Genomic DNA, 57,671 nt, shown 5'->3' with positions numbered 1-57,671 from the left:
TCGGTACGGCATGGACCTGTGGCGGGTGGACGGCGCCGGAGCCGAGCAGGTACGGGTCGCCTTCCGGCAGCCGCTCGTCGAACCGCGCTCCCTCGGACGCGAACTGCGTCGATTGCTCGACCAGTCGGCCAACGCCTCGGAATGACGCCCATAATCGGCGCCGGACGTTCCTGCCCCACGCCCGGAGGCTCAGATGCCGCGATCACATCACCGTCTGAGCCTTGCAGTCACGGCACTCGTCACGCTTGCGACGCTGACTACCGCAGCCTGTTCCGGCGGATCGGACGGTCCCGACGCTTCCGGTCCAGCCGCCGGATCCGCGCGGCCGGCGAGCCCGGCGTCGCCGAGAAACGAGAACCCGGCGGTCACCCGAACCACTCGGCTCACTGCCGGCAAGGATGGCCCCGTCGAGATCGGGCTCGTCGACCTGCATGTCAGCGGCAGACTCGCCGTCCTGCGGCTGATCTTCACACCGCACCTGCGCACAGACCGGCCCGGCGGCGTCTCCCTGTTGGACATGGCGGGTGGTCGAGGCGCCAGCGTGAGCCTGGTCGATACCGAGCACCTGCGCCGCTACCTGGTCGTCCGCGACAGCCACAATGAGCCGCTCGGTCCGAACCCGGTCCTGGCTCGCACCGCCAACGACAGTCCACTGGCTGCGACCTTCACGTTCGCCGCGCCGCCGGCCGAGGTCAAGAAGATCGACGTCTATCTGGACGATCAGATCGTCTTCGACGGTGTGGACGTCGCCTCGTGAGTGGACGTCGCCTCGTGAGTGGGACGGCCCGAGCGATGTTGGCGTTGGTCGCCGTGCTGGCGCTCGTCGCTGCGGCCCCCGTGCCGGACGACGAGCTGCGTACCGCGGTGCACGAGCTGCGGACCGATGAGGCGGTCCGCCCGATCGACCTCGCCAGGAGCGTCGTCGAGCTTCGCACCGAGGAACATCGTGGCACCGAGACCACGCTCACCCTGAGCGCGGACGTGCTGTTCGCCTTCGACTCAGCCGAGCTCACCGCGATCGCGCGCCGCCAGATCGCCGACGTGGCGGGCCGGCTCGCCGACTCCGTCACGCCGGTCCGGGTAGACGGGTACACCGACAGCTTCGGCACCCTGGCCTACAACGTGATCCTGTCCCAACGGCGCGCCAGCGCCGTCGCCGATCTTCTGCGTCCCGCGGCGCCAGCGGGGGTGCTCGTCTCCGCCAGGGGACATGGATCCGCCGATCCGATCGCCCGCAACACCCTGCCCGACGGCTCGGACGACCCGGCCGGACGAGCGATCAACCGCCGAGTGACCATCACCTTCGGCGACCAGTGAGTCCAATTTGACATCGGCATCGAAAATCGTTTCCAATTAGGTCATGTCCCGACCCGCCGCGATCGTCTTCGACCAGGCGAGCATCGCCTATGGGCGGGTGCCTGCGTTGGAGCAGGTCCACGGCACGGTGCGCCGAGGGGAGATCGTCGCGCTCGTCGGGCCCAACGGCGCCGGCAAGTCAACCCTGATCAAGGCGCTGCTTGGCCTGGTGCCGGTCGCGTCGGGTTCGATCACCGTCCTCGGCCAGGCGCCCGCGCAGGCGCGCCGGCTGGTCGCCTACGTGCCGCAGGCGGACACGCTCGACCCGGACTTCCCGATCTCGGTGGCACAGGTCGTCCTGATGGGCCGCTACCGGCGGATCGGCTGGCTGCGGCCACCCGGGCGGGCTGATCGAGATGCGGCCGCCGAAGCACTGGCGGCAGTGGGCCTCGCGCACCGGGCGGCAGACCGGTTCGGCACGCTGTCCGGGGGGCAGCGGCAGCGGGTGCTGCTCGCGCGGGCGATCGCGGCGCAACCGGAGGCTCTACTGCTCGACGAGCCCTTCAACGGGGTCGACGCGGTCTCCCAGGAGGCTCTGCTGGACACGATCAAGACTCTCGCCGCCGGCGGCGCCGCGGTCGTCGTGTCCACCCATGACCTGGGCCTGGCGCAGTTGACGTGCGACGGTATCTGCCTGCTCAACCGGCATCAGTTCGGTTTCGGCCCGCCTGCCGACGTGCTCACCCCCGACCTGCTGCGGGCCGCCTACGGCGGGGCGGCGTTGGAGCTGGGCGATCGCGGGCTGATCGTCGCTCGCTCATGATTGACATCCTGGTCACGCCGTTCGACCGGCCGTACATGACACGGGCTCTCGTCGAGGCACTGCTCCTCGGTGCGCTCTGCGGCGCGGTCGGCGTGTATGTGCTGCTACGACGGCTGGCGTTCCTGACGGACGCCGTCACCCACACCGTCTTTCCCGGGGTCGTCGTCGGGTTTCTGGTCTCGGGCCGGTCCGGCATCGTGCCGGGCGCGCTCGTCTGCGCGGTGGCCGCCGCAGCCCTGTTCACGGCGATCGCGGCGACCCGGCGGGTGAACGAGGACGCGACCCTGGCCGTGCTGCTGACGGCCTTCTTCGCGGTGGGGGTGATCCTCATCTCGCGGCAGCATTCCTACACCGCCGATCTCACCGCCTTCCTGTTCGGGCACGTGCTGACCATCGACACGACGGACATCGTGGTCACCGCGGCGGTGACCGTCCTGGCCGGCCTGGTTCTGCTCGGGCTGGGCAAGGAGCTGCTGCTGCGGGCCTTCGATCCGGAGTGGGCCCGGGCGACGGGCTACCGGATCACCGCGCTCGATCTGGTCAGCAACATGCTGATCGCGCTGGTCGTGGTCGCCTCGGTCCAGGCTGTCGGGACCGTGCTCGTGATCGCGATGCTCGTCGTGCCGGCTGCGGCGGCGCGGCTGCTGTCCGAGCGGCTCGGCGTCATCGTCGCCGTGGCGGTGCTCGTCGGCATGGTCGGCGCCTGGCTGGGTCTCGCCACCAGCTACGAGGCGTCGGTCGGTCACGACCTGCGGCTCGCCGCCGGGGCCACGATCGTGCTCGTCCTCGTCGCCTTCTACGCCCTGGTGACGCTCGGCCAGGCCACCCGCCGGCTGGTGCGGCGGTGATTCTGCTCACCTCGCTCGGCGACGGCTACGTGCGGCGCGCGCTGCTGGAGGTCGTGATCGTCGGGGTGCTCTGCGGTGCGGTCGGCGTCCATGTCGTGCTGCGTCGGCTGAGCTTCCTGACCACGGCGTTGACCCACGCGACCTTCCCCGGAGTGGTGATCGCGACGCTGCTCGGCCTGGGCCTCGTCCTCGGCGCGGGGGTGTTCGGCGTGCTTCTCGTGGCTGTCGTGGCGGCGCTGACCGGCCCGCGCGGCGCTGAGCACGGGCGGGAGACGACCAGCGTCACCGCCGTGGTGCTCTCCGGCGGCTTCGCCCTGGGGATGGCGCTGATGTCGACACAGGAGGGCTTCAGCCGGGACCTCACCGCCTTCCTGGTCGGTTCGGTGCTCACCGTCCAGCCGAGCGATCTCGTCGTCAGCGCGGTGACGGCGGCGGTCGTGCTGGGGATGCTGGCGGCGCTGCGCAAGGAGCTGCACCTCGCCGCCTTCGATCCGGACGCCCTCGCCGCCGCGGGCTATCCGGCCCGCCGGCTCGATCTCGTCCTGCTGCTGGCACTCGAGGCGACGGTGGTGACCTCCCTGCCCGCTGTCGGCACGATCATGGCTGTCGCCCTGATCGTGGGTCCGGCGGCAACCGCCCGGCTCTGGTGCTCCCGGACATCCACGATGACCGCCGTGGCCATCGGCGTCGGCGTCGCCTCAGGGGTGATCGGACTCGCTGTCAGCGAGCAGTGGAATGTCGCGGCCGGCGGTGCAATCGTCCTCTCCGTCGCCGCATTCTTCATGACCTCGCTGGTGTTGCGGTCACTCCCGTGGGGTGAACTGGCCGTCGCGGTCGTGGGCCGCCGGAAATCCGCTGGACGCCCCACCTACTCTGGGTAGATGGAGTTCACCCAGTCCGACAAGCTCGCCGACGTCTGCTACGACGTCCGCGGGCCTGTCCTCGACGAAGCGACCCGGCTGGAAGCCGCGGGCGCGCGCATCCTCAAGCTGAACATCGGCAACCCGGCGCCGTTCGGCTTCTCCGCACCGCCGGAGGTACTTGAGGCCGTCGTGGCAAACCTGGCGGACGCACAGGGGTACAGCGACTCCAAGGGTCTGCGCGCCGCGCGCGAGGCGGTCGTGGGCTACCACAACCGCAAGGGCATCACCGGAATCACGTCCGACAGCGTGTACCTGGGCAACGGCGTCTCCGAGATGATCATGATGTCGTTGCAGGCGCTGCTCAACAACGGCGACGAGGTGCTGCTGCCGGCGCCGGACTACCCGCTGTGGACGGCCGTGGTGAGCCTCTGCGGCGGGCGGCCGGTGCACTACCTCTGCGACGAGACCGCCGGCTGGGCGCCGGACGTGGCGGACATCGCTCGCAAGGTCACCCCGCGGACCAGGGCGATCGTCATCATCAACCCGAACAACCCCACCGGCGCCGTCTACGACCGGCGGGTGCTGGAGGACATCGTCGAGGTCGCGCGGCGCCACCATCTGATGCTGCTGTCCGACGAGATCTACGATCGGATCCTCTACGACGACGCTGAGCACATCGCGACCGCGTCGCTGGCTCCGGACCTGGTCTGCATGACCTTCAACGGGCTGTCGAAGGCGTACCGGCTGGCTGGGTTCCGCTCCGGCTGGATGGTGCTGTCGGGCCCGCGTGGACACGCCTCGTCCTACATCGAGGGGCTGAACATCCTCGCGAACATGCGGCTGTGCGCGAATGTGCCCGGGCAGTTCGCCACGCTCGCCGCACTCGCCGAGAACGGCGGTGCGGGNGATCTCGTCCTGCCCGGCGGCCGGCTGCGGGAGCAGCGGGACACGGTCGTGAAGCTGCTCAACGACATCCCGGGCGTGTCCTGCGTGCCGCCGCGAGGCGCGCTGTACGCGTTCCCGAGGCTCGACCCCGAGGTCTATCCGATCGAGGACGACGAGCGGTTCGTCTTTGACCTGCTGGCGGCCGAGAAGATTCTTCTTGTGCAGGGAACCGGCTTCAACTGGCCACATCCCGACCATGTCCGGATCGTGACGCTGCCCTCGGTGGACGATCTCACCGACGCCGTCGGGCGGATCGACCGGTTCCTGGCCCGGTACAAGCAGAACTAGTCCTATCGACACCATCGACGAGGTTGTCCACAGGCAGGCGGCGGCTTGTGGACAACCTGTGGACAACTCGCGCCGCGACCTGCGGGTCGCGCTTCTGCTCGCCGTCGCCGTCATCGCGGTGGAGATCACGCTGCACGCCCGGATCGGGCGTCCGCTCTGGTACGACGAGCTCTGGCGCCCGCACTTCGCCGGCGAGCCGTGGCCGACGTTCTGGCCGGAGCTCAAGTCGGCAAACGCGCCGTCGTCGCTGGGATCGATCGCGCTGACCCGGCTGACCGGCAACGTTCTCGGCTGGCATGCCTGGACGCTGCGCACCGTCACGGCCGGCATCTGGCTGCCGGTGCTGGCGGTGGCGACATTCCTGTCCGCGCGGCGCTTCACCGGCGTCCTCCCGGCCGCGGGCGGCGCGGTCGCGGTGGCGCTGAGCGGCACCGTCGTCGACTCCGGCACCCAGCTCAAGCCGTATGTCCTCGAGGCCGTCGTCTCCCTCGCGGTGTTCGCCCTGTGGACGGCGCCCGGCGCGCCGCTGCGGAACCGAACTGCCGCCGGCGCCCTGGCCGCGGTCTCGCTGCCCGCCGTGTTCCTGCTGGTACCGCTGGCCGTGGGCGACCTCGTCCGCGACCGCCGAACCGGCTGGCGCGCCGCGCCGGCGCTGCTGCTGGCCGGCGGGCACACGCTGCTGTTCGTCTCCCACCAGTCCAGCCAGCGCGCGAGCCACTTCTGGGACGATCAGTTCCTCGCCGGGCGAGGCGTTCTCGGCGGGCTGCGCTTCACCGCCGACCAGGCACTCGCGGTGCTGGGCGGCGCGCCACCCGGCATCGACCGCTACGACCCCAACCTGGTGCATTCCCTGCTCGAGGGCCACCGACTCGCCACGGCCCTCGTGGGAACCGCGACGGCCGTCGCCATGCTCGCGGGCGCCCGGGCGCTGCGCCGCCGGACGGACGGCGCGACCCTGCTGTGGAGCCTGGTCGGCGCCGAGCTCCTTCAGCTCGCGGCGAGCGGCGGACGTTACTGGCCCTTCGGGGCCTGCCGGCCGAACCTGTTCCTCGTCCCGTTGCTGACCATCGTCGCGGCGGTCGGCGCGGGCGAGCTGGCGGCCGCGGCCTGTCGGCGCCGCGGTCACGTCATCAGGGCGGCCAGCGTGCTCTGCCTCGCGGGCGTCGCGGCGACGCCGGTCTGCGCGGCCGCCGGGATCGGCACCATGTGGCGGGAGCGCCACGATGTGCGCCCGATCGAGGGCATGGTGGACGCCACTCTGGCAGTGCGCGACCAGTACCGCCCGGGTGACGCCGTCATCGTCGGCGGCCGCCTCGCTCGGGCGGGCTGGCTGTACGGGATGGAGCTCAGCGCCGACGGCCCGCGGCGACCAGGTGCACGGGTGCCGCGCTCGGCGACGACGTTCCTGACCGCCATCGGTCGCGGTGGGGCGGAGCGGGCCGTGCGGACCCGCCAGCATCCCCCGCGGCGCGTCCTGCTGTTCGTCCTCGCCTACGACCGCCGGGGCACGGCCGCAGAGCTCGCCACCCTGCGCCGCGGCGGATGGTGCAACCGCGGCGTCCGCTCGTTCCCGCTGACCGGGACGTTGCACGAGCTGGACCGCTGCGCGGTCACGGGGCGGCGGGGGCCGCCGTCGCCATCGGCTGGCCGATGATCGCCGCCAACGCCGCCCACTCCCGGTCACCGTCGGCCAGCGAGGTGCGGATGCGCTGCTGCAGAACGCCGACCTCGATGCGGGTGCCGTCGAACAACTGGGCGCAGGAGGCCGTCGCCGCGGTATAGCCACGGCCTCCTGCGTCGTAACGGGCCCGTGCCCCGGCGGTGGGTGGCACCGGCGCGGTGATCGCCGCCGAGATGTCGGTTCCAAGGGTGGCGCACGCGGGTTTCAGGGCGGCGCCGTTCTGCGCGGCGAGCTGGGAACGGACGGTGGCCACGTCGGTGGCCACCCGGATCCGTAGTCCCTCGCTCCCGTGGTACCAGGACGCCAGCTCCGCGGCGTCGTTCTCGGCGGACACCGGGACGGCCGAGACGGGGGCCGTCGAGACGGGGGCGGGGGTACTCGCGTGCGTGCCACCGGCGGGCAGGCCGGATGCGGGCTGCTCGCCCCCGGTCACGATGGCCACGGCGCCACCGATGATCAGCGCGATCATGCCGAGAATGGCGAGCCGGCTCCCGATCGGATTCTGCAACGGGTCCGGCTCACGCAGCCAACCCGGCCGGCCGCCCTGCCGCGCCATGCCGATCCTCCTCCGCCCATCCGGCCCTGACACCCGACGCAGGGCAAAGGTTATGCCGCGGGGAGGGGCCGGCCGGCGCCGGGGGAGCTCAGCAGTTGACGAGCTCGGGCTTCTGATTGAGGATCTGCGCCTCGCGGGACACGAACTGCCGGTACTGCTCCCCACCGATCGCGTCGAGGCCGAACATCCCGACCCGGTGGCAGTTCTGAAACACGAGGGCCACGCCGAAACGCCGCTCCAACGCTGAGCGGATGGAGGTGCTGGCCATCGCGCGCAGTAGCTGGCCCCCCTCCGCGTCGGTGGGCGGCGTGCCGTCGAAGGCGGTGAAGTCCGACCCGGCGGCTTGGGCCGGCCCGAGCTCGGCCGCGAGCCGCTCGACCAGCTCATAGGCGAACGGCAGCGAGGTGCGGACGCAGTCCAGGAACGCCTCGTCGGTCAGTTCGCCGACACGGGCGGCCTCAACGAGCTGCGGAGTGACTGTGAGTGACATCGGAACCTCCGGGAGTGGTGGCGAGCCTGTTCCCGCCGCGATCCACCTTTTCAGAAATGAATTCCATTGTCAATAACGTTGCCATCGGAGTGCCATCCGGGTCGGCCGAACGGCCCTGACAGCGCGCGAAGGTGAGAAAATGAGATCGTGAAGCACCCCGAGCCGCGACCCGAGCCGCGAGGACGTCGCGGCCCGGCCGGGGTCGACGGCACCTCGGATCTCTGGGGCGTCTCGGACCTCCGGGGCGTCTCGGACCACAGCACGGACGCGGCGAAGGGAGTGACGGTGAGCATCGCGAGGAACGAGCCCAGATCGCCCGATGCGGACCCGTCCCCTCGGCCGGTCCCCGGCGCGGCGGCGCGCGGCGCACCCGGCCGCGGCACGACGGTGCGCGCCACCCGGCAGGGCGACGCGGTGTGCGCCGCCCTCGCCGAGACCGACGCCTTCACCAGCGCTCAGGACCTGCACGCCCTGCTGCGCTCACGGGGCGCCGGGGTCGGGCTGACCACCGTGTACCGCCATCTCCAGGTGCTGGTGGACCGGGGTGAGGTCGACATGATCCGCCGCGACGACGGCGAGACGGTCTACCGACGCTGCGCCACCGCGGCGCACCACCACCACCTCGTCTGCCGGGTCTGCGGGCGGACCGTGGAGATCGCCGGCCCGGAGATCGAGGCGTGGACCGCCGCCATCGCCGACGCCGAGGGCTTCGTCGACGTCGAGCACACCGTGGAGATCTACGGCACGTGCGCCGACTGCGCGGCAGCGTCCGCCGCCTCCTGAACCATCACGGACCAAACCAGCACGGATCAAACCATCACGGGGCGGTGGCCGCGAGGCCGGTGCAGCCACGCAGGGCGTTCCAGGCGGCGAGCGCCTGGCTGCCGGCGGCGCCGCTCAGCGGCCGCGGTGCGCCCCCCACGATCCGGGCGGGCACCCAGGTGGCGTCGGTGACCGCCCTGCCGGCCACGGTCAGGCGCAGCACCCCGGACTCGGTGTTGCGTCCGGTCCCGGAGGAATAGAAGACGAAGTTCCCCAGGCCGTAGTCGACGTAGACGCCGTCGCTGGTCCAACCCGCCCCGAGCAGGACGTGGGCGTGGCTGCCGACGACGACGTCCGCCCCGGCTGCGGCGAGCCGGGGGACCAGGGATCGCTGCGTGTCGCTCGGGCACTGCTGCTGCTCGACCCCCCAGTGCAGGAACACGACAACGGTGTCGGCCCGCGCCCGCGCGCCCCGCACAGCGGCGACCAGCTTGTCGACCTCCTTCGCCGAGGCGAGGCCAGGCTTGTGCGGCCCGGCGGTCCAGGCGGCGATGAGCTGGTCGTCGAGGACCTGGGTCGCCCCGATGACGGCGATGCGCTGCCCCTTCACCGTCGTCGTGTACGGGGCGAAGGCGCTGGTGTCGTCCTCGCCGATGCCGATGACCGGGAAGTGGGCGTCGCGGGCGTGGCGCAGCGAGTCCTGCAGCCCGGTCAGGCCGTAGTCCATGCCGTGATTGTTCGCCATGGTCACGACATCGATGCCGGCGGCGCGCACCGCGTCGAACGCGGTGGGCGGGGCACGGAAGGTGAACTCCTTCGGCGCCGGGGTGCCGCCGTCGGTCACCGCGGTCTCCAGGTTCGCGACGGCGAGGTCCGCGGCGGCCAGGGTCGCCGAGATCGGCCCGATCGCCGTGGCGGGATCGGCCGCGAGGCGCTGGCCGGGCGTGCCGGCAAAGTGGATGTCACCGCCGAACGCGATCGTGACGGGCTGCCCCGTCGGCCGTCTCGGACCGTTCCCGACCGGGCTGGAACCGTCGGCCGAACCGGTGCCCCCGGCGGCCGCACCCGGGGTGGCCGGGGAACCGGTCCCGCCCCGGCTGGCCGCTGTGGCGGTCGCACCGGTCGGCGCGGGAGTCGGATCCGCGTCGTCGCCGTAGGGCATCGAACAGGCGACGAGCCCGACCAGCAGGACTCCGGCCGTGCCGAGGGCCAACCCCGCGACTGCCGACCGACGCCCGGTCAACCGCCGCGCGAACCCCCCGCCCCCGCCCATGCCGCGTTCCTCCGTCCGACGTCCCCGTCCGGCAAGCCTCGCCGACCCGGCCGCGCCGGGCCAGTGGACGTCACCGGACCGACAGCCGGGACAGGGTAACCAGCCGAGACCGCGCTGACGGCCACCCGGCCGACAGCGGCCACCCGGCCGACAGCGGCCACCCGGCTGACAGCGGCCACCCGGCTGACAGCAGTTACAGGGCCGACAGCGCCGACAGCGCCGGTGCCAGTTCGCGCCACTGCCGGCGGGGCAGCCCGCGGCGGTCGAAGTCCAGGACCTGTACGGCGACCTGGTCGGCCCCGGCGTCGAGATGCTCCTTGATCCGGCCGAGCAGGACGTCGGGGTCGCCCCAGGGGACGATCGTGTCGACCAGGCGGTCGGAGCCCGCGCCGGCGAGGTCGTCGTCGTCGAACCCGAACCGGCGCAGGTTGGACGTGTAGTTCGGCAGCCGCAGGTAGGACCCGGTGTGCCGGCGCGCCAGCTCCCGAGCCTGCTCGGGGTCGTCGTGCAGGACGAACGCCTGTTCGGGGACGAGCAGCTTGTCCGGGCCGAGGATCTCGCGGGCCGCCGCGGTGTGCTCGGGCGGGACGAAGTAGGTGTGCGCGCCGTCGGCGCGATCGCGGGCAAGACCCAGCATCTTCGGCCCGAGCGCGGCGAGGACCCGCGGCGGCGGCTCGGCCGGCGCCACCGCCCGGTACTGCTCGGCGGCCATCCGGTCCATCTCGTCGAGGTAGGCCGCCATCTGCGCGAGCGGGCGGGTGTAGGCGGCGCCCCGGATGTGCATCAGCTCGGCATGGGAGACGCCCAGCCCGAGCAGGAAACGGCCGGGGAACGCTTCCGCGAGGGCGAGCTGCGCGGCGGTCATCGTCAGCGGGTTGCGGGCGAGGATCTGCGCGATCCCGGTCGCGATCGTGATCCGTGAGGTGGCCGCGAGGGCGAGGCTCGCGGTGACAAGGACCTCCCGGCCCTTGACCTCACCCGTCCACAGGGTGGGGTAGCCGAGCTCGTCAAGCTCGGCGATGGCCTCCCGGACGACGCCGGCCGGGGAGAAGTCGAACTGCCCGCTCCAGATGCCGACCTTCCCGATGTCGCGGCGGGCCGGCGGGCGGGGCACGTCCTGCGCACTCGTCACCGCGACACCGTACCGACCCGCGGCCCCGGCACCGAGCGGGGAGGCGTGACCACCCGCGCGGCGGACTCGCAGATCGGGTTGCCGGCCTCCGTCTGAGGTCTATCGTTGCCGAGTGTGACGGAGCTCATGCAGCTACTCACTCCGACCGGTCATCGGATCACCGTCGCGTCCCGGGCCAGGACGCCCGAACCGGACGCGCCGCCCGCCGCGCCGCCCGACCGGCCGGCAGACACACCGCCGACCCCTGGCCGTCCGACGCCCGGCCGACCGACCCCCGGCCATCCGAAGGCTGGTCCGGACGCCGGACCGCCGAGTGGAGAACTCACCGCCGTCGACATCGACCTGCCCGCGTACGTCGCCGACCTCACCGACGACGAGCTGTTCGGTCTGTACCGGGACATGGTGCTGGTCCGACGCATGGACGAGGAGGCGACCAGCCTGCAGCGGCAGGGCGAGCTCGGGCTGTGGGCGAGCCTGCGCGGCCAGGAGGCGGCGCAGGTCGGATCCGGGCGGGCGCTCGGGCCCGACGACATGGCGTTCCCGTCCTACCGCGAGCACGGGGTGGCCTGGTGTCGCGGCGTCGACCCGGCGGCGGTCCTGGCCATCTTCCGCGGCGTCAACCTAGGCGGTTGGGATCCGGCCACGCACGGCTTCGCCCTCTACTCGATCGTCGTCGGTTCGCAGACGCTGCACGCCGCCGGCTACGCGATGGGGATGACCTGGGACCGCTCGGCCGGGGCCGCGATCGTCTACTTCGGGGACGGCGCGTCCAGCGAGGGCGACGTCAACGAGGCGTTCGGCTGGGCGAGCGTGTTCTCCGTCCCCCTGGTGTTCTTCTGCCAGAACAACCAGTGGGCCATCTCGGAGCCGACCCGCCGGCAGAGCCGGACCGAGATCTTCCACCGGGCGGCCGGATTCGGCTTCCCCAGCGTGCGCGTCGACGGTAACGACGTGCTGGCCTGCCTCGCCGTGTCCCGGTGGGCGCTGGCGATCGCCCGGGCCGGTCGGGGGCCGGTGCTCGTCGAGGCGGTGACCTACCGGATGGGCGCGCACACGACGGCCGACGACCCCACCCGCTACCGGTCGCCGGTCGAGCTCGAGGTGTGGCGTCGGCGGGATCCGCTGGACCGGATGCGCGCCCATCTTGCGGCCCGTGGCCTGCTCGGTGAGGAGCGTGACCGGCACCTGGCCCTCGAGGCCGACACCTTCGCCCACGAGCTGCGCGCCCGCTGCACGGCGATGCTCGACCCGGACCCGACCAGCCTGTTCGACCATGTGCAGGTCACCGAGAATGGGCTGGTGGCGGAGCAGCGTTCGGCGTTCGCCGCCACGCTCGATCCGGGTGACGGCGGGACGGACGACCGGCTCGACCGGGAGGATCGACCCGGCACCGGGGATCGACCCGGCACCGAGGATCGACTCGGCGTGAGGAATGGGCTCGGCGTGAAGGGTGGACTCGTGGCGGGCGAGACGCACGTACCAGGCGAAACGCAGCTACCAGGGGAGGCGTGGTGACCAGCGGAGCCGTCATCACCGGCGAGCAGCCCGCCGAGGTCGGCGGGGAGCGAACCGGCGAGCCCGCCACCCCCGTGCCGATCACCCTCGCGAAGGCGTTGAACCTGGGCCTGCGCTCGGCGATGGCGGCCGATCCCAAGGTGATCGTGATGGGCGAGGACGTGGGCACCCTCGGCGGCGTGTTCCGGGTGACCGACGGCCTGCAGAAGGAGTTCGGCGAGGCCCGGGTGATCGACACGCCGCTGGCCGAGTCGGCGATCATTGGAACCGCGATCGGGTTGGCCATGCGCGGCTACCGGCCCGTCTGCGAGATCCAGTTCGACGGCTTCGTCTACCCCGCGTTCGACCAGATCGTCAGCCAGCTCGCGAAGCTGCACTACCGCTCCGGCGGGCGGATCAGGCTGCCGGTGACGATCCGCATCCCGTTCGGCGGGGGCATCGGCGCCGTCGAGCACCACAGCGAGTCCCCGGAGGCGTACTTCTGCCACACCGCGGGGCTGAAGGTCGTCGCCTGCTCGCACCCGGTCGATGCCCACCAGATGATCCAGCAGGCGATCCGCTCCGACGACCCGGTCATCTTCCTGGAGCCGAAGCGGCGGTACTGGGAGAAGGCGGTGGTGGACCCCCGTCCGCTGGGCGAGGTGTCCCCGGATGGGACCACCGGCCTGCACAGCAGCGCGGTGGTGCGGGCGGGCACCGACGCGACCCTGGTCGGCTACGGCCCGACGGTGCGGACCTGCCTGGATGCCGCCGAGGTCAGCGCGGCCGACGACGGCCGGTCGTTGGAGGTCGTCGACCTGCGCTCGTTGTCCCCCCTCGACCTCGAGCCGGTGCTCGCCTCCGTGCGGCGGACCGGACGGCTGGTCGTGGTGCACGAGGCGCCGTCGAACGTCTCGGTCTCCGCCGAGGTCGCCGCCCGCGTCGCCGAGCAGGCGTTCTACTCGCTGGAAGCGCCGGTGCTGCGGGTCACCGGGTTCGACACCCCTTACCCTCCCGCCCGTCTCGAGGACCACTACCTGCCCGACGTCGACCGCATCCTCGACGCGGTGGACCGGTCCTTCGGCTACTGACCCGCCCGCACTATCCGAACTGGGGTTCCCCGTGGCGCAGCGACAGTTCCGGCTCCCTGACCTGGGCGAGGGTCTGACCGACGCGGACATCGTCCGCTGGCTCGTCCAGGTCGGCGACTCCGTCACGGTGAACCAGCCGCTCGTGGAGGTCGAGACCGCCAAGGCGGTCGTCGAGATCCCGAGTCCGTTCGCCGGGGTGCTGGTGGAGATCCACGGCGAAGCGGGCAGCACCCTGGCCGTCGGCGAACCGCTGCTGACGGTCCGGACGGCCGATGCCGGGCAGCCCGAGCCCGCGGACGCGGCCCCCGCACCGGCGACGGCCGCGTTCGGGTCCGCCGGCGGCGCGGCGGGCGGGGGGCGGCTGCCGGCCTCCCGCGACGGTGGTGCCGGCGAGCGCGTGCCCGTGCTCGTCGGCTACGGGCCGCGCCAGGGTCAGCAACGTCGCCGCAGTCCCCGCCGTCAGGCTGCCCCGGGACCCGCCCGCGGGAGCGGACCGGCGCGGGTGGACGGCGCGGGGCTCGACAAGCCCGCGGTGCTCGCCAAGTCCGCGGTGCTCGCCAAGCCACCCGTCCGCAAGCTGGCTCGCGACCTCGGTGTCGACCTCGCCGGGATCGCCGGTACCGGCCCCGACGGCACGATCAGCCGGGACGATGTCCAGGCCGCCGTGCACACCGTCGCCCGAGCGGCGCCCGCGGCGACTCCGGCGTCGCAGCCGACCGCACCGGAGGCGACGGCTACGCCCACCGCACCGGAGGCGACGCCGCCCGCCAACCGGCGGATCGGCGCGGTCCCGGCCGACGCGGCTTTCTCCTCCGCGACCGGGGCCTGGCACGTGCCCGTCGTCGGGGTACGGCGGTCGATGGCTCAGGCCATGGTCGCCAGCGTCACCGCCGCGCCGCACGTCACCGAGTTCCTCAGCGTCGACGTGACCGCCACCATGGCCGCGCGCGAGCGCGTGGCGGCGCTGCCGGAGTTCGGCGGCATCAAGGTCACGCCGCTGCTGTTCGTCGCCAAGGCCCTGCTCGTCGCCGTGCGCCGGCATCCGATGATCAATTCTCGCTGGGTCGAGGACGGGGGCGCGGGGCGGGCGGAAATCCAGGTCCCCGACCGGGTGAACCTCGGCATCGCCGTGGCGGGGCCGCGCGGCCTCGTCGTGCCGAACATCCCCGACGCGGGCCGGCTCGATCTCGTCGGCCTCGCGCGGGCACTCGCGGGGCTCACCGCATCGGCCCGGGCGGACCGGCTCGACCCGACGGATCTTCGTAGCGGGACCATCACCATCACCAACGTGGGGGTGCTCGGCGTCGACGTCGGAACGCCGATCCTGAACCCGCCGGAGGCCGCCATACTTGCTCTGGGCTCGATCCGTCCCACTCCCTGGGTGCACGACGGTCAGCTCACGGTACGTACGGTGGTGCAGCTCGCCCTGTCCTTCGATCACCGCATCGTCGACGGGGAACTGGGTGCGGCGGTGCTCGCGGATGTGGGTGCAGTGCTGACGGATCCCACGCTCGCCCTCGCCTGGTCGTGATCGACTCATCGGATCCACCAGCACGCCACAAAGCACACGAGAGGGGCGCACAACGGCGCACAGTCGGCCCCCTGGTACGGTTGCGCCTCTGACCGGCTTCCGGCACAAAGAGGTGGAACCATGACGCGAGTGGAGGCACTTCAGGCCGCGGACGAGTTCGTCGCCAAGGTTCTGACCTCCGCCAACTCCAGCGGCCGGTTCACCGGCACGCTGAACCTGGCCGAACGGGTCGACCTCACGCTCCGGGTGGCCCGGTTCCTCCTGGAGGGGCAGTCCTCCTCGGACACCGACGACCTGCTGAAGCGGGACATGCGCAACGAGCTGGACCAGGCCTTCCCGCCGCTGCGCACGTCCTGACGCCGACCCCGGACGAACAAGCCGCCCGGAGCCCGGTTCCCCGGACCCGGATCACGGGTCGTTCGGGGAGCCGGGTCGTTCGGGGAGCTGGGCCGGGCGGCGGCGGGCAGGCGGACGGGCCCGGCAGGAGACAGGAGACAGGAGCTCACCGCCGCGACGCGGAGCGCTCCTCGCTGCCGACGTGCACGACGGGCTGCGGCTCGGGGTTCGCCTCCGGGTGGCGCGCGGAGTTCAGCTTGCGGTCCTCCTCGGGCGTGAGGTCCGGCTCACGCCGACGCGGTGCCTCGACCGGGGTGACCGGGTCGACCAGGATCGTGTCGTCGACCGAGATCGGCGTCGGCACGCCGCTCTCCACCGACTCCTCGACGATCTTGCGGCGCCACTGGTTCTGGTACAGCGTGATGCCGAGACCGACTGCGCTGACGAGCATCATGATGAGGCCGACCATGTCGAGGCTGAGGCCGGAGGGATCGGAGCGGACGGCGAAGGCGAGGATGGCGCCGAGGGCGAAGAAGGCGAGGCTCAACGGGATTCCCATGCCGCCCCATCTACCCGCGGAACCGCCCAATACAACCCCGCCGGGCCGGCAATTGCCACGGACCGCGCGAGACCTTCCGCGATCCGTGGCAACCCTCGCGGACCCACCGCGACTCGTGGATCATCGAGCTCAGAACGCATCCTCGGGGAGATCCATGAGTCCGAGCCCGGTCGACTCGACCACGGCCCGGCGCGCCTTCAGCTCGGGCAGCACGTTCGCCGCGAACCAGCGGCCCGCGGCCACCTTGCCCTGGTAGAAGGCCGTGCCCTGGTGCCCGGCCCGGGCCGGGCCGGTGCCCGCCTCGTCGAGGGCGCGCAGTGCCGCCTCGGCGCCCCGCAGCAGCAGCCAGCCGATGAGCACATCACCGATGCTGAGTAGCAGGCGGGTGGAGTTCAGGCCCACCTTGTAGACCTGCCGGGCGTCGTCGGCGGCACCGGTGAGGTAGCCGACCAGCGAACCCACCATCGCCTGGACGTCGTCCAGCGCGGCTCCCAGCGCCTCCCGCTCGTACTGCAAGGCGCCGTTGCCGGCCTCCGCCTTCACGAAGGTCTGGATCTCCCCCAGCACGGCGGTCAGCGCCTGCCCGCGATCCCGGACGATCTTCCGGAAGAACAGGTCCTGGCCCTGGATCGAGGTGGTGCCCTCGTAGAGGGTGTCGATCTTGGCGTCCCGGATGTACTGCTCGATCGGGTAGTCCTGCAGGTAGCCGGAGCCGCCGAAGATCTGCAACGAGGTCGAGAGCAGCTCGTAGGACCGCTCGGAGCCGACCCCCTTGACGATCGGCAACAGCAGGTCGTTGATCCGGACCGCGAGTTCGTCGTTCTCGCCGCGTGCCGCCGCCTGGGCCACCCGGTCCTGGAACGTCGCGGTGTACAGCACCAGTGAACGCATGCCCTCGGCATACGCCTTCTGCAGCATGAGCATCCGGCGGACGTCGGGATGGTTGATGATCGCCACCCGGGGCGCGGTCTTGTCGGCGGACCGGGTGAGATCGGCGCCCTGTACCCGGGTGCGGGCGAAGTCGAGCGCGTTGAGGTAGCCCGACGACAGCGTGGCGATGGCCTTCGTACCGACCATCATCCGGGCGTACTCGATGACCTGGAACATCTGCGCGATGCCCTCATGCACGTCGCCGACCAGCCAGCCGACCGCCGGCGCCCGCTCGCCGAAGTTCAGCTCGCAGGTCGCGGAGACCTTCAGGCCCATCTTCTTCTCGATGTTGGTGACGTACACGCCGTTGCGCTCCCCGGGCGCTCCGGTCGCCGGATCCGGCATGAACTTCGGCACGACGAACATCGACAGGCCCTTCGTGCCCGGGCCGTGCCCCTCCGGCCGGGCGAGGACAAGGTGGAAGATGTTCTCCGGAACATCCCAGTCGCCGCTGGTGATGAACCGCTTGACGCCCTCGATGTGCCAGGTCCCGTCGGTCTGCTCGACCGCCCGGGTCCGGCCGGCGCCGACGTCGGATCCGGCGTCCGGCTCGGTGAGCACCATCGTCGCGCCCCAGTGCCGCTCGATGGCGTAGCCGGCGAGTGTGCGCTGCCACTCGTTGCCCAGCCGGTGCAGGATCGCCGCGAAGGTCGGACCGGCCATGTACATGAACACGGCCGGGTTCGCCCCGAGCAGCAGCTCCGCGGCAGCCCAGGCAACCGTCGGCGACGCGCCGAGGCCCCCGAGGTCCGTCGGGACGAACAGCCGCCACCACTCGCCGTCCTGGACCGTCCGGTAGGAGCGTTTGAAGGACTCGGGCAGGGTGACCGAGCCGGTGGCCGGGTCGAGCGTCGGCGGGTTGCGGTCGGCATCGGCAAACGACTCCGCGACCGGGCCGGTGGCCAGATGCTCCAGCTCGGCGAGCACCTCGTGCGCGGTCTCGGCGTCCATCTCCTCGAACGGAGCGGTGCCGAGCGTGCGATCGACGCCGAACACCTCGAACAGATTGAACTCGAGATCCCGCAGGTTGCTCCGGTAGTGGCCCATGAACGGCTCCTTTCCGGGAGCGCCGGGCGGCGCGCACGGCCGGGACCGGCTTGCTACTCGTGAGTACGGTGTTCCCATGCTACCCACGAGTAACCCGTTGACAAGTAGGGCGACGCAGTAAACAGCTCCACCAATCCGCACCGACCGCGACAAGCGCGGATCGGGCGATGTCCGGCACGTCTACCCTTGCCACCATGCGTGACGAGACGACCCAGGAAGTGCGGCTTGCGGTCGTCATGACCGGTGGCGCCAGCCTCGCCGTGTGGATGGGCGGAGTCGCCACCGAGATCAACCTGGCCACCAGCCCCGGGCACACCCGCGCCGACGATGCCGACGCCGCGGTCGCCGCCCGGTACGCGCGGCTCGCGGCCATCCTCGACGTCGAGCTCAGCGTGGACGTGCTCGCCGGGGCCTCCGCCGGCGGGATCAACGCGACCATGCTCGGCTTCGCGAACGCCCGTCACGGCGACCTCGCCCCGCTGCGCGAGCTGTGGCTGTCCCTGGGCTCGCTGGACACGCTCATGCGCACCCCGGACGAGAAGGCGTACCCGTCGCTGCTGCGGGGGGACGCCGCCGTGCTGCCCGCCCTGCACACCGCCCTCGGCGCCGTGGCCGGGACGACCGCACCGCAGCAGGCCGCCGCCCGGCCGACCTCGGTGTTCGTCACGACGACGATCCTTCGGGGCGAGGTCGCCGAACACTCCGACTCGCTCGGCGGCACGATGTACGACGTCGACTACCGGGGCCTGTTCGTGTTCGGCACACCGGACCTCACCGATCCCGCGGCGATCCCACGCCTGGCGCTCTCCGCCCGGGCCAGCTCCGCGTTCCCTGGGGCGTTCGAGCCGGCCTACGTGCCGGTCGGTCACGCCCTCGACGACACCCACCCGGACATGGCGCGCTTCGTCAACGCCGCCCGTTCCTTCCACGCCTCCGACGGCGGGATCCTCGTCAACCGGCCGATCGGCCCGGCGCTGGCGGCCATCTTCGACCGCCCCGCCGAACGCCAGGTCCGCCGGGTGCTGACCTACGTCGTGCCCTCTCCCCGTCCGACCCCGGCGACGCGCGACGCGCAACCCAGTGACCGGCAGACCCCCGGAACGCACCAGCTCCCCGAAACGCACCAGACACACGGGCCTGGGCTGTTCCGCGGAACCCGGCTGTTCCGCGGAACACAGCCCGAGCCGGGGCGGGCGACCGATGCGCCGCCAGCGCCACCAGCGCCGCCGCTGCCGTCGGTGAGCGGCACCCTGCTGGGGGCGCTCGGCGCGGCCCTGAACCAGTCGATCGGCACGGACCTCGCCGCGCTGCGCGAGCACAACGAGGCCGTCCGCGGAGCCCGGGCCGGCCGCCGGCGTCTGCTGCGGCTGGCTCCGGCGGGCTCGGCCCGGCTGGCCGACGACAGCGTCTACGACGCCTACCGGCGCGCGGTGGCCGAACAGATCGCGACGCCGGTCATCGAGGCGCTGCTGCACGTGCTCACCGACCGCGCGGACCTGCCGCGCCCACCGGACGCCGATGCGCTGCGCACCGATGCCGCGGGCCGCGCCCGGATGACCAACGCCGCCGTCGGCGCCGTCCTGGAGACGTTGCCCGGCCGGTTACCGGGCGTCGGAGACCTCGACGAGCTGTGGCGGCTCGGTCAGCCCGCCCTCGACGGTGTCCGGGGCATCCTCGTCTCCATGATCAACGAGGGGTACGTGCTGTGCCCCGAGCCGGTCGAGCGGGCCCGCCTCGCCCGGCTCGCCGCCGCCGTGCACGACGCCGCCCTGGCCGGATCCGGCAGCCCGCCGCACCCCACCGGATCCGGCCGCGCAGGGGGGTGCGCGGCCGGGTCGGAAACCGCGGACGCGCGCGGGCCCGCTTCGCTCTACACCTCGTCGCCGCGGCCGGGGGTGTTCACGACAGTCAGCGAGACCCTCGCCGCGATGCCCGGAGCCCCGCTGCTCGACGTCCTCAAGGAGGCGACCCGCCGGTGGCTGCGCTCCGATCCCGCGGGGGCGGCGGATTCAGCGGGTCCCAGCGTTCCAGCGGGTCCCAGCGTTCCAGCGGGTCCCAGCGTTCCAGCGGGCCCCGGCAGCCCAGCGGGGCCCGACGACCCGGCGGGGCCCGACGACCCGGCGCAGCCGGGGTCCGGGTGGGCGTCCCTCGCGCCGGTCGTCGGCGAGCTGCGCGGTGAGATCGCCGCCCTCGTCCGCCGCTGGACCCCGCCCACACCACCCCCCACGGGGCCCGGGATCCAGCCGGCGGGGCTCAGCGTCGGGCAGCGCCGGGCGCTCGCCGCCCGCACGCTCACCGACTTCGTCCACTACCTGCCGACGACCGGTGCGGACGCATTGATCGCCCTGCTCGATCTGCACCTGGTCGAACGCGCCACGACCGGCGGCGTGCTGGACCAGCCGGTCGAGCTCGTTCAGATCAGCGCCGACCTTCCGACCGCCCTCGACCCCGCCCGCCGCCTCGCCGAAGACAAGATCACGGGCCTGCAACTGGGCAACTTCGGCGCCTTCGCGAAGTCCTCCTGGCGGGCCAACGACTGGATGTGGGGGCGGCTCGACGGCGCTGGCTGGCTCGTGCGCATCCTGCTCGACCCGCGCCGGCTCGTGCTGCGGCGGGACCTCGCCGTGCCCACCGGCCCCCCGGCCGGCCCAGGCGGTGCTGCCGACGACGGGCGGGTCGCCGGCACCGCGGCGCTGGCCCGGCGGGGCTGGCTGGTCGCGCTCGTCGACGACCTCGCCGAGGTCGCGGGCACCCCCGTCTCGCAGGACGCGCTCGACGAACTCGCCTTCCTCGCCGATCCGGAGGCGCCGGTGCCGCCCAGCCTGCCGGTCACGGCCACCTGGGTGGCCGCCGGAATTCAGCGGGACATCGCGGCCAAGGAGCTCGTCGGCCTTGCCCGGGCCGTCCGCCAGGACAACGACTCCGGCCTCGATCCGCGACCCACCGCCGACTTCCTCGCCGCCGTCGACCGAGCCCTCGCCCCCGAGCCGGCCAGCACCCCACCGGCCAGCACCAAGCCGCCGACCAGCACCTCCCCGGCCGGGAACGCTGACGGGACGATGGCGGGTGCTTCCACCGGTGCGGAGGTGATCTCGCTGGCGGCTGCCGCAGCCGCCCGGGTCGCAGCATCGCAGCGGGCCGCGGGAGCGCCGGCGACCGCGCAGGAGCCGCCACCCGCCACGACCGCCACCTCACAACCGTCAACCCCGCCACGACCGCCGGGCCTCAGCGGGGTGCCGGTGGCACCGGGAATGCTCGCGCCGCGAGCCGTGGACGACGTGCTGCGGGCCTGCCAGGTCCCGGCGGAACGCATCACCGACCGGGCGCAGGGCCCGATCCTCGTCACCGACCTGGTCCAGATCGTCGCCGTGGTCGCCGCCTGGATTGCCACGATGCGGATCCTGCCGCGGCCCCTGCGACCGGCGGCGTTCGTGGTGCGCACGGCGGCGCGGCTGGCCTGGGAGCTGGTCCGGGACGTGTCCCATGGCCGGCGGCGGGTGGTGATCGGGCTGGGGGCGGCGCTGGTGGTCCTGGGGATCGTCGGTGGTGTGGTCAGTTCCGGCGTGGTCGGGGGACTCGGCATCCTCGTCGCCCTGCTCGGCCTGCTGATGATCGGGCTGACGAGCTGGCGACGGGTGCCCGGCGGGCTGGCCGTGCTCGCCGCCGGGCTGATCGCGGTGATCGCGGCGGCGGGAGTGTTCCCGGTGCTGCACGACCGGCTGTTCGACTGGTTGGAGGACGACGCGGTTCCCTACCTCGCCGACCATCCCTGGGCCTGGGCGACCGTGTTCGGCGCGCTCGTGCTGCCCGGTGCCTGGTCGCTCGCGGAGGCCCTCACCACCCGCCGGGCCCGCCGCCGGGGCTGAGCGCGGGCTGGCCGACCCCTCCGCGGTCGCTCAGGAGACGTCCGACCAGCTCAGCAGGCCGTTCGGGTCCCGCAGACAGGACACCGGCCGCCCGGCGGAGTCCCGCAGGACCCGGCCGACGTCCGCCGGCTGGCACGACCCGCCCTCTTCCGGCCGCGACTGGGCGGAGGACGTCGGCGGCTCGGTGGACCACCGGCCGTCGGCGGAGGACACACCACCGACGGCGGAGGACGCACCACCGTCGGCCGGGACGCAGTACAGCACCAGGCCGTTGACGGCCATCGCCGGGGCTTTGCTGCGGTCAGGCGCGCACGCCTCGCCGAGGAACACCGCCGACGGCTGCGGGGTCGGCACCGCAGTGGTCGCGGCGGCCCCGCCGGCACCGGCACCCCCGCTGGTCGCGCCGGGGGCGGGGCTCGCCCCGGGAGCCGCCGGCGCCGCGCCCGCACCCGACCCGGCCGACCCAGCCGCGCCCCCCGACCCAGCCGCGCCCCCCGACCCAGCCGCGCCCCCGGACCCGGAGGCGCCGGACGAACCACCGCCGGCCGTGGCGCCGTCGGGCGCGGCGCTCGCCGACCCGGTGGCACCCCCGGCGGCCGGCGGGGTCGCCGCGGGCGCGGCCGAGGTGCCCTGGTCCGGCGGGAAGGGGCTGGTTGTGACCGAGGTGTCCGACCGGGCGGCGACGTCCTCGCCCGTCGAGCCGGACTCCGAGCAGCCGACCAGAACCGCGAGCAACAGTCCGCCCGTCATGGCCAGACCGAGCCGCCCCGGGCCCGAACGGGCGGCCGGCCGGCCGTTCCCCGGACGCGGGCGGGCGGACCCGTGCCGTCCCGGTGCTTGCGCACCACTCACGGCGAACCTCCCGTCGCAGGTCGGGAGCCGAGTCATACCCGGTTTCGGGCCCGGCCGACCAAGGCCCCCGGTCCAGCTTAGGTAGCCTCCTGCTCCCGCCGGGGCAACTTGCCGGGAACTGGGCCGTCCGGGCTCGTTCCCGGCGATGTGGGGACCCGTTGGGCAACGCTGCGCATTGTCGCGGCCGCCTCCACGTCACGAACGCACAACGCAAGCACCGTCACCACCAATGCAAGTTCCGCCACCACCAATGCAAGCTCCACGGGGACGAGGAGGGCCCAACGTCTCGCGAGCGCGTCGGCCGCGCCGAAGCCCGCGGCCGGCAGCGCCAGAACGGTGGCCACGAGCGCGACGCCGAACGCGGAGGCGAGCTGCCGCTGGGCGGTGGACAGCGCCGAGGCGTCGCCGGTGCGAGCCGGGGTGACGGTCGCGAAAGCCGCAGTCTGGGTCAGCAGGAAGACGAAGGACTTGAGACGGGCCGGTCGACAGGGCGTACCGGATGCCGGCCAGCCCACCCCCGGCGAGCAGGTAGCCGACGAGGTCGAATCCACGCGCCGCCGTCGTGGACGTCGGCGGGGCGCAGCACGCGAATCGCGGCCACCTACCCGACCGGGCCCGAGCGCGCCGAACCGACCGGCTGCACGGCCCCGGCGGTCGTCGCGACCTGGTCCGGGACGGCTGCGGCGACGGGCCGCAGCGTGCCGTCCACGGCCAGCTCGGCGGCGACCCGGTCGAGCGGGACCGCGGGCCGCGGCGGCAGCGGCGCGGCCTGGGCCTGCGTGCCGAGCTCGACCCAGCCGACCAGCTCCTCGCCGTCGGCCAGCCCGAAGGCAGCCCGGACCTGCGCGCTGTCCGGCAGCGGCACCGACTTCCAGGCCGAGGCCAGGCCGAGGGCGTGGGCGGCCAGGCAGATGTTCTGCGCCGCGGCGGCGGCGGAGGCGTCCTGCTCGGCGACGGGCACCTTCGACTCGACGCGGGCCGCGACGACGGCGATGAGCGCCGGGGAGCGGGTGGCCTTGCCGGCGGCCTTGCGCACGACCGGCTCGGGCAGGGTGCCGACGGCCTGCGCGGCCGCGGCGATGGCGCCCGCGAGGGTCGCCCGCGCGTCGCCGCGGACGACGACGAACCGCCACGGCCGCAGCATCTTGTGGTCGGGCGCCGTGGTGGCGGCGCCGAGGAGGACGGCGAGCTGCTCGGTCGTCGGCCCGGGCTCGACGAGTCGGGTCGCGGTGCGACGCGTCATGAGGCAGGCGAGGGCATCCACGTGGGACTCCTTCATTGGCGAGGTACCCTCACTATGAGGAATACCATCCTAAGATAACGCCATCACCACCGTAGACGAGGAGGGCGCCCGGATGCCGCCACCGGACACCGGCGACGAGGTCGTGAACCTGCTGCTCGCCGCCGGCCACCAGGTGCGGAACGCGGTCGACGAGGCGTTGCGGGCCAGCGTCGGGCTGACCCTGCGCCGGTTCAAGGTCCTGCAGTTGCTCGCGGACAGCGGGCCCTGCCGGCTGCGCGACCTCGCGGACGCGGTCGCGGTGGCGCCCCGGACGATGACCGAGACGGTGGACGACCTGGAGTCCGACGGCCTGGTGGCGCGCCGCTCGCATCCCACCGACCGGCGTGCGGTGCTGCTGGCGCTCACCCCGGCGGGCCGGGAGGCGCTCGCCGTCGGCCGCCGTCGGCGGGCGGCGACGGTGGCCGGCTTCACCCGCCATCTCACCGCGGCGCAGCGGGCCCAGCTCATCGAGCTGCTGGCGTCCATCCCGCGGCACGTACCCGCCGCGCCCGGACCCACCCCTTCCGGGGCAGCCCAACGGGAGACCGCGGGGAGCGAGCCGCTACCGTAGAGGTCGCCCCGATCGGACGATCCGCCGGGAGGCTCCCGTCACCGCCGTCGTCCAGGTAGACCGCCTGACCAAGCGATACGGGTCGCATCACGCCGTGCGGACCATCAGCTTCGCGGTTCGCGAGGGCGACGTCACCGGGTTCCTCGGCCCGAACGGCTCCGGGAAGACGACGACGCTGCGCGCCATGCTGGGCCTGGTGGCCCCGACCTCCGGAGCGGCCCTGGTGTTCGGTCACGCCTACCGTGACCTCGATCATCCCGCCCGCAGGGTCGGCGCGGTGCTGGACAGCGCGTCCCATCCCGGCCGCAGCGCCCGTGACCACCTGCGCGCCCTGGCGCTGCCGCTGCGCGTCGGCCGGCGCCGGGTGGACGAGGTCCTGTCGACGGTCGGGCTGGACGCCGCCGCGGACCGCCCGACCGGCGGGTTCTCCCTCGGCATGCGGGGCCGCCTGGCGCTCGCCGCGGCCCTGCTCGGCGATCCCGCGCTGCTCATCCTCGACGAGCCGACCGGCGGCCTGGACCCGCAGGGCATCCGGTGGCTACGGGGTTTCCTGCGGTCGTGGGCGGCCGAGGGACGCACCGCGCTGCTGTCCAGCCACGTCCTCGCCGAGGTCGGCCAGACCGTCGACCACATCGTGATCATCAGTCGGGGTCGCGTCGTGCTCGACGCGCCCGCGGACCGGCTGGGAGGCGGCCACGTCGAGGTGCGCACGGCCGACGCGGCGCGGCTGGCCGGCCTGCTCGCGGAGCAGGGTCTGGTCCCCACCATCGTCGGACGCGACGGGCTGCGGCTGCCGGCCGGAACGGCCGAGCGGGTCGGCCGGGTCGCCGCCCGGCACGGGATCGCGCTCGTCGAACTGCACACCCACGGCCAGGACCTGGAGGAGATCTACTTCGCACTGACCAACCCCGGCGCCGCCGGCCCAGACGGTCTGGACGGTCTGGACGGCCCAGACGGCCCAGCCGGGCCGGACGGCCCAGACGGGCGACCCGGTCCGGGCGGCCCAGCCGGCCGGGCGGGGCCACCGCAGGGTGCCCGCTGAGATGCCCGGACGACAGGCCGGAACAGGCCTGCTGGTGCGTACCGAGCTGTTCAAGATCGCCAGCAGTCGCTGGCAGCCGGTCGCCCTGACGGCGGTCCTGATCCTGCACGTGCCACCGATGCTGTGGGCCGGCCAGGACGCGGCGGCGAGCTGGAACGGGCTGCGGTCGCGCTCGGGGTTGTTCACCGGCTACGCCATGATGGCGTTCGGTGTCCTCGTTGTCGCGCAGGAGTACCGTCACCGAACGGCGGCTCTGGCGTTCCTCGCCGTTCCGGGGCGCCGTCGGATCACGATCGCCCAGTACCTCGCCGTCGCCGCCGTCGGCCTGGTGCTGAGTGCGGCGCTGTTCGCCGGGTGGCTCGCCGTCGGGGCCGTCCGCTACGGCAGACCCGGAATGCACCTCGACCGCCCGGCCGACGTCGCCGCGGCCTACGGGATCGTCGCCGTCACCGTGTGCGCGGCGGGCGCCGTTGGCGTGGGAGCCGGCACCCTGCTGCGCGGATCGACGGGCGCGCTGCTCGCCCTGGGCTGCTGCGGCGCGTTCGAGCCGCTGCTGGACGCGACCCGCTTCCGCGGACCGGTCACCGCACCGTTGGGCGTGCTGGCCTGGCCGACGTCCGAACTTGACACCGCCTCTCTGGCGAGTGCCGTCGGCTGGGGGATTCTTGCCCTGGTCGCCGGGCTGTTCGCGGTGGGACGGGACCTGTCCTCGTGATCGAGGCATCTCGCCCGGCAGCCGGCGGCCCACGCGGTCCGGACCGATCGCCCCGCCCCGCGGGCCCACCGTACGGACGGGGCAGAAATGTGGCACCAGTGTGGGACGGATCACCTCCGACGCGTCGGGTAGGCGCATCCCCCACCGCGCCGGCCCGAGATCGGCCTACCATCCGGCACATGGTGCCGTGCCCGACATGCGCGGAGGACAACCCCGAGCGGGCGCGCTTCTGCTCCGGGTGTGGGAACCCCCTGCCCACCGCGGGAAGCGGGGCGCGCAAGACTGTAACGATCATGTTCGTGGACATCGCCCGGTCGACGGACATCGGCGAGAAGATCGACTCCGAACCGCTGCAGCAGGTGATGTGGCGGTTCTTCACCACGGTGCGCGAGGTGATCTACAACCACGGCGGCTCGGTCGAGAAGTTCATCGGCGACGCCGTCTTCGCCGTCTTCGGCATCCCGGTGCTGCACGAGGACGACGCGCTGCGCGCCGTGCGCTCGGCACTGGACATCCGGGCCGCCATGGAGGCGCTCAACGCCGACCTGCAGGAGAAGTGGGGCCTGCGGCTGCGGGTGCGGATCGGGATCAACACCGGTGAGGTCACCGTCGCCGGCGGCGGCGTCACCGGGGACGCGGTCAACGTCGCCGCCCGGCTGGAGAGCGCCGCACCGCCGGACGAGATCCTCATCGGTGACACCACCCACCGGTTCATCCGCCACAGCGTCACGGTGACCCCGGTCGGCCCGCTGGTCGTGCAGGGCAAACGTGACCCACTGCGGGTGCACCGGCTCACCGGCCTGGTCGACCCGACGGCGGGCCCGGGCAGCCGGGCGCAGATCCACGGCTTCACCGCGCCGGTGATCGGCCGCAACCGGGAGCGCCGCCGCCTGCAGGACGCGTTCGAGGCGGTCGTCGAGGAGCGCGCCTGCCACCTGTTCACCGTGCTCGGCTCGGCGGGCATCGGCAAGTCTCGGATGGTCGGCGAGTTCTGCACGTCCATGGCCACCAGGGCCACGGTGCTCACCGGCCGTTGCCTGTCCTACGGCGAGGGCATCGCCTACTGGCCCCTGATGGAGATGGTGCGCCAGGCCACCGGGCTGACCGCCGACGAGGCCGCCCCGGACGGCCGGCGCCGGCTGCGCGAGCTGCTCGACGGCGTCGGGCAGGCCGCCGAGATCGTCGAGGCGCTCGCCCCGCTGGTGGGGCTCGGCGGCGCCGAACTCGGCCCGCAGGAGAGCTTCTGGGCGGTCCGCTCGTTCTTCCAGGCCCTGGCGGCGCGCCGGCCACTGATCCTGTGGTTCGACGACGTCCACTGGGCCGAGCCGACGCTGCTCGACCTGATCGAGAACATCGCCGACTGGTCGCGCGACGCACCGATCATGCTGCTCTGCCTGGCCCGCCAGGAGTTGCTGGAGGACCGACGGGACTGGGGCGGCGGCAAGTTCAACGCCACCTCGATGCTGCTCGCCCCGCTGACGGAGGCCCGCTGCCAGCGCCTGATCCGTAGCCTCATGGGCTCCGACGACCTCGATCCGGCGCTGGTCACCCGGATCACCACCTCGGCCGCCGGCAACCCGTTGTTCGTCGAGCAGATGGTCGCCGCCCTCGTCGACGACGGGCTGCTACGCCGGGAGGGCAGCCGCTGGATCGCCACCGGCAGCCTGCGCAACGTGACGGTACCGCCGACGATCTCCTCGCTGCTCGCCGCCCGGCTCGACCGCCTCGACCCGCCCGAGCGCCGCGTGCTGGAACGCGCCGCCGTCGTCGGGGAGCGCTTCTACCTCGACGCCGTCATCGACCTGTCCGATCCGGCCGAGCGGGCAATGGTCGCCGTGCACTGCCTGAACCTGGTCCGCAAGGAGCTGGTCCACCCCGACCGCTCGGACCTGCCCGGCGTCGAGGCCTTCCGGTTCCTGCACGTCCTGCTGCGCGACTGCGCGTACGAGTCCACCGCCAAGCGCCGCCGGGCCGATCTGCACCAGCAGTTCGCCCACTGGCTGCAGGCCCGACTTGTCGGCGGCCCGGGCGAACACGACGAACTCGTCGGCTACCACCTGGAGCAGGCGTTCCGCTACCGGGTGGAGATCGGCCAGCGCGACGCGGAGACCGTCGAGCTGGGCAGGTCCGCGGCGACCTGCCTCATCGAGGCCGCCGACCGGGTGCGTCAGGGCGACGAGACGGGCGCCGCCCAGCTCCTCAAGCGTGCCATCACCCTGCTGCCCGAGACCGACCCGCTGCGGCTGCGCGCCGAGATCGACCTCGGCTGGGCGCTGCACTCGTTCGGCCGGTTCTCCGACGCCGAACGCATCCTTCGCCAGGTCACCGAGCGGGCCCGGCGCGCCGGTGAGGATGGGCTGCGGGCGCACGCCCGGCTCGCCCATCTGCGGGTGCTGTTCTCCACCGACCCGGAGGGCCTGGTCGCGACCACCCTGACCGAGGCCGCAGCGTCGCTGGCCAACTTCGTCCGCTCCGGCGACGACGTCGGCGCGGCACTGGCCTGCCGCAGCCAGGCCAACGCCTACCTGGCCGCCGGCCAGTTCGCCGCGTCCGAGCGGGCGATGGAGAACGCCGTGCGCCACGCCGAGGAGTCCGGTGTGCCGCGGGCGGCGCAGTCATTGCGCCGCGAACTCACGCTGCTGATGAGCTGGGGGCCGCGGCCGGTCGCGAGCAGCCTGGCGCGCGCCGGCGAGGCCCTCGACGCGGCCGGGGACGACCGGGCCCTGCGCCGCGCCCTGCTCGCCCAGCTCGCCGTCCTCACCGCGATGTCGGGCGACCTGGAGGGCGCGCGCATCCACCTCAAGGCCGCCGAGGAGATCGTCCACGACCTGCGGGCCCCGCGGGCCGATCCGTTCCACGGCGGGTTCATCGTCGCCCGGGTGGCCCTGCTCGCCGACGAGCTGATCGTCGCCGAGCGGGAGCTGCGCCGCAGTTGCCGGGCCCTGTCCCGGATGGGGGAGCGGGCGCTGCTGGCCAACCGCGCCGCGGCGCTGGCGGACGTGCTGGTGCGCCTCGGCAAGGTCGACGACGCCGGCAAGTACGTGACCCGCTGCCGGGACGCCGCCGCGGCCGACCAGCTACCCGCCCAGGCCGGCTGGTGCGGGGTGCACGCCAGGCTGCTGTCTCTGCGCGGCCGGGACGCGGAGGCGCTGCGCTTCGCCGACACCGCCGTCGACCTCGCCGGGCGCACCGACGACGTCGACGGGCAGGGCCACGCGTTGCTGTCGCGGGCGGAGGTGCTCTACCGGGCCGGGCGCAAGGACGACGCCGCGGAGAGCATGGAGGCCGGCATCACCCGGTACCTGCAACGCGGCAACATCGCGGCGGCGAATCTCGGGCGCCGGCTGTTCGAGACCCTCGACCGGCCATCGTCGCTGTCCGGCTGAGCTCGCCACCGGCCTGGGTCGCTACCGGCCTGGGTCGCCACCGGGCCTGGAACCCGGGCCGTCAGCGCAGCAGGCCGCGCAGCCGGGCCTGCTCCTGCAGCCAGTGCAGCTCCTGGGCCCACAGCCGCAGCCGCTCGACCGCGGCGAGCTGCCGGGCGAGCGCCTCGGCGACCGCCGGCCGGCTCAGCGCCTCGACCCCGGACGGCGACCACTGCCAGTCGGCCTCCTCCTCGCAGGCCCGGCGGTAGGCGGCGCGCCGCAGGACGATCTCGGCGAGGGCGTAGTCGACCTGCTCGGTAAGCAGATGAAGCCGCGCCAGCAGGTCCGCATCACCGACCCCGGGACGGCCGCTGTAGGCGGGCAACGGTACGGGCCGCACAGACATGTTGTTCGAAGCGTACGAGCGAACCGCCCGCGGGAACAGTACCGGGGGTGGACAGATCGGTGACCTTCCACCCCACCCCGGGGGATACCCGGGTCGGGTGAGATGGCCGCCCGGATGTGAGCAACCGGGGTAGGAGGGAAGGCATACGGTACGGCGCCGGCGGCGTCGATCGGATCCGTAAGTCGGCCTGGGGGTCTTTCGGTGAGTCTCACACCACCCGTCCTGCTGATGGTGCTTGGATTTCCGCTTCTCGTCATGGCTGGAATGCTGATGATGGGTGGGATCGAGAAAAAACTGATCGGTTCACGCAGCATGCTGTCCCGGGTCGCCGAGGAGGCCGCCGCCGCGGTCGGGTCCGCGGCCGCGGGCGGCACCGAGAACCCCGCCGGTGGCGGGTTCCCGCCGTATCCGGCACTTATGGGCCCCTTCCGGACAGACGACGTCCCGACCGCCCCGCTCCGCTTCACGCTACGGACAGTGATGTCGGACGACGGCGTCCGCGCTCCGCGGAACACCACCGCGCCCAGCCTCGCGCCCAGCCTGGCGGCCGCGGTGGCGAGCTCCGCCGCGGTCTCCGCCGCCCACACCCACCCGCTGGACCGCTCCCAGCCGGCTCCCGCCGCCAGCCCCCCACCACTCGCGGGCTGACGGCGGCAGTCAGCGTCGGCGAGCGCCCTCGCCGACGCGGAGGCGACCGTCGAGGCCGGTCTCGTGCACCAGGGCGGCGAACGCCGGGGTCGGCGAGGAGATCCGCAGCTCGCAGTGCACGCGGCGGAGCAGCAGATCGGCCCGGAGCAGGGCGGCGAGCCCCGGGATGTCGATCGAGCGCAGGCCCGCGACGTCCACGGTCACCGTCCCCCCGCCCCGGCCCAGCAGCTCGCCGATCTGCTCCCGGAACCGCAGCCGGCCGGCGGTGTCGAGCTCACCGGCGAGCTCGATGACCACATCCTCGCCCGACCGCCGCACGGACATGGTCAGGGCTCCGGCGTCGACCCGCATGCTGCCCCCGCCCCCCGAAGTCCTCGTCACCGTGCGGGGCCGCCCCCCCGAACTGTTTACGGAGAGTAACATGACGAGGTCGGCCCGATGCCTGTCCGGCGGCCCTCAGGCGCCGCGCAGGCGCCTGATCAACGCGTTCGTCGAGCTGTCGTGGCGCGGCTGCGAGTCCGGGGCCGTCAGCTCCGGCACGATCCGCCCGGCGAGCACCTTGCCGAGTTCGACGCCCCACTGGTCGAAGCTGTTGATGCCCCAGACGGTCCCCTGGGTGAACACCTTGTGCTCGTACAGCGCGATGAGCTGCCCGAGCACGAACGGGGTCAGCTTCGGGGCGAGCAGGGTGTTGGTCGGCCGGTTACCCGGGAACGTCCGGTGTGGGACGAGTTCCGGCGCGACCCCCTCCGCCGCCACCTCCTCGGCGGTCTTGCCGAAGGCGAGAGCCTCGGTCTGTGCGAGGAAGTTGGCCAGCAGCAGCGCGTGCTGATCCGGCCCGTCCGCCGGTCCCACGCCAGGATGGTTCGGCTGGGCGAAGCCGAGGAAATCGGCCGGGACGATCGTCGTCCCCTGGTGCAGGAGCTGGTAGTAGGCGTGCTGGCCGTTCGTCCCGGGCGTTCCCCAGACAATCGGGCCGGTCTGTGCCCCCACCGGCCGGCCGGCGAGATCGACGCTCTTGCCGTTGCTCTCCATGTCGAGCTGCTGGAGATAGGCGGGAAAACGGTTGAGGTACTGGCTGTAGGGCAGCACGGCGTGCGCGGTGAATCCGTGGAAGTCGCGGTACCACACGCCGATCAGCCCGAGCAGCACGGGCAGGTTCCGCTCGAACGGCGCGGTCCGGAAGTGCGTGTCCATCGCGGCGAACCCGGCCAGGAACTCACGGAAGGCCGCCGACCCGATCGCGATCATCACGGACAGGCCGATCGCCGAGCCGACCGAGTAACGGCCGCCCACCCAGTCCCAGAACTCGAACATGTTCTCGGTGTCGATGCCGAACGCCGCAACCTTCTCCGCATTCGTCGAGACCGCGACGAAATGCCGGGAAACCGCCTCCTCACCGAGGGCCGCCGTCAGCCAGGAACGGGCGGCCCGCGCGTTGGCGAGCGTCTCCAGGGTGGTGAACGTCTTCGACGCGACGATGAACAGGGTCCGCGCCGGGTCGAGGTCGACCGTCGCCTCCCAGACGTCGGTCGGGTCGACGTTGGAGACGAACCGGACCGCGATCCCGCGGTCGGAGTAGTCGCGCAGCGCGTCGTACGCCATGGCCGGACCCAGATCGGAGCCGCCGATGCCGATGTTGACGACGGTGGTGATCCGCTCGCCGGTCGCCCCGCGCCACTCCCCCGAACGCACCTTGTCCGCGAACGCGGACATCCGGTCGAGCACCCGGTGCACCTCGGGCACCACGTCCACGCCGTCGACCTCGATGCGGGTTCCCGCCGGGGCCCGCAGCGCCACGTGCAACACCGGCCGGTTCTCGGTGACGTTGATCCGCTCGCCGCGGAACATGGCCTCGATGCGCTCGGTGAGCCGGGCGCGGCGCGCGAGCGCCACGAGCAGCTCGACGGTGCGTGCCGTCAGCCGGTTCTTGGAGTAGTCGAGGTAGAGGCCGTCCGTTTCGGCGGTGAACGCCTCACCCCGGGCGGGATCGGCGTCGAACAGACCTCGCAGCGACACCTCGGACATCTCACGCAGATGCGCCCTCAGCGCCGTCCATTCCTCCGTCGCGGTGATGTCGGGCGGAGCCGCCAGGGCGGCGGACTCGGTTGTCGACATGACGTGGGACGCCCTTCCTCGCAGGTTCAACACGTTGCCGCCACAACCACCATCGGTGTCCGTGGCACGTCATCCGGACTCCTGCCCGTCATCCCGACACCTGTCGCATCATCCCGACACCTGTCGCATCATCCGGACCGTGGCGGCGCCGACACTCGTCGGCCCCAGCAGCATGCACATGTCGCCGATCCGACGTCACAGGGCGCCCCCGGACGGGCGGCGGAATGGGAAGGTCGTGGTCGTAGGATCGCCAGGAACCCGACGAAGGCGTCATTGCAGGCCAGGATGCCGCGGTCGGGACGGGGACGGCGGTGCGGCGGGCTGCCCGACGGCGTTAACGGACGGATCTGAACCTTGTTGATTGACAGATCACTCGTGGAGGCGGCGCTTCCGGGTTACACCGTCGAGGGCGACCTGGGCCGGGGTGGCTACGGGCTCGTGCTCGCCGGGCAGCACCGACTCATCGGACGCAAGGTCGCCATCAAGATCCTGCTGGACACCTCCGACGACGCCGATCTGCGCGCCCGCTTCCTGGCCGAGGCCCGGGTGCTGGCCGAACTGGACCACCCGCACATCGTGCGCATCCACGACTACGTGGAGCACGAGGGCACCTGCCTGCTGGTGATGGAACTGCTCTCCGGCGGCACCCTCAAGCAGCGGATCAGCACGGGTCCGGTGTCCCCGGAGACGACCTGCTCGATCGGCCTGGCGGCCGCCGCGGCCCTGGCCAACGCGCACACGCAGGGCGTGCTGCACCGCGACGTCAAGCCGGACAACATCATGTTCGCCGGGGACGGCCTGCTCAAGGTCACCGACTTCGGCATCGCCAAGATCTTCGACGGGGCGGAGACGACCGCCAGCGCGATCCTCGGCACCCCGCGGTACATGGCCCCCGAACAGATCATGGGCGTGCGACTGTTCCCGTCGACCGACCTCTACGCCCTCGCCGGGGTGCTCTACGAGATGATCGCCGGCCGGCCCCTGTTCGGCCGCCAGATGGCGGTGNAGCCGCTCACCCACCACCACCTGACCGTCATGCCGGAGCCGCTCACCACGGTTCCGCCGCCGATCTCCACCGTGATCATGCGGGCGCTGGCGAAGGACCCGAACGCCCGGTTCGCGGACGCGACCGACTTCGCCCTCGAACTCGCCCGGGCCGGCAGCCGGGCCTTCGGGCCGAACTGGCTGTCCCGGTCGGAGATCAAGGTCCGGGTGGACGACGAGATCCGCGAGGCGGCGCTCGGCGTCTCGACCACCCCGCGGCCGCCGCTCTCGGGCGCGCCGGGCTACCCGGCCGGACCCGCCCACGGATCCGGCCCGGCCCGCCCCGGCTACCCGGCGGGTCCGGGCGCGTTCGGCAACCCCGCCGGCGCCGGTGGCCCGGGCCGGGCCAGCGGTCCCGGCGGACCAGGCGGTCCCGGCGGACCAGGCGGGCCAGGCGGACCCGGAGCCCGGAGTGGGCCTGGGCCCGCCGGATCTGGGGCTGGGCCTTCCGGACCTGGGGCTGGTGGACCGGGGGCTGGTGGCTACCCGCCGCCCGGCGGCTACCAGAGGCTTCCCGGCACGCCGGCCGGCCTCGGCGGCCAGCCGGGTTCCGGCGGCGGCCCCGGAGGGCTCGGTGGCCCCGGCGGCCCCGGGTTCACCGGCGCCCCCACGGTGCGGGGCAACCAGGGGCCCGGACCGAGCGGGTGGGGCGGATACCCGCCGGGAAACACGCCTGCGCCGTACACGCCGCCGCCACGCCCCCTGGGCGGTGGTTACGGCGGCGCGCCCGGGGCCGGCGGACCGGGCGGCGCGCAGTTCGGCCCGCGTCCGGGCGGCGTGCCGCTCGACCCGACCCGGCAGGCCGGGCACCACCAGACCGCGGGCACGCGCATCCGCGCCTCCTGGATCATCGGCGGCATCGTCTTCGCCTTCGTCGTGGCGGCCACCGTCGGCATCGTCCTGGCCGTGGCGACCTCCGGCGGCGGAGGCGACGACCGCGCCGCCTCGGCCGCCCCTCGGGTCGCCACCGCGTACCGCGGGCAGGCGCTGACCGTGCAGGGGCTGAGCCCGTACAGCCTCGCCCTCGACCCCGACGGGTCGCTGCTCGTGTCCAGCCTGGCGACCGACCGAATCCAGAAGATCCCCCCGACCGGTGCCGAGAACGACTTCGCGGGCACCGGCGCGGGCGGGAGCGCCGGCGACGGCGGCCCGGCCACCGCGGCCCAGCTTGACGGCCCGGGTTCCACCACCCGGGACAAGGCCGGAAACATCTACATCGGGGACGCGAAGAACAACCGCATCCGCAAGGTCACGCCCGCGGGGGTGATCTCCACGGTCGCCGGCACCGGCACCGCGGGTTACAGCGGCGACGGCGGCCCGGCCACCGCGGCCCAGCTCAACAGCGCCGAGAAGGTGACCACCGGACCCGACGGCAGCGTGTACTTCTCCGACTACGAGAACCACCGCATCCGGAAGATCGACCCGGCGGGGATCATCACGACGTACGTGGGCACCGGCGTCGCCGGCTACACCGGTGCCGGCGGCGCGGCGACCCAGGCGAAGATCAACGGCCCGAACGACATCACGATGACCGACGACGGCACGCTCTACTTCGCCGATCTCGGCAGCGACACCATCCAGAAGGTCACCCCGGACGGCATCATCAGCACGATCGCCGGCACCGGGGAGGCCGGCTACGCCGGCGACGGCGGCCCGGCCCGGTCGGCCAAGCTGAACGTGCCATCCCTGTCGATCGGACCGGACGGGAAGACCTTCTATATCGCCGACTACCGCAACAACCGGGTTCGGAAGATCGACCCGAACGGCATCATCACCACCATCGCGGGCACCGGCACCGAGGGCTCCGGCGGCGACGGCGGTCCGGCGACGGCGGCCCAGTTCAAGAACCCGAGTTCGGTGGTGGTCGACGGCAGCGGCGCCGTGTACGTCGCGGACAACGGCAACGACCGGGTCCGGCGCATCGACCCGGCCGGCACGATCGCGACGATCGCCCAGCCGGGCTGAGCCGACCGTCCGGGTCCGAGTTTCCGGTCGTGGGCGCCCGGCTCGGTGTCCTCGCGTGGGCCTCGACCGGCCACCGGCAGCCCACTCGTGCCGCCAAGGCGCCGTCGCCGCCTGAATTGGCATACCTTCGCCGTGAGACCTGCCTGCCGGTCAGGCCTGCCTGCCGGTCAGTCTCGCCCTCCGGTCAGACCGCAGGCCCGGTCAGACCTGCAGGCCCGGTCAGTCACGCAGGCCCGGTCAGTCACGGTCAGTGCCGCAGGCCCGATCGGTGCCGCAGGCCCGATCGGTGCCGCCCGCCGGACGCTGCCGCTCCCGGTCGGTTCCACGGGCCGGAGGTCGATGCTGCCCCGGCCGGTCGGAGCGCCCGTGGCACACAGTGGCGAGCGGGTGGTGGGTTGCGGACGGCTCTCTGGGAGGACGCGTGGGCGGACCCGACCGCCGGTCGGTGTTACGGGCCGCGGGCGGCGGGCTGGCGCTCGCCGGCGCCGGGCTGGGCAGCACGCTGCTCGCCGGGTGCCGCGGGGATACCCGTCCCGCACCCTCCGCCGTCGACTGGCAGGCCCTCGACGCGCGCCTGACCGGCCCGCTGCTGCGCCCGGCGGACCCGCGATACGCCGCGGCCAGCACGCTGTTCGACCCGGCCTTCGACGCGATCCGACCGCAGGCGGTCGCCCGGGCCACGTCCACCGCCGACGTCCAGGCCTGCGTCGAGTTCGCCCGCCGGACGGGGCTGCCACTGGCCGCCCGCGCCGGCGGGCACAGCTACGGCGGCTATTCGACGACGACCGGCCTGGTCGTGGACGTCACCCCGATGGCCGAGGTGGCCGCGGCGCCCGGCCAGGTCGCGCGGATCGGGGCGGGCGCCCTGCTCGTCGACGTGTACTCCGGTCTCGCGCGCGGGGGGCTGGCGCTGCCGGCGGGTTCATGCCCGACCGTGGGCATCGCCGGACTCGCCATGGGCGGTGGGATCGGCGTGCTCGGCCGGCGCTACGGCCTGACCTGCGACCGGATGGTCTCCGCCGAGGTGGTGCTCGCCTCCGGGGAGGTGGTGCACACCGACGCGGACCACGAGCCGGATCTGTTCTGGGCGCTGCGCGGCGCGGGCGGCGGCAACGTCGGCATCGTCACCTCGTTCGCCTTCGCCCCCCACCGGGCGACGCCGTTGGTGCTGTTCACCTATCGCTGGGCCTGGGATGGCGCCGCCGACGTGGTGGCCGCGTGGCAGGACTGGATCTCCGCTCCCGGCGGCGCACCGGAGAGCCTGTGGTCGACATGCGTCGCCTTTTCGGCGCCCTCGGCCGGTGTCGGCGGCACCCCGACGCTGCGGGTGAGCGGGGTGCTGTCGGGCGGTGCCGGTGACGACGCGATGGCCGGCCTGCGCGCGCGGCTCGCCGACCTGGTCGATGCGGCCGGCCACCGGCCCACCGGGACCTACGTCACCACCCGGGGTCACCTGGAGGCGATGCTCATCGAGGGCGGCTGCGCGGGCCGCGCGGTCGAGACCTGCCATCTGCGCGGCCGGACGCCGGGCGGCACACTGCCACGGGTCGCCCAGCGGGCCGCGTCGGCGTTCCTGCACAGGCCGATGCCGTCGCGCGGCGTCGAGGTGCTACTGGGCGCGGTCGAGGAGCGCCAGCGGACCGCCGGGGCGGGCTCGGGCGGGGTGATCCTGGATTCCTGGGGCGGAGCGATCAACCGGGTCGCCCCGGGCGACACGGCGTTCGTCCACCGCGGCGCGATCGCCAGCGCCCAGTACGTCGCCGGCTACGCCCCGAACGCCACGCCGGCCGCGCAGGAGGCCAACCGCCGCTGGCTGCGTTCCACCGTCGAGGCGACGGCGCCGTTCGTCTCCCAGTCCGCCTACCAGAACTACATCGACCCCGAGCTCGCCGGCTGGGCGCAGGCGTACTACGGGACGAACCTGGATCGGCTGCGGCAGGTGAAGCGGGCCTACGACCCCGACGACCTGTTCCGCTTCGCCCAGGGCATCACGCCGGCCTGATCGCGGCGGCCGGGTGATCCGGCCGGTCCACGCCCGGCTTCACCCCGCCAGGCGGGAGGCGACGCCTCAAGCCGCCGGCCCGCAGCGATGATCAGTCACCTCTGGTAGCCACCCCGTGCCAGGAGTCGACGTCAGCCGGCCCGGGGTGGCTTGAACTATTAGAGCCTGTCGCTTCCACGTCGCCAAGTGGCTACCAATGGTCAACTCGCTGTCCGTTCGGTGTCCCGGCGAGGGGTACGCCGTGTCCGCGACGGTGTCCGCCGGCGCGTCCGAGGACGGGCGGGGCTGCGGGTCACCCAGGCCGGGTGGAGAGGCGGCCGTCCGTGGGGGTGCCACCCGCCCCTCGGCGATTCCCCTTGCGACGACTACTCAAGGTGAGTACACACATGCTGTCGGTGACTTATCGACGTTGGTGTCCGTCCGGCCTTATCGGCTGGCTGTGCTGCGAGGTCCTGCATGAAGAGACTGATCTGGCCGTGGGGTATCGGGTTGTTCATCCTGTTCTTCGCGGTGACCGCCCCGAGTGACGCCGCTGACGTGGTGCACAACACCGTGGGCGTGCTGGGCGGGGTGGCCAACGGGCTGTCGGACTTCGTGTCCGAGGCGACCGCCTGAACCGTCGCCGATCCGGCCGGCCGCCCGCGACACCAGTCGGACCGGCCGGGCGGACCGGCCGGTCTAACGGAGTTCCTTGGCCAACGGCCTGGTCACCGCGACCGTGCCGGTCCAGTCCGAGATGTCGGACTCCACGACACCCCAGCGCGCTCCCTTGGCCGCGATGACCCGGCCGTCACCGATGTACATGCCGACGTGGCCGGGTGCGTCCGCGGTGCCGTCGGTGCCTGGCGTGAACAGCAGGTCCCCGGGTTGCGGGTCGACCCCGGCGACCACCGGGCCGAACCGAAGCTGGTCGGTGGTCACCCGGGGCAGCTCGATGCCGATGTTCCGGTAAGCGGCCTGCACGAGCGAGGAACAGTCCCAGGCGTCCGGCCCGATCGCCCCCCAGACGTAGGGCTTACCGATCTGTGACTCCATGAACGCGACCACGGGGGCGATCGTGCCGGCGGGGATCTCCACGCCGAACTCGAGCGAGTCCCCGTAGACCTGTGTCTGGGCGAGGATCGTGCGCACGTAGTTGCGGGTCTCGGTGTAGGGAGGGATGCCCGCGAAGGCGAGCACCGCCCCGGCGCCGGCGTTGTAGGCGGCCAGCATCTTCTCCTGCCCGTCGCCGGGCACGGAGGCGACCGACGCCGCCACCGCGCAGTCGTAACGGGCTGCGGCCGGGATCGCGTCGGTGGGGTTCCACACGTCGCCCTGGCCGTGGCTGGCCCAGGTCGCGGGCATGAACTGGGCGATCCCCATCGCCCCGACGGGCGAGCGGGCCTGCGGGTTGAACCCGGATTCCTGATGGAGCTGGGCGGCCAGCAGGGCCGGCGTCACCTCTTCGCAGCCGGCACCGTTCGCCGCGTCCGTGATCAGTTGCACGTACTCCGCCGGGATGCCGTCGGCGTTCTCGATCGACTTGTTGCCCCGGCCGTGGTCACCGACGAACGGCCCGGCGAGGGACATGATCAGGATCGAGATCAACAGGATGATCCCACCGATGACGATCGCCGAGCCGGTGCCCAACCACACCAGCCACCCGGTTCGCTTGGGCGGGAAGCGGCGGGCCATCCGACCTCACCGCCCCGGCGCGTCGCCGGCGACGCTCGCGAGATCCGCCCCGGCGACCCGCCACGTCCCGTCGGCCTGACGCAGCAGCGTCAGGGCGGGGGTGGACAACGTCGCTACCGGAGCCTCGTTGCCCGTCGTGCTCTCGCGACGCACGTTGAGCTGGAGCACGACGCGGCCCGTGGCGGTGGTGTCGACGCCGCCCAGGGGTGTGGTCGCCAACACCGACACCTGCGAGCGGGCGCCGTGGGCCCGTAGATCCTCCCAGGCCTGTCCGTCAGCGCCACCATCAGCGGCGCTGGTGGAGCCCGCGCCGAGCGAGGCGGCGAAGTCCTCGGTGAGGCAGTCCCGGGCCCGCCCGACGCCGGCCGATGGTCCCGAATCGGTCCGGGCGTCGAACGACTGCCAGCGGGTGAAGCAGTCGGCCGCGACCGCGGCCGGGTTCGTGCGGTCGACCTCGCCGGTCGCCGGGGCGGTCGCGGTGGCCAGCGGGGGCCCCGGAGCCTGGCTGGCACCCGGCGGCGGGCCGGTGGTCACCGGCGGACTCGGGGTGGGGTCCGCGGCCCGGCCCAACGTCCCACAGCCCGCCAGCACCGCCAGCACCGCCAGCGGGATCAGCAGGGCACGCAGCGGCGCCGACCCGCCCTGGATCACTAGCACGTCCGGGCGCCGCTACGCCGAGCCGCCGTGGCGCCCGATCATCGGCACGCCGCCGCATTCGGGGGCGCCGGCATCGGCGATCCTCGTGGCCGCCCTTGCCACGCCGCCGGTCATTCCCGGCCGTCCAGCCAGTCCCGCACGCGGCCGCGGCGCACCCGCCACTGGTGGCCGACCTTGCGGGCCGGGATCGCCCGTTCGGACAGAAGCTTGAGGACCGTGCTCTCGGACAGGCGGAGCCAGGCGACCAGCTCGTCGACGGTGAGCACGTCGTCGTCGTCGGCGGGCCGGGCCGCCGGTCCACCAGCCGTGGGCGTCGTGCCCGCGCCGCTCGTGGGAGCGCCGACGGCCCCCAGCCTGGTGGCCCCGCCGGTGCCGCCGGACACCGAGGTCCTGGTCCCCGGCGGGGACAGCGGCGGCGCGAGCGGCGCGACCGGAGGCGCCGCAGCGGCGGGCGCGCCGGGCGGCGTGCCCGGGGCGGTCGCGGACGGCATGCCCGCCGGCCCGCCGGAGCTCGCCCGGGGCCGACTCGCCCCGGTGAGCGTGGAGCGCGCAGGAGACGATCCGATCGGCGCGGTCCGGCCGGACAGCGGCGCACCCTGCGGGGCGCCCGAGCGCCCCGGACGGGCGGAGGGCCGGGGCGTCGCCATCGAGAAGCCGTCCTGCGCCACCGACGCTCCTTTCGCTCTGCCGCACGATTCGCGCCGCGTGAACCTGGCCGCCCCCGCCGGCCCCCGGCGCGGATCTTCCACCGGACCCGCCACCGGTTCGCCTCGGTAATGGCGGATCGCACATCTCCGGTTCCGGAAGGTACACCGACCCATCCGTTGTGGGTAGCCTCAACCAGAGCTTGTCATACTCGAATGGCTCGTGTTACATCGATCCGACCGCAGCCAAAGGCAAGTAACCGTAAGTAACCTTAACTGGCACTAGCTAACCTGTAGAGAGCCGGGAGGGCGACGGCGCGTGAGCGATGTGCCACAGGCACCGTACGGTGAGGAAGGCGACGCGCGGCCCGTTTCGCTCATAGGAGCCCGCATCCCCACGTCGGCCTCCCGTTCCAACCGGCTGCCTGACCGAGACGACCAGTACGGGCGCGACGAGTCACCGAGCACCGAGGACGCCGAGTCACCTCCCTACGCGCGCTCCGGGCGCCGGCGGCATCGGCGGCGGAGCGGGTCCGACTCGCCGCAGCCACCCGACGAGGCGTGGCAGAGCGAGGCGTTCCACCTCGATGATGCGACATCGGCGACCGAACCGGGTGCGGACCGTGCAACCGCCGCGGAGGCCACATCCCCGACGGATCCGCCGGGTGCCGGGCGCGGCGTCCAGACGACGCCGGGCGCCGAGCCGGCCGAGGACCTCCGGCAGACGCGCGGCAGCCGGACGCGCCGCGCCGGCCGGCCGGCCGCGATCGCGCCACGCAACCAGGCAGACCCTTCCCGCCGCCCGGCGCCGCCCGGCGGCGCCGACGCCTCGGCCCCGGGATCGTCGCGGGACGTGATGGTCCCGTCCCGAGCGGACGGCTCCGACCATGCCGCCGGCACCGGAGTAGGCACCGGCACAGGCACGACCGCACAGACCGCGGGCTCCGGTCCCGGGGCCGATCACGGCCCCGCAGCCGCCCCCGCCGAAGCAGTCGCCGCAGGTCCCGGGCCTACCGCGATCCCCCCGCACGCCTCCGGGCCGCTGCCCGTCCCTGATCCCCCCGCCGCCGCGACGCCCCCGCGCAGCCGGCCGCCCAGGGCATCGGCTCCACCCCGGGCGGCGGCCACCCGGCCGGTCCCGGCCGGGGGACCCCCGGGGGCCCCCGGTGCGGCTGCCACGGAGCGGGGCGACCGGCCCGTCACCGCCGTTCCGACGCCCGCGACCGGCCCGATCGTGGTGACCGATTCGATCGCTGTGGGCGACTCCATCCCCATGACCGACTCCGTCGCCGTGACCGATTCCATCGCCGTGACCGGCCCGATCGAGGTGACCGGCCCCACCGGAGTGCCCGGTTCCGGCACGGCGGCCCCGCCCGCCCCCGTCACCGGGCCGGCCCCGGCGGAGCGGACCACCGCCGCCACCGGACCCATCGCCCGCTCGGCCCCGCCGACGCCGAGCCGCACGCCCACCCCCAGCCGCACGGCCACCCCCAGCCGCACGCCCACCCCCGGCCGCACGGCCTCACCGACCCCGAGCCACACGGCCTCACCGACCCCGAGCCACACGGCCTCACCGACCCCGAGCCACGCGCCGACCGCGCCCCGCCCGACCTCGCCGCCCACCCCGCCCCGGGCGCGCGCGGCGGCGGGCGGGCCCGCGGCCCCCGCCACGCCGACGGGCCACCGCGGTGCGAAGCCGGACCCGTCCACCTCGCCCGCCCGGACAGCGGCGCTAGCGCCGGCACCCGGCGCGGAGCCGGCGCCGCGGACCGCTCGCCCGTCCCGCCCCTCCCGTAAGGCGACCGTGCCGGTTCCGGACCGGCCGGGCTCTGCGCGCCGGCCGGAATCGGACAGCCAGCTCAGGCCGTGGCAGGAATCGCGCCGGGAAGCGGGCGGTCTGCAGCCATGGGAGGAGATCCCGGTCCGGCTCTCGGTTCGCGACCGGGCCCGCATCCCGCTGCCGGGCTCCTGGCGGGTCACCGTGACGTCGCTGTTCCCGTACTCCGGGACGACGACGCTCGCCGGCGTGATCGGCCTGACCCTGACGGGGGTGCGTGCGCATCCGGTGCTCGCCGTCGACCTGTGGCCCGGGGAGTTTCCGGCCGGGGGCACGGCACCGGCCTCGGGCGGCGACGAGGACGAGCCCCGCGGCGACCCGCTGACCAGTCGGGTCGGCTCCGCCGGCACGACCACGGTCGCGGACGTCGTCCGCTACCAGTCCGCCGACGGGTCAGCCGCGGAGCTGCGCCTGATGATCAGCGGCCACCGTTCCGGGGGCGCCCGGGACCTCGATGTCCTGCCGGTCCGGCCGGACGCCGGCCAGATCACCGCGGACTCGCCGTCCGCCGACGACGGCCCTGAGGGCCAGGACGCGCCCGCGGTCCCGTCCGGCGCCCAGCCGGTCACACCGACCGGGCTGCGCTCGGCGTTGGGCCTGCTCGCGCACTCCTATCCGCTGGTACTGGTCGACGCGCCGACCGGGGCTCCACTCACCGAGGCCGCGGTAGAAGCCGCGGATCTCGTCGTCCTGACGACGCTCGCCACGGCGGCCGATCTCGAAGCGACTCTCATGCGGTTGCGGGCGTTCCGCGAGGCGCCGGGCCGCCGGCCGGCCCGCGACGGGGGGCCGCCGATCGTCGCGGCGATCGTCGCGCCGCGGCGCGGTCGGCCGTCACCCCGTACCCGAGCGGCCGCGGCACGGCTCGGGCGGCAGGTGGACTCCCTCGTGCGTATCCCCTACGACGCCCGACTGGACCCAAGCCGGCATACGCCGGTCCGTATCCCACGGCTGCGCCGACGTACTCGCCGTGCCTACATGCGACTGGCCGCAGCCACCGTGGAAAGCCTGTTCGCATTGGCAAAGGCCGAGGTAGCGGCCCCTCCGGCGGCCAGCGAGCGGCCGACAGGGACCTCACACGACGCCATCGGACCGGTCACCCCACGCAAGGAGGCCGGCGCGACCAGCGGCCCCACGAGCACTACCGGGGATCACCCCACGCCGCCAGGCGTATCATTCGGCGACCTACGGTCACCAACGGCACCCTCAAGGATCGCCGGACCGGATCGTCCGGGCGGACCCCGCCCGTGAGAAAGGAACCCCGATGATCCTGGACGCCGCCGCCAAGGCGACCGTCATCCTGGCCGACGTGAAGGTGAACCCGGACGACACCAAAGCGCCCGGCATCAACGCGCTGAAAGACCTGGTCAACGGCCTGGCCGCCTATGCGGTGATCGCTGCCGTCGCCGCCGTGCTACTCGGCGGGATCGCCTGGGCACTCGGCGAACGGATGGGACTCGAGCGAGCTTCCACGGTCGGAAAGAGCGGCGTCATCGCCGGCTTCGGTCTGGCATTCCTCGTCGGCGCCGCCGCAGCCTTCATCAACTTCTTCCTGGCCACCGGCGCAACGGCCACCGCCCCCGCGCCCAACCCAGGGGGACAGCGCCCACCCGCCGTCGTTGTCACTGTCGCCGTTGACCCCGGCGTGGTCCATGACCCATCGTCAACGCTCTTCTGACCGGTTCCCCGGGTACCGGCGGGCGGACATTGCGATGATGACCGTGCCGTCTTGTGAGGGGAGTGGGCGTTGCCGGGCCTGATGGAGAGTGTGGCCAGACGCCTGATCATCATCATCGTAGCCACCGGCGCGGTGAGTGTGATCGGCGGAGTGGTGATCGGACGCTATGTCATCCCAGACAAGGGCGCGAGTCCAGACACCGCCTCAGTCGCGCCCGCCCCCGCTCCTAGTACAGCTCCGGCCACTAGTCCGGCGGCCATATCACCCACGCCCACTCTGGTCCCGAAACCAGATTCCGCCGAAGGGAAACCACTAGACTCCGCGAGTGGTAGCCAGGTCCCCGGCCTTCCCGCGCGGATCAACGAGTTCGGCATCCCAGTTGGTTACCCTCATACCGAAGCCGGTGCAGTGAGCGCCTGCGCAAACTACGATGCCATCACCGGGACACTGCGAAATCGCGAGCCTTCCCGGATTAGAAAGATGTACGAGTCGATTGCGCTACCTGAATCTTCTAAGCGGATCGCTGACCTGATCATCAAGAATGATGAAGACAGCGCTAAGGCATACGACGTCCCGTCGATTCAGAGTCCCAACTTTAGCCTAATCGGGCGAGGAACGGGATATGCGGTCCGCTCTTACAATGAAAATGAAGCGAATGTAACCATCTGGGGCACTATCGCATTCGGAATTTATGGGAATCCAAACCCCAACCTAGCACCTAGGCAGGGCTGGGGTACGGACTTCTGTCAGATCGTATGGAATGAGGGGGACTGGAAGCTTAAGGACGCGAGCGACGGTCCAGCACAGCCGGATATTACTGAGCGCGCTGCCGAAGGTTTCAAGGAATTTCTATTGGTCGGAGCCGGTACGTGACCGAAGGTAACGAAGTTCTTGCCGCACCCTTCAGTTCCCTGAATCCCCTAAGCGCAATTAAGGGCGCTATTTCGGGGAGCGTGGATGCCTACTTCAATTCGATGGGGACTGCGTTCTGTGGGATGGCCGCGGACCTGTCGAGTTCCGTGTTCAGTTTCGCGGCGCAGAAGACGACCATCGATCTGAAGGCCGACTACGTCGTCGAGAACTACAACATCGCGTTCGGGATCGCGGTGTTGATCGTCACCGGCCTCTTCCTCTGTGCCTGCATCATGGGGGCGGTGCGGGGTGACCCGCACATCTTCGTTCGGGCGCTCACGGCGACCGGCACCTCGATCCTGGGCTCCTTCATCGCGCTTGCCCTGCTTCAGATGATTCTGACCGCCTCGGACGGAATCGCCGACGCCTTCGGCAACGGGAAACCGCTGGGATCCGATCTCGTGGCTCAGGTACGCGCGCTACCGGAACAGGGCAACTTCGCCCTCGATCTCGTGCTGTCGCTGCTCGTCGCGATGTTCTCGTTCGCGCTGTTCGTGGTGCTCTACATCCGCAAGGTCGCGATCATCGTGATGGCGGTCTTCATCCCGCTCTACCTCGCCGGGCAGCCGACGATGTCGACGAGCGCCTGGCTCAAGCGTGCCACCGAACTCCTCCTGGCCCTGATCTTCGCGAAGCCAGTCATATATGCCATTTTCACGCTCGGCGCCGGGATGGCCAGCGACTCGACCGGGTCTACGGTCGATCAGACCCTGACGATCCTCGGCGGGACCGTGGTCATGATTGCCGCGGTGTTCGCCCCGTTCGTCCTCATGCATCTGATGGGATTCGCCGACGTCCATCTGATGCGGGCCGTCGGCTCGGCGGGCCGGCGCAGCGCCGCATCCTTCGGCCAGGGTGCGGGCGCGCTGCTCGGATCGACGTCCCGGGAGACCTTCCGCGGAATTGGTGCCCGGCTCCAGACGCGTAATCGCGGCGTCCTCGGAGACACCGGCGGCATTGGTATGGAGCCCGGACTCGCTCGGCCGGCCGCGCTACGGACCGGACGCAGTGGAATCGGCGCGCCCGTGGGTGGGTCCTCCCGGGCCGGTGCCGCGACCGCGTCGGTGCGGGGCTCCGGCGGCAGACCCCGGACCGGCGGCTCCGGCGCGGGCGGCGCCGTGCGGCAGCCAGCCCGGTCCGGCGGCCCCAGCCGGACGGCCGTCCCGGTCGGCGCCAGTGCCCGGCCGAACGGTGCGACCCCCCGGACGGCCGCCCGCGTAGCACCGGCCAGGAACGGCGCGTCCCCGCGGACGAGTCAGGCCCGACCGCCGGTCGCTCCGGCGGCCCGACCGGCCACGGTCGCGGCACCAAAACTGCCACCGTCCCGCACCGGCGGTCAGTGAGCACGACATGCGAGCTGGCCGCAGCGTGCGGGCGGCCGGCACCGCGCAGAGGATCAACCGGCGAGTGAGGTAGTAGATGGTCGCGGAACGCAGCTATCGGTTCGGACCGCTCGAACGCGGCGGCGTCATGCTCGGCATGCGCTGGCCACAGCTCGCTCTGATGATCGGCGTGATGCTCTGCGTCCTCGGCGCCCTCCGGTCACCGTTGGTAACCATTCCGATCTGGGTGCTGCTCGCGGTGGCCCTGCTGTTCGTCGCCTTCGTCCGGGTGGAGGATCGTAACCTCGACCAGTGGGTGCCGATCCTTTTCGGCTTCACGATGCAGAAGGTGACGGGCGAGACGGTGTTCCGTGGCGCGTTCTTCCGGCTCGGCGCCGGGGAGGACCAGCTCAGCCGCACGGTCCTTCCCGGGCCGCTGTCCTCCCTGGTGATGTTGTCCGTCCCGGTCGGTGGCGGCCGGTACGTGGCGGTGGTCAAGGACGCCAAGAAGCAGACCTACACCGCCGTCCTGCAGGTGCAGGGCAGCCAGTTCGCTCTGCTGGAGTCCGGTGACCAGCAGGCCCGGGTCGACGCCTGGGGTGAGCTGCTGGCCGGGTTGACGGCCGGCGGCGGCAAGCTGTCCCGCATCCAGTGGCTGGAGCGCACCCTGCCCGATTCCGGGGACCAGCTCCAGCGCCATTGGCGGGTGCGCGGCCACCATGACGACTCCTGGGCCGCGGATGCCTACCAGCAGGTCATCGACGCCGCCGGTCCCGTCGCCCAGCGGCACGAGACGTACCTGTCGTTCCAACTGCGCGCCAAGGACGCCCGTCGGGCGATCCAGCGGGCGGGCGGCGGCGACCAGGCAGCCTGCGCGGTCCTGCTCGGCGAGCTGCGCACGATGGAGGCGGCGCTCGCCCGGGCGTCGATCAACACGGTCGGCTGGCTGCCCCCGCGGGCGCTGGCTGCGGTCATCCGCACGACCTACGATCCGTACTCGATCGAGATGATCGACGCTCGCGGCGGCGCGAGCACCGACCTCGCCGGCGGGTTGAAGGGCCTGGCGTCCGGAATCGACCCCGCGGTGGCCGGACCGGTACGGACCGTCACCGCATGGGATCACTACCGTACGGACTCGGGCTTCCACACCACCTACTGGATCAACGGCTGGCCCCGGGTGCCCTCGCCCGCCGCCTTCCTCGCCCCGCTGCTGATGGAGACGACCTGTCGGCGCACGGTGTCGCTGGTCGTCGAGCCGCTGCCCGGCCGGAAGGCGGAGAAGGCGGTGAACCGGCGGCGGATGGCGCACCTCGGCGAACAGCAGATGCGGGACAAGGTCGGCAAGGTCACGACACAGCGGGACGTGGCCGAGGCCGACGAGGTGGAACGGCGCGAGCAGGAGCTGATCGCCGGTTTCGGGGCGTTCCGCTTCCACGGGTTCGTCACCGTCTCCGCCGACGATCTCGATGGCCTCGCCGACGCCTGCGGCGAGGCCGAAACGCTGGCGTCACGCAGCCGGCTGGAGATGGTGCGCCTCGTCGGGGAACAGGACCAGGGCTTCAGCGTCGGGGCCCTACCGTTGGCGGTGGGAGTGGCGTGATGAACGGCAACGGCAACGGAGCGGTCGACGGCAACGGAGTGAGCCCCGATCCGGCGAGTTCGGCCGGCGGTCGGGGCGGCTTCATACCGATCCCGGCCGCGTACCCGACGGGTGACCTCGCCTCCGCGGTGGCCGGCCCCAACGGGGCCACCCCCGAGGCCGCCTACCAGGCGAACGGGTATGGCGGCGCCGGCGACGAGGTCGGATACGACGGCCAGCCCGGATACGACGACAGGCCCGGGTACGACGGCCAGCCCGGGCACGAGGACGAGGCGGGCTTCGAGGATGCCGGCTTCGACGACCTCGACCCGCCCAGCTACGACGAGGCCGGCTACGACCCGGACGGCTACCAGGCCGCGGCCTACGAGGCGGCCGGGCACGACCCGGGACGTGACGCCGAGGGTTTCGTCGACCTGGGTGGCGGTCCCCGCCGGCGCCGGTCGACTCCCCCGGCGGCCCCGTCGCCCCGCCGCGGCCGCCGGGCGGAACGGGCAGCCGCCGCCGCGGAGAAGGCCGCGATGCGTCGCGCCCAGGCGGCGTTGCGCCGCGGGGCGCAGCCCTCGAAGCTGCTCGGCCCCTTCGCCGGGCGTGCGTACCACAAAATGCGGCTGCCCGCGCATATGGAGACGACCGCGCAGATCGCCGGGATCTACCCGTTCGTGGTCGACTCCGGGCTGGCCGCACCCGGGATGTACATCGGCCGGCACGTCTGGTCGGGGAACTCGTTCGACTTCGACGTCTTCGAGCTGTACCGCCAGCAGGTCATCGAGAACCCGAACTTCGCCGTGTTCGGCGCGGTCGGTTCCCGCAAGTCGGCGCTGCTCAAGACGCTGATCTCCCGCGGCGCGGCGTTCGGCTACCAGGCGGCGGTGCCCTGTGATCCCAAGGGCGAGTACACCCGGCTGGCTCGCCGGCTCGGCTGTGAGCCCACCTACATCGGTCCGGGCATGGCGACCCGGCTCAACCCGCTGGACGCCCCGCCGCGCCCGATGGGCATCGCCGACGCGGACTGGGCCCGGGAGGTCAAGCGGGCCAGGTCGTCGCTGCTGTCGTCGCTGATCGAGACGGCGAAGGGCGTGCCGCTCACCCCGGCCGAGCACACCGCCGTGGACCTCGCTCTCGACGTCGTCACCCGGCAGATCAGCGGGGCGTCGCCGGAACGCTGGGCGACCCCGCTGCTCCCGCACGTCCTGGAGGCGATGACCGATCCCGCCGAGGAGGACTGCGTCAACCTTCCGATGACGGCCACCGAGCTGCGCGACGCCTCCCGGGACGCCACCCTGACGCTGCGCCGGCTCACCCACGGCGCGCTCGGCGGACTGTTCGACGGGCCGACGACCTCCCCGCTGGACTTCGACCGGCCGATCGCGGTACTCAACCTGGAGCGGGTCCAGGGCAGCGACGAGATGATCGCGCTGATCATGACCTGTGCGCAGGCGTGGATGGAAGCGGCCCTGATGCGCCAGGACGGCGTCCAGCGCTATGTCGTCTACGACGAGTGCTGGCGGCTGATGCGCTTCGCCGGGCTCGTCCGCCGGCTCTCGGCGCAGCAGAAGCTCGCCCGCCAGTGGGGCTGTGCCAACGCGATCGTCGCCCATCGCATCTCCGACCTGCTGTCCGCCTCCCCGGACTCGGTGGAGATCGCCAAGGGGCTGCTCGCGGAGACGGCGATCCGCATCCTGTACAAGCAGGCGTCCGACCAGATCGCCGACACCCAGGAGGCGCTCGGGCTCACCGACGTCGCCGCCGACCTGCTGCCGCGGCTCGATCCGGGCTTCGCGCTGTGGCTCATCGGCGCCCGCGCCTTCTACGTCGAGCACGTGGTCGGCGACCTGGAGATCCCGGTGGTCCTGAACGGGTCGAAGATGCACGGCGAGGTCGACGACACCAACCTGACCCCGGACGACCTCGATCCGGCGGAGCTGGACCCGCCGGATCTCGGTCCGGCTCGGCCGCGCCGCAGCGGCGCCGAAGGCGTCGCCGACGACGCAGGGTTCGACGGCGACGCGTTCGGCGAGGAGCCGTTCACCGGAGGCTACGGCTACCCCTCGGTCGAGCCCAGCTCCACCGGCTGACGCAGCTCCACCGGCGGACGCAGGTCCGCCATCGCCCGCTCGGAGGACGGCGGCCAGTCCAACCCGATGGGGTTGGGCCAGGTGAACCCGCCACCCAGCGCCACCCGCTCGGCGAGCCCGTACAGCGTTGCGTACAGGTCACCGAGCTCCGCCGCGCTCAGGGCCAGGTAGGGAGTCGAGGCCAACTGGTCGGTGGCGTCCTCGATCCCGGCCCGGGCCTGGGCGCCGAGCTCGGTCAGCGCGCCGTCGGCGGTGAGCCAGCCCCGCGCGGCAAGGTTGTGGACCGCGTCCGCCCACTCCCGCTCGCTCCAGCCGCGCGAGATCCGTAGCTGCTCACCGGGGCTGCGCCCGGTGGCCGCGGCGAGGACCAGCGCCTCGCAGGGGCCGACCTCGGCGTGCACGAGGGCGGCGATGTGCCCGTCGCCGCGATGCTCCCGCAGCGTCGTCAGCGCCTGCCAGAGCGCCAGGTGCGGCTCGGCGGGCAGGGGCAGGGCGGCGTTGGCGGCGGCGAGCGGCCGCCCCGCGGTGACCGCGGCCGCCGCCGCCCGGGCGGCGAGCGCCGCGGCGCGCCGCACCGCCACGCCCGTCGTGTCCAACCCCCACAGCTCGCGCAGGACGGCGTCGATCGCCGCGAGGCGGGCGTCGAGCAGCCGGGCCGGCGAGGAGTAGGCCCAGACGTCGGGCACCGAGCGCGCGATCCGGCGCGGCGCGAAGTTGTAGAAGGCCGAAGTAATCATCGCCGCGGACGCGGCCCCGAGCGGGGCGGCCCGCATGCCGATGTACCCCATCCAGAAGCCGTGGGAGCCGGCCTCCTCCCCGAAGCGGCGGACCGCGGGGTGGAAGTAGATGATCGCGTGGATCGGCTCCCCCACCTCCCAGATCCGGCGGGCGTCATAGGCGCCGGCCGCGCCGACACCGCTCACATCCGTCTGTCTACCGTCGCCCATGCAGTTCCTCCCGAGCGTGAGTCGGTTCCAGACTCCCCCCGTGCGGGGGCGGTATGCCAGGAAAAGACGTCATGACCGACCGTCGGCCGGGGCCGACACCCCGGCCAACGGTCCGCTTCCAGCGGGAACGCGGTGGAAACGCGACGGAAATGACGGTGCTTCGGTTCCCACCGTGGTGCCGGGGGGGTCGCCCGCCNCCGCCTGCCGCCGCCCGCCGCAACGGCGGGGGGNGCGGCCGGCCGGCTGATACTCAGTGCTGGTAGGTCACCCGCAGCACGGCCCGGGCGAGGGTGTGGAAGGCGAGGTTGAAGCCGACGACCGCCGGCGAGACCTCGTCGTTGATCTCCAGCTTGGGCACGTCGACCGCGTGCACGGTGAACACGTAGCGGTGCGGCACGTCGCCCTGCGGGGGCGCGGCGCCGCCGTACTCCTTGGTACCCCAGTCGTTGCGGACGTGATACGCCCCGGGCGGCAGGCCGGCGGACGCACCCCCGCCGGCACCGCGCGGCAGCTCCGTCGCCGAGCCGGGAAGGTCGACCAGCACCCAGTGCCAGAAACCGCTGCCGGTCGGCGCGTCCGGGTCATAGGCGGTGACGACGAAGCTCTCCGTCCCGGCGGGATGACCGGACCACGACAACTGCGGGGAGAGGTTCGCGCCGCCGGCGTCCTTGTACACCTGGTCAAGCGGCATGACTCCGCCGTCGACGAGATCCGTGCTGGTCACGTCGAATGACGGGCGCACGGGGAGCACGTCATACGGGTCGGGGGGAGTTCCGCGGTCGAGCAGGGACATCTACTATTCCTTTCGTTGCACCATCCGATGACGTTCCCGATCCGATGACGTTCCCGAGACGAAACCGTCACCTGTCGGCTCTACGCTTCCCCGCGATGAAACCTCACCCTGGAAGCGAGGACGAGAAAACGCCGTGAAACTGGTCACCGCGATCCTGCGCCCCCATCGCGTCGACGACGTCCGGGCCGCCCTCGGCACCTACAGCATCCATGGTATGACCCTCAGTCAGGTGACCGGATTCGGCACCGAGCTGTGGCGCACCGAGACATACCGTGGACGGACGTTTCATGACGAGTCGGTGAGCGCCGCGCGGATCGAGTGTGTCGTCGCCGATTCCGACGTCGAGGACGTGGTGAGCGTGATCCTGCGCTCGGCCGGGTCGACGGCGAGCGGGGCCGGGAAGATCTGGGTGCTGCCCGTCGAGACGTTGACGCGGGTGCGCACGGGCGAGCGCGGGCTCGACGCGTTGTGATCAGGACCGCGGCCTGCTTCGGGGCCCGGTCTGAACGGCGCGGCGGGGCGCCACGGGACGCACCGGGACAGGCCTGGTGCCGTGCGCCGCAGACCGATCGGCCACCCGCTTCGAGTGAGATGATCGTCACATTTTTCTGACATTGCTCACGCTACCTGCATTTCCGTACTTCGGCGAGCGATCAGCGGGGCGACAATGCCCCGTTGACCCGATACGGTTGAGAGGTCCCGGCGGGCGTCCCGTCGACTCCCCCCGTATCGGCGCGGAGCCCGTCGGGACCCATCTGGCCAGGCCGTTTCCCCTTGAACTGGCGGCTTCCTCGCAGCCTGGCGGCTTCCTCGCGGACGGACCGGCGTCGCCGCGGCGTCGCACTCTGCGGGGTGCGGCGCCGGCCGCCAGAAACCGCCCGGCGCGACCTTCCCGCCAAGCCGACGGCATCGCCGCCCACGCCGAGTCGCCACACCGGCCACTCCGGAAGCGCCGGTCCGGCGCACTGTGACCCGCGCCGGATCCCTCAGAAGCACCGCGATCTTCCGGTGAAGGCGCCGCGTCGGCCGCTGCCGGGCTCAGTCCCGGGCGGTCTCGCGGCGATGGGCCGCCGAGTGACGACCACCGCCACCACCACCGCCGCCGCCACGGCGCAGGCGCATGGTGACGGACGGGTCTGCGCCCTGGTCCTCGCCCTGGCGCCAGCCGTCCTCGTCGCCGCCGTCGGCCGGCAGACCGTCGTAGCGGTCCTGACCCCCCGCCGGAGCCTCGGTCGTCGGACCGGCCGCGGCGGTCGCCCGCGCACGCTTCCGCCGGTTCCGGAGGTATTCGACCATGATCGGTACCACCGAGACCAGGACGACCAGGACGAGCATGGCCTCGATGTTGTTGCGGATGAAATCTATCTTTCCGAGATAGAAGCCGAGCAGGGTCACTCCACAGCCCCAGAGCAACCCGCCGATGATGTTGTAGATGGTGAACATCCGGTAGTTCATCCGACTCGCCCCGGCGATGACCGGGGTGAAGGTCCGCACGATCGGAACGAACCGGGCGAGCACGATGGAGCGCGGACCGTTCTTCGCGAAGAACGCCTCCGCCTGCTCGACGTACTCCTGTTTGAACAACCGGGAATCAGGGCGCCGGAACAGCGCGGGGCCGGCCTTTCGGCCGATCAGATACCCCACCTGGTCACCCGCGACCGCCGCCAACCCGATCAGGATCATCGCGACCGGCAACGGCGTGGAGACCTCGTCCCTGGCGATCAGCATCCCCATGGTGAACAGCAGGGAGTCACCGGGCAGGAAGAACCCGATCAACAGCCCCGATTCCGCGAAGACGATCAGCAGGACGACGGCCAGCCCCGCCTTGATGAGGCTGTCAGCGCTGATCGCGCTGGGGCCTAGGGCGAGCGTGCTCGACGCGAACGTGCTCGACGCGAACGTGGTCACAATCGCGGGCCTCCGACGGCTTCGGGCGACGGGTCGGACGCGTCCGTTGAGATGACGGTGACGTCCNCCCCNCCGCACCGGCCCCGCCTGCGGACACCGTAAGGGTATCGAGCGCCCGGGCAGCCACGACCGGCACCTGCGGGTATCTGCCCCGATCCACAGAAGGTCCACAGTTCCGGTCCACATCGGGCGCACGGATCGGCCTCGCGCGGGAACCCGTCGGAAGGAGCCGTCGGAAGGAGTCGTATGGCGCCGGCCGGACCGTCCGCGGCTGATCCAGCCGCGCGGCTCCTCCGCCCCGGCAGGGCAGGGAACGAGCCCGCATCGACCGTCAAGCCGAGGACGACACGGACCGTTACTTGTACGACGGAACAGAACCATAGTCTTCATTCGTGCTTTTCTCGTGGCTCGGTCCGGACGATGATTCACCGACTTCCACCGGTCCGTGCCCGATCCCATCGGACGTCCGGGAGCACTGCTGCCGTTCCCCGGCCGCACCCGGCGCCGCCGGCCGGCCCGCACGGCGGGGGTCCGAGCGCCGGCCCGGTCCCAGAGTGGTCCGCGTGCCGCTCCTCGTGCTGCTTGTCGTGCTGGGGCTGATCCCGCTGGCCAGCTGCGGCCGGCGGGGCGACATCGACGGCGGGCAGGGCATCGCGAGCAGCGACGACGCACCCGCGGCCGCTCAACCGACCCGGCCGCAGGGTGCCGCCGGGGAGCTGCTCTCCCGGGAGGTCGTCACGCCGGCCCCGGCCGGCATCCGCGCCTGGCGGGTCATCTACTCGTCCCGGCCGACCGGCAAGGGCGCAGGCGCGGTCTCCGGCATCGTTCTTGCTCCGGGCACAGATGTTCCAGTGCCCGCCGGCGGCCGCAAGGTCGTGTCGTTCGGACACGGCACGACCGGCATCCAGGATTCCTGTGCGCCCTCGCGCGCCCGGCCGCCGCTGGCCGCGGCCGCCTGGACGTTCCCGCTGGTCCGGGCCGGATACGTCGTCACGTTGACCGACTACGCCGGGTTGGGTGTCCCCGGCGAGCATGCGATCTACGTCGCCGCCCCCGAGGGGCGGGCGGTGCTCGATGCCGCCCGCGCCGCCCGCTCTCTCACCGAGACGGGGGCCGGCCGCGATGTCGTCCTCTGGGGTTATTCACAGGGCGGGCAGGCGGTCCTGGCCGCCGGCGCGCTGGCCGCCGGCTATGCCCCGGAGCTACGCATCCGCGGCGTGGTCGCGACCGCGCCGCTGGCGGACCTGCCCGCCTCGCTCGCCACGCTGCAGCGCGGCGCCGACGGCGTCGGATACCTGCTGCTGGCGATGATCGGGTTGTCCGTCGACGATCCGCGGATCGACCTGGACCGCTACCTGACCCCGACCGGCCGGCGGCTGCTGGCGGTCGCGCGCACACGGTGCGCCGACGAGGTCACCAGGGCGAGCGTCGGCTCGACGATCCGTACGGCCTTCACCGCGGATCCGCTCACGCACCCGCCGTTCGCCGCCGGATTCGCGCGGCAGCGGGACGAAATCATGCGACGAATGGCTCCCACGCTCATCCTTCAGGGTGACCGCGACAAGATCATTCGCCAGCCGGTCACCGACGACGTGGTCAGCCGGCTGTGCGGCGAGGGCACGACGGTGGACTACCGGCGCTACCCGCTGGCCGACCATGGCTCGATCCTCGGCGCGTCGATGAACGACCTGATGAGCTGGGTCGCGCAACGCTTCGCCGCACGTCCGCCGGTGGTCGCCGACAGCTGCCCACTCGGCGCGGCCGCCCGCAGGTAGGCCCTGTGGAAAACCTCGGGGTGCCCCACTGACGGTCACGGTTGAATCGGTGCACGGTCCCCACGCGGGATCGGCGTCCGCCCGGTGGCCACGGTGCCCACCCTCGCTGACCACGGCCACGCCGAACCCGACGAGTGCCCCGCCGCACGGTGACCACCCCGGCTGCAGGGCAGGACAGACGATGCCCACCACGGAGCTGGGGACAAGCCAGCAGGGGGCTCGGGGGTGCCGAGCCCGGCAGCGCCTGTGGGCACCGTCCAGGCAAGGCGGCGGCGACCCGGCAGGCGGCCGTCGCCGCCGCACCGTTCCAGTCCACGGTGCCCACGGATGGCCTGTGGATTTCCGAGCCGCCGGGTTTCGGGCTCCAACCCGGGTAACCGTTCGACACAACAACCATGACCGGTCGGGGCGACGGCAGGTTCCGTGACCGCACTGCTGTGGACAGGTACCCGACGGATCGCGAACGCGACGTCCGCCCGGGCACGCGACCCCGTCGGGGTCAGCGTCCGGCCCCAGCACGATGCCCGGCGCCGAGCCCCGTAGGAGCAGGACGGGAGCCCGGGAAGGCGACCGTGGCGCGCCCTTCGCCACGAGTTTGCTCGACCCTGTGGATAACGTCCGACCGTTACCCACGCTGCTCATCCGTGGGCATGGTGCCCAGCACAGTGCCCCTCCTCGAGGCTGGTCGGTAGGGGGCGGGAAGTTATCCACAGGACGCGTGGCGTGCGGCGCCGAAGGTGGATCCCGGGGCCCCGGCTGGCGACCGGCGACGGCCGCCGACCTCCCTGTGCATAACCGAGATAGCCCCTGGTCAGCCGGGCTGTGCGTGACTTGATGCGCGGTTCCGGCCGTGGGCATGGCCGGTCCGCACGGGTGCCCTCCCCGCGCACCGATGAGCCGGGCCGCTGCCCATCGCCGGTCATGCGGACGCCCGCGGACCCGCCGCCGCTTGTGCACCGAACGCGCGGGGCTCCCGCCGGGCGCCGGGCCGCCCGGTGGAGCGCGGGCCCCGGAGGCAGGCGACGCCGACGGTCACCGTCACCCCTGTGGACAGCTCGGTCCCCCGCGCCGGTTCGGCGTGCTCACGCGATCATCCGTCGCTGCCGGCGGTGAAAACACGATGCCCGCGGACGGGGGCCGGTCGGCAGCAACGCTCTCCTTGCGGGGGGAGCCTGTGGAAGGCGCGATGCCCATGGACGGTGTGCTGGCGCCGGTGCGGGTCGTCCGCGGGCAGGCACCGAGGGCCCGCTGTGGATGGTGTACGTCCGGCCGCGCCCTCCTCGACGTCGTCCCCAGGCGCCGGGGACGACGATGCCCACCGGAGAGCTGGGGACAACCGCCACGCGGCCCACCCCGGGTTCCCGGACGACAGCCGCGCCCCCGCGCACTCGCCAGAGGTTGGGACACCGCGCCCGCGCCCGCGGATTTCCGGCAGGCGCACCCGGGGTGGTCATGGGCGGGCCTCGGTCTGACCCGGCATTGCGCCGCACGGTGCCCGCGGGAGATCCGCGGTCACCGCGCCCCGGCCGCACCCGTGGACACCGTCGCCGGCCCGGCGGTGACGACGGAGTCGGATCCGCGCGACGGCGCTGATCCGCGCACGGTGCCCACGGATGACATGTGGACTTCCCGGCTGGCGGATATCCCCGTGTTTCGCACTTCGGATTCTGCTGCGCCGACCGGCCCCTGTGATCTTGTTTTCGGGTCATGGGGGTTAGGTGGGGTCGATGCCGAGGAGGTCGAGCAGGTGCTGTTGGAGTGGTCCGGGTCTGGGGATGTAGGCGGGCTGGCCGGCGGCGGTGGGGACCAGGCGCAGGGGGGCGAGGGCTTCGAGGATGAGTCGGCCGGTGGGCCGGGCGGGGCGGCCGGCGTAGAGGCCGGGCAGCTTCTCGGCGGGGGCGATCGCCTGGCGGACGGCGCGTTCGATCAGGGTGAACACGAGCAGGGCCAGGCAGATGACGTGGATGAGGCCGTCGATGCGCTGGTTGGTGCGCAGGAACAGCGGGGCGACCGCGAGTGGTCCTTTGT

Annotated in this window: 49 protein-coding genes and 3 pseudogenes (1 of these 52 running past the window's edge); 32 read left to right on the top strand and 20 right to left on the bottom strand. The window is 72.8% G+C overall.

What is annotated here, in order from left to right:
- From FF36_RS13735 to FF36_RS13700, 9 genes and pseudogenes are all read left to right on the top strand, one after another.
- Positions 1–145, top strand: the end of a protein-coding gene (locus FF36_RS13735; RefSeq protein WP_236705333.1) for a DUF2470 domain-containing protein. The gene continues 593 nt to the left of window position 1, outside the view; 145 of the gene's 738 nt are visible here — the last part of the coding sequence; its start codon lies off the left edge, out of view; its stop codon occupies positions 143–145.
- 396 nt (positions 146–541) lie between these two features.
- On the top strand, positions 542–757 hold the full coding sequence (locus FF36_RS37880; RefSeq protein WP_236705332.1) for a hypothetical protein: 216 nt from the start codon (positions 542–544) through the stop codon (positions 755–757).
- Between the two features lie 35 nt (positions 758–792).
- A complete protein-coding gene (locus FF36_RS13725) occupies positions 793–1,317 on the top strand; it encodes an OmpA family protein (protein WP_044885440.1) in 525 nt (174 codons plus the stop codon).
- A 43-nt stretch (positions 1,318–1,360) separates the two neighbouring features.
- Entirely contained in the window at positions 1,361–2,119 is a 759-nt protein-coding gene (locus FF36_RS13720; RefSeq protein WP_044885439.1) for a metal ABC transporter ATP-binding protein, read from the top strand.
- Positions 2,116–2,967: a metal ABC transporter permease gene (locus FF36_RS13715; protein ID WP_044885438.1), complete on the top strand. Its 852-nt coding sequence runs from the start codon at positions 2,116–2,118 to the stop codon at positions 2,965–2,967. The genes FF36_RS13720 and FF36_RS13715 overlap by 4 nt, the downstream gene beginning before the upstream one ends.
- Positions 2,964–3,848 carry a metal ABC transporter permease gene (locus FF36_RS13710; RefSeq protein ID WP_044885437.1) on the top strand — a complete coding sequence of 295 codons (885 nt, stop codon included), beginning with the start codon at positions 2,964–2,966 and terminating at the stop codon, positions 3,846–3,848. Before FF36_RS13715 ends, FF36_RS13710 begins: the two co-directional genes overlap by 4 nt.
- Positions 3,849–4,735: pseudogene (locus FF36_RS13705) on the top strand (aminotransferase class I/II-fold pyridoxal phosphate-dependent enzyme); the annotation flags it as partial. It abuts the gene before it with no gap.
- Between the two features lies 1 nt (position 4,736).
- Positions 4,737–5,063 (top strand): aminotransferase class I/II-fold pyridoxal phosphate-dependent enzyme (locus FF36_RS37875; protein WP_242422485.1); only part of this gene is annotated, 327 nt, incomplete at its 5' end.
- Between the two features lie 58 nt (positions 5,064–5,121).
- Positions 5,122–6,717: a hypothetical protein gene (locus tag FF36_RS13700; protein ID WP_044885435.1), complete on the top strand. Its 1,596-nt coding sequence runs from the start codon at positions 5,122–5,124 to the stop codon at positions 6,715–6,717.
- Here the strand turns inward: FF36_RS13700 and FF36_RS13695 are convergent.
- Together FF36_RS13695 and FF36_RS13690 are read right to left on the bottom strand one after the other, a co-directional pair.
- Positions 6,674–7,300 (bottom strand): hypothetical protein, encoded by a 627-nt coding sequence (locus FF36_RS13695; RefSeq protein ID WP_044885434.1) that lies wholly within the window; start codon positions 7,298–7,300, stop codon positions 6,674–6,676. The two genes, FF36_RS13700 and FF36_RS13695, sit on opposite strands and share 44 nt — an antisense overlap.
- Positions 7,301–7,388: 88 nt before the next feature.
- Positions 7,389–7,790: an SCO5389 family protein gene (locus tag FF36_RS13690; RefSeq protein WP_044885433.1), complete on the bottom strand. Its 402-nt coding sequence runs from the start codon at positions 7,788–7,790 to the stop codon at positions 7,389–7,391.
- A 387-nt stretch (positions 7,791–8,177) separates the two neighbouring features.
- On the opposite strand from FF36_RS13690, the gene FF36_RS13685 reads away from it, so the two are divergent.
- The gene (locus tag FF36_RS13685) at positions 8,178–8,573 is read left to right on the top strand and encodes a Fur family transcriptional regulator (protein ID WP_044885490.1); all 396 of its coding nucleotides are present in this window, start codon (positions 8,178–8,180) and stop codon (positions 8,571–8,573) included.
- Positions 8,574–8,607: 34 nt separating this feature from the next.
- Here the strand turns inward: FF36_RS13685 and FF36_RS13680 are convergent, their stop codons facing one another.
- Positions 8,608–9,825 carry a CapA family protein gene (locus FF36_RS13680; protein WP_044885432.1) on the bottom strand — a complete coding sequence of 406 codons (1,218 nt, stop codon included), beginning with the start codon at positions 9,823–9,825 and terminating at the stop codon, positions 8,608–8,610.
- 193 nt (positions 9,826–10,018) lie between these two features.
- Positions 10,019–10,957 carry an LLM class F420-dependent oxidoreductase gene (locus FF36_RS13675; RefSeq protein WP_370657193.1) on the bottom strand — a complete coding sequence of 313 codons (939 nt, stop codon included), beginning with the start codon at positions 10,955–10,957 and terminating at the stop codon, positions 10,019–10,021.
- A 126-nt stretch (positions 10,958–11,083) separates the two neighbouring features.
- Here FF36_RS13675 and FF36_RS13670 point away from each other — a divergent pair, with 126 nt between their 5' ends.
- The 4 genes from FF36_RS13670 to FF36_RS13655 all read left to right on the top strand — a co-directional run bounded on the left by FF36_RS13670 (position 11,084) and on the right by FF36_RS13655 (position 15,430).
- On the top strand, positions 11,084–12,472 hold the full coding sequence (locus tag FF36_RS13670; RefSeq protein WP_044885488.1) for a thiamine pyrophosphate-dependent dehydrogenase E1 component subunit alpha: 1,389 nt from the start codon (positions 11,084–11,086) through the stop codon (positions 12,470–12,472).
- On the top strand, positions 12,469–13,542 hold the full coding sequence (locus tag FF36_RS13665) for an alpha-ketoacid dehydrogenase subunit beta (protein ID WP_082121903.1): 1,074 nt from the start codon (positions 12,469–12,471) through the stop codon (positions 13,540–13,542). Before FF36_RS13670 ends, FF36_RS13665 begins: the two co-directional genes overlap by 4 nt.
- Positions 13,543–13,573: 31 nt before the next feature.
- A complete protein-coding gene (locus tag FF36_RS13660; protein ID WP_044885431.1) occupies positions 13,574–15,073 on the top strand; it encodes a dihydrolipoamide acetyltransferase family protein in 1,500 nt (499 codons plus the stop codon).
- A 120-nt stretch (positions 15,074–15,193) separates the two neighbouring features.
- A complete protein-coding gene (locus FF36_RS13655) occupies positions 15,194–15,430 on the top strand; it encodes a hypothetical protein (RefSeq protein ID WP_009741405.1) in 237 nt (78 codons plus the stop codon).
- Between the two features lie 145 nt (positions 15,431–15,575).
- Here FF36_RS13655 and FF36_RS13650 read toward each other — a convergent pair whose 3' ends face one another.
- Both FF36_RS13650 and FF36_RS13645 read right to left on the bottom strand, forming a co-directional pair.
- Positions 15,576–15,968 carry a hypothetical protein gene (locus tag FF36_RS13650; RefSeq protein WP_044885430.1) on the bottom strand — a complete coding sequence of 131 codons (393 nt, stop codon included), beginning with the start codon at positions 15,966–15,968 and terminating at the stop codon, positions 15,576–15,578.
- 129 nt (positions 15,969–16,097) lie between these two features.
- On the bottom strand, positions 16,098–17,945 hold the full coding sequence (locus FF36_RS13645) for an acyl-CoA dehydrogenase (protein ID WP_044885429.1): 1,848 nt from the start codon (positions 17,943–17,945) through the stop codon (positions 16,098–16,100).
- 167 nt (positions 17,946–18,112) lie between these two features.
- On the opposite strand from FF36_RS13645, the gene FF36_RS13640 reads away from it, so the two are divergent.
- Complete coding sequence (locus FF36_RS13640; RefSeq protein ID WP_044885428.1) at positions 18,113–21,811, top strand: patatin-like protein; 3,699 nt, start codon at positions 18,113–18,115, stop codon at positions 21,809–21,811.
- A gap of 30 nt (positions 21,812–21,841) precedes the next feature.
- Here FF36_RS13640 and FF36_RS13635 read toward each other — a convergent pair whose 3' ends face one another.
- From FF36_RS13635 to FF36_RS13625, 3 genes are all read right to left on the bottom strand, one after another.
- Positions 21,842–22,561, bottom strand: a complete 720-nt coding sequence (locus FF36_RS13635) for a hypothetical protein (protein WP_044885427.1) — start codon at positions 22,559–22,561, stop codon at positions 21,842–21,844.
- A gap of 179 nt (positions 22,562–22,740) precedes the next feature.
- Complete coding sequence (locus FF36_RS13630) at positions 22,741–23,214, bottom strand: MFS transporter (RefSeq protein ID WP_199865389.1); 474 nt, start codon at positions 23,212–23,214, stop codon at positions 22,741–22,743.
- A gap of 50 nt (positions 23,215–23,264) precedes the next feature.
- The gene (locus tag FF36_RS13625) at positions 23,265–23,927 is read right to left on the bottom strand and encodes a nitroreductase family protein (RefSeq protein WP_044885486.1); all 663 of its coding nucleotides are present in this window, start codon (positions 23,925–23,927) and stop codon (positions 23,265–23,267) included.
- Positions 23,928–24,018: 91 nt separating this feature from the next.
- Between FF36_RS13625 and FF36_RS13620 the strand changes: the two genes are divergently transcribed.
- The 4 genes from FF36_RS13620 to FF36_RS13605 all read left to right on the top strand — a co-directional run bounded on the left by FF36_RS13620 (position 24,019) and on the right by FF36_RS13605 (position 29,659).
- On the top strand, positions 24,019–24,516 hold the full coding sequence (locus FF36_RS13620) for a MarR family winged helix-turn-helix transcriptional regulator (protein ID WP_044885425.1): 498 nt from the start codon (positions 24,019–24,021) through the stop codon (positions 24,514–24,516).
- Between the two features lie 94 nt (positions 24,517–24,610).
- Positions 24,611–25,558: an ATP-binding cassette domain-containing protein gene (locus FF36_RS13615; protein WP_242422483.1), complete on the top strand. Its 948-nt coding sequence runs from the start codon at positions 24,611–24,613 to the stop codon at positions 25,556–25,558.
- A gap of 1 nt (position 25,559) precedes the next feature.
- Entirely contained in the window at positions 25,560–26,273 is a 714-nt protein-coding gene (locus tag FF36_RS13610) for an ABC transporter permease (protein ID WP_044885424.1), read from the top strand.
- Between the two features lie 179 nt (positions 26,274–26,452).
- The gene (locus tag FF36_RS13605; protein ID WP_044885423.1) at positions 26,453–29,659 is read left to right on the top strand and encodes an ATP-binding protein; all 3,207 of its coding nucleotides are present in this window, start codon (positions 26,453–26,455) and stop codon (positions 29,657–29,659) included.
- 61 nt (positions 29,660–29,720) lie between these two features.
- Here the strand turns inward: FF36_RS13605 and FF36_RS13600 are convergent, their stop codons facing one another.
- The gene (locus tag FF36_RS13600; RefSeq protein WP_082121896.1) at positions 29,721–30,044 is read right to left on the bottom strand and encodes a hypothetical protein; all 324 of its coding nucleotides are present in this window, start codon (positions 30,042–30,044) and stop codon (positions 29,721–29,723) included.
- A gap of 201 nt (positions 30,045–30,245) precedes the next feature.
- Here FF36_RS13600 and FF36_RS13595 point away from each other — a divergent pair, with 201 nt between their 5' ends.
- Complete coding sequence (locus tag FF36_RS13595) at positions 30,246–30,692, top strand: hypothetical protein (protein WP_044885422.1); 447 nt, start codon at positions 30,246–30,248, stop codon at positions 30,690–30,692.
- A 9-nt stretch (positions 30,693–30,701) separates the two neighbouring features.
- Here the strand turns inward: FF36_RS13595 and FF36_RS13590 are convergent, their stop codons facing one another.
- On the bottom strand, positions 30,702–31,043 hold the full coding sequence (locus tag FF36_RS13590; RefSeq protein ID WP_044885421.1) for an STAS domain-containing protein: 342 nt from the start codon (positions 31,041–31,043) through the stop codon (positions 30,702–30,704).
- Positions 31,044–31,148: 105 nt separating this feature from the next.
- Complete coding sequence (gene pgi, locus FF36_RS13585; protein ID WP_044885420.1) at positions 31,149–32,810, bottom strand: glucose-6-phosphate isomerase; 1,662 nt, start codon at positions 32,808–32,810, stop codon at positions 31,149–31,151.
- A 375-nt stretch (positions 32,811–33,185) separates the two neighbouring features.
- Here pgi and FF36_RS37870 point away from each other — a divergent pair.
- From FF36_RS37870 to FF36_RS35940, 4 genes and pseudogenes are all read left to right on the top strand, one after another.
- Positions 33,186–33,815: pseudogene (locus tag FF36_RS37870) on the top strand (serine/threonine-protein kinase); the annotation flags it as partial.
- Position 33,816: 1 nt separating this feature from the next.
- A partial coding sequence (locus FF36_RS13580) for an SMP-30/gluconolactonase/LRE family protein (RefSeq protein ID WP_242422482.1) occupies positions 33,817–35,819 on the top strand: 2,003 nt, incomplete at its 5' end.
- A gap of 421 nt (positions 35,820–36,240) precedes the next feature.
- Positions 36,241–37,821 carry an FAD-binding oxidoreductase gene (locus FF36_RS13575; protein ID WP_044885418.1) on the top strand — a complete coding sequence of 527 codons (1,581 nt, stop codon included), beginning with the start codon at positions 36,241–36,243 and terminating at the stop codon, positions 37,819–37,821.
- Between the two features lie 456 nt (positions 37,822–38,277).
- The gene (locus FF36_RS35940) at positions 38,278–38,436 is read left to right on the top strand and encodes a hypothetical protein (protein WP_173402669.1); all 159 of its coding nucleotides are present in this window, start codon (positions 38,278–38,280) and stop codon (positions 38,434–38,436) included.
- Between the two features lie 63 nt (positions 38,437–38,499).
- Here FF36_RS35940 and FF36_RS13570 read toward each other — a convergent pair whose 3' ends face one another.
- The 4 genes from FF36_RS13570 to FF36_RS34180 all read right to left on the bottom strand — a co-directional run bounded on the left by FF36_RS13570 (position 38,500) and on the right by FF36_RS34180 (position 42,467).
- Positions 38,500–39,495 (bottom strand): NlpC/P60 family protein, encoded by a 996-nt coding sequence (locus FF36_RS13570; protein WP_044885417.1) that lies wholly within the window; start codon positions 39,493–39,495, stop codon positions 38,500–38,502.
- Between the two features lie 6 nt (positions 39,496–39,501).
- Positions 39,502–40,152: a hypothetical protein gene (locus FF36_RS13565; protein WP_044885416.1), complete on the bottom strand. Its 651-nt coding sequence runs from the start codon at positions 40,150–40,152 to the stop codon at positions 39,502–39,504.
- Positions 40,153–40,262: 110 nt separating this feature from the next.
- Complete coding sequence (locus tag FF36_RS40365) at positions 40,263–40,535, bottom strand: helix-turn-helix domain-containing protein (RefSeq protein ID WP_052681098.1); 273 nt, start codon at positions 40,533–40,535, stop codon at positions 40,263–40,265.
- Positions 40,536–41,756: 1,221 nt separating this feature from the next.
- The gene (locus FF36_RS34180) at positions 41,757–42,467 is read right to left on the bottom strand and encodes a hypothetical protein (protein WP_128423308.1); all 711 of its coding nucleotides are present in this window, start codon (positions 42,465–42,467) and stop codon (positions 41,757–41,759) included.
- Between the two features lie 133 nt (positions 42,468–42,600).
- Here FF36_RS34180 and FF36_RS34175 point away from each other — a divergent pair, with 133 nt between their 5' ends.
- The 6 genes from FF36_RS34175 to FF36_RS13525 all read left to right on the top strand — a co-directional run bounded on the left by FF36_RS34175 (position 42,601) and on the right by FF36_RS13525 (position 50,220).
- Complete coding sequence (locus FF36_RS34175; protein ID WP_044885413.1) at positions 42,601–43,884, top strand: MinD/ParA family ATP-binding protein; 1,284 nt, start codon at positions 42,601–42,603, stop codon at positions 43,882–43,884.
- Between the two features lie 13 nt (positions 43,885–43,897).
- The gene (locus tag FF36_RS13540) at positions 43,898–44,311 is read left to right on the top strand and encodes a DUF6112 family protein (protein ID WP_044885412.1); all 414 of its coding nucleotides are present in this window, start codon (positions 43,898–43,900) and stop codon (positions 44,309–44,311) included.
- 81 nt (positions 44,312–44,392) lie between these two features.
- Positions 44,393–45,184 (top strand): DUF8175 domain-containg protein, encoded by a 792-nt coding sequence (locus tag FF36_RS32755; RefSeq protein WP_242422481.1) that lies wholly within the window; start codon positions 44,393–44,395, stop codon positions 45,182–45,184.
- The gene (locus FF36_RS13535) at positions 45,181–46,566 is read left to right on the top strand and encodes a TrbL/VirB6 family protein (protein ID WP_044885411.1); all 1,386 of its coding nucleotides are present in this window, start codon (positions 45,181–45,183) and stop codon (positions 46,564–46,566) included. The genes FF36_RS32755 and FF36_RS13535 overlap by 4 nt, the downstream gene beginning before the upstream one ends.
- Positions 46,567–46,642: 76 nt before the next feature.
- Positions 46,643–48,145, top strand: coding sequence for an SCO6880 family protein (locus FF36_RS13530; protein WP_011601304.1), 1,503 nt, complete (start codon positions 46,643–46,645; stop codon positions 48,143–48,145).
- Positions 48,145–50,220, top strand: a complete 2,076-nt coding sequence (locus FF36_RS13525) for a conjugal transfer protein TraC (protein WP_242422480.1) — start codon at positions 48,145–48,147, stop codon at positions 50,218–50,220. The genes FF36_RS13530 and FF36_RS13525 overlap by 1 nt, the downstream gene beginning before the upstream one ends.
- Here the strand turns inward: FF36_RS13525 and FF36_RS13520 are convergent.
- On the bottom strand, positions 50,187–51,167 hold the full coding sequence (locus tag FF36_RS13520; RefSeq protein ID WP_128423307.1) for an SCO6745 family protein: 981 nt from the start codon (positions 51,165–51,167) through the stop codon (positions 50,187–50,189). The genes FF36_RS13525 and FF36_RS13520 overlap by 34 nt on opposite strands.
- A gap of 250 nt (positions 51,168–51,417) precedes the next feature.
- Positions 51,418–51,960: a YbhB/YbcL family Raf kinase inhibitor-like protein gene (locus tag FF36_RS13515; protein WP_044885410.1), complete on the bottom strand. Its 543-nt coding sequence runs from the start codon at positions 51,958–51,960 to the stop codon at positions 51,418–51,420.
- A 133-nt stretch (positions 51,961–52,093) separates the two neighbouring features.
- Here FF36_RS13515 and FF36_RS13510 point away from each other — a divergent pair, with 133 nt between their 5' ends.
- Positions 52,094–52,432 (top strand): P-II family nitrogen regulator, encoded by a 339-nt coding sequence (locus tag FF36_RS13510; protein ID WP_044885409.1) that lies wholly within the window; start codon positions 52,094–52,096, stop codon positions 52,430–52,432.
- Between the two features lie 566 nt (positions 52,433–52,998).
- On the opposite strand, the gene FF36_RS13505 is transcribed toward FF36_RS13510, so the two are convergent.
- Positions 52,999–53,868: a DedA family protein gene (locus FF36_RS13505; protein ID WP_044885408.1), complete on the bottom strand. Its 870-nt coding sequence runs from the start codon at positions 53,866–53,868 to the stop codon at positions 52,999–53,001.
- Positions 53,869–54,431: 563 nt separating this feature from the next.
- Here FF36_RS13505 and FF36_RS13500 point away from each other — a divergent pair.
- Entirely contained in the window at positions 54,432–55,643 is a 1,212-nt protein-coding gene (locus FF36_RS13500) for a lipase family protein (protein WP_242418825.1), read from the top strand.
- A gap of 1,714 nt (positions 55,644–57,357) precedes the next feature.
- On the opposite strand, the pseudogene FF36_RS13495 reads toward FF36_RS13500, so the two are convergent.
- Positions 57,358–57,671: pseudogene (locus tag FF36_RS13495) on the bottom strand (IS1634 family transposase); the annotation flags it as partial.

The sequence above is a fragment of the Frankia torreyi genome (assembly GCF_000948395.1).
GTDB lineage: Bacteria > Actinomycetota > Actinomycetes > Frankiales > Frankiaceae > Frankia > Frankia torreyi.
Note: the sequence above shows the minus strand (reverse complement) of the source record. Positions and strands in the feature narration are given on the sequence as shown.

Bases quoted from the DNA above. Each gene is read 5' to 3' on its own strand.
- FF36_RS13725 (WP_044885440.1), top strand. From the start codon at position 793: ATGTTGGCGTTGGTCGCCGTGCTGGCGCTCGTCGCTGCGGCCCCCGTG.
- FF36_RS13720 (WP_044885439.1), top strand. From the start codon at position 1,361: ATGTCCCGACCCGCCGCGATCGTCTTCGACCAGGCGAGCATCGCCTAT.
- FF36_RS13715 (WP_044885438.1), top strand. From the start codon at position 2,116: ATGATTGACATCCTGGTCACGCCGTTCGACCGGCCGTACATGACACGG.
- FF36_RS13695 (WP_044885434.1), bottom strand. From the start codon at position 7,300: ATGGCGCGGCAGGGCGGCCGGCCGGGTTGGCTGCGTGAGCCGGACCCG.
- FF36_RS13690 (WP_044885433.1), bottom strand. From the start codon at position 7,790: ATGTCACTCACAGTCACTCCGCAGCTCGTTGAGGCCGCCCGTGTCGGC.
- FF36_RS13680 (WP_044885432.1), bottom strand. From the start codon at position 9,825: ATGGGCGGGGGCGGGGGGTTCGCGCGGCGGTTGACCGGGCGTCGGTCG.
- FF36_RS13670 (WP_044885488.1), top strand. From the start codon at position 11,084: ATGCAGCTACTCACTCCGACCGGTCATCGGATCACCGTCGCGTCCCGG.
- FF36_RS13655 (WP_009741405.1), top strand. From the start codon at position 15,194: ATGACGCGAGTGGAGGCACTTCAGGCCGCGGACGAGTTCGTCGCCAAG.
- FF36_RS13650 (WP_044885430.1), bottom strand. From the start codon at position 15,968: ATGGGAATCCCGTTGAGCCTCGCCTTCTTCGCCCTCGGCGCCATCCTC.
- FF36_RS13645 (WP_044885429.1), bottom strand. From the start codon at position 17,945: ATGGGCCACTACCGGAGCAACCTGCGGGATCTCGAGTTCAATCTGTTC.
- FF36_RS13640 (WP_044885428.1), top strand. From the start codon at position 18,113: ATGTCCGGCACGTCTACCCTTGCCACCATGCGTGACGAGACGACCCAG.
- FF36_RS13635 (WP_044885427.1), bottom strand. From the start codon at position 22,561: ATGACGGGCGGACTGTTGCTCGCGGTTCTGGTCGGCTGCTCGGAGTCC.
- FF36_RS13620 (WP_044885425.1), top strand. From the start codon at position 24,019: ATGCCGCCACCGGACACCGGCGACGAGGTCGTGAACCTGCTGCTCGCC.
- FF36_RS13610 (WP_044885424.1), top strand. From the start codon at position 25,560: ATGCCCGGACGACAGGCCGGAACAGGCCTGCTGGTGCGTACCGAGCTG.
- FF36_RS13605 (WP_044885423.1), top strand. From the start codon at position 26,453: ATGGTGCCGTGCCCGACATGCGCGGAGGACAACCCCGAGCGGGCGCGC.
- FF36_RS13600 (WP_082121896.1), bottom strand. From the start codon at position 30,044: ATGTCTGTGCGGCCCGTACCGTTGCCCGCCTACAGCGGCCGTCCCGGG.
- FF36_RS13590 (WP_044885421.1), bottom strand. From the start codon at position 31,043: ATGCGGGTCGACGCCGGAGCCCTGACCATGTCCGTGCGGCGGTCGGGC.
- pgi (WP_044885420.1), bottom strand. From the start codon at position 32,810: ATGTCGACAACCGAGTCCGCCGCCCTGGCGGCTCCGCCCGACATCACC.
- FF36_RS35940 (WP_173402669.1), top strand. From the start codon at position 38,278: ATGAAGAGACTGATCTGGCCGTGGGGTATCGGGTTGTTCATCCTGTTC.
- FF36_RS13570 (WP_044885417.1), bottom strand. From the start codon at position 39,495: ATGGCCCGCCGCTTCCCGCCCAAGCGAACCGGGTGGCTGGTGTGGTTG.
- FF36_RS13540 (WP_044885412.1), top strand. From the start codon at position 43,898: ATGATCCTGGACGCCGCCGCCAAGGCGACCGTCATCCTGGCCGACGTG.
- FF36_RS32755 (WP_242422481.1), top strand. From the start codon at position 44,393: ATGGAGAGTGTGGCCAGACGCCTGATCATCATCATCGTAGCCACCGGC.
- FF36_RS13530 (WP_011601304.1), top strand. From the start codon at position 46,643: ATGGTCGCGGAACGCAGCTATCGGTTCGGACCGCTCGAACGCGGCGGC.
- FF36_RS13525 (WP_242422480.1), top strand. From the start codon at position 48,145: ATGAACGGCAACGGCAACGGAGCGGTCGACGGCAACGGAGTGAGCCCC.
- FF36_RS13520 (WP_128423307.1), bottom strand. From the start codon at position 51,167: ATGGGCGACGGTAGACAGACGGATGTGAGCGGTGTCGGCGCGGCCGGC.
- FF36_RS13515 (WP_044885410.1), bottom strand. From the start codon at position 51,960: ATGTCCCTGCTCGACCGCGGAACTCCCCCCGACCCGTATGACGTGCTC.